The 51941-nt window shown below is 60.5% G+C and carries 56 protein-coding genes, 1 tRNA gene and 2 pseudogenes; 32 read left to right on the top strand and 27 right to left on the bottom strand.

Annotation, left to right across the window (positions count from 1 at the left end; translation table 11 throughout):
• A pseudogene (locus PDO_RS08210) lies at window positions 1-380 on the top strand (ATP-binding cassette domain-containing protein); the annotation flags it as partial.
• Between the two features lie 30 nt (window positions 381-410).
• On the opposite strand, the gene PDO_RS08205 reads toward PDO_RS08210, so the two are convergent.
• Window positions 411-1697: a GGDEF domain-containing protein gene (locus PDO_RS08205; protein WP_052023416.1), complete on the bottom strand. Its 1287-nt coding sequence runs from the start codon at window positions 1695-1697 to the stop codon at window positions 411-413.
• Window positions 1698-1882: 185 nt separating this feature from the next.
• On the opposite strand from PDO_RS08205, the gene PDO_RS08200 reads away from it, so the two are divergent.
• From PDO_RS08200 to PDO_RS28560, 3 genes are all read left to right on the top strand, one after another.
• The gene (locus PDO_RS08200) at window positions 1883-2644 is read left to right on the top strand and encodes a phosphatidylserine decarboxylase (protein ID WP_280113364.1); all 762 of its coding nucleotides are present in this window, start codon (window positions 1883-1885) and stop codon (window positions 2642-2644) included.
• An 11-nt stretch (window positions 2645-2655) separates the two neighbouring features.
• Window positions 2656-3537 (top strand): CDP-alcohol phosphatidyltransferase family protein, encoded by an 882-nt coding sequence (locus tag PDO_RS08195; RefSeq protein ID WP_007600260.1) that lies wholly within the window; start codon window positions 2656-2658, stop codon window positions 3535-3537.
• 192 nt (window positions 3538-3729) lie between these two features.
• Window positions 3730-3867, top strand: a complete 138-nt coding sequence (locus tag PDO_RS28560) for a hypothetical protein (RefSeq protein ID WP_007600259.1) — start codon at window positions 3730-3732, stop codon at window positions 3865-3867.
• Between the two features lie 19 nt (window positions 3868-3886).
• On the opposite strand, the gene PDO_RS08190 is transcribed toward PDO_RS28560, so the two are convergent.
• A complete protein-coding gene (locus PDO_RS08190) occupies window positions 3887-4651 on the bottom strand; it encodes an SOS response-associated peptidase (RefSeq protein WP_037072980.1) in 765 nt (254 codons plus the stop codon).
• A 145-nt stretch (window positions 4652-4796) separates the two neighbouring features.
• On the opposite strand from PDO_RS08190, the gene PDO_RS08185 reads away from it, so the two are divergent.
• The 8 genes from PDO_RS08185 to PDO_RS08150 all read left to right on the top strand — a co-directional run bounded on the left by PDO_RS08185 (window position 4797) and on the right by PDO_RS08150 (window position 9897).
• A complete protein-coding gene (locus PDO_RS08185) occupies window positions 4797-5219 on the top strand; it encodes an NUDIX hydrolase (RefSeq protein WP_007600257.1) in 423 nt (140 codons plus the stop codon).
• A gap of 3 nt (window positions 5220-5222) precedes the next feature.
• Window positions 5223-5675: a TIGR02301 family protein gene (locus tag PDO_RS08180; RefSeq protein ID WP_007600256.1), complete on the top strand. Its 453-nt coding sequence runs from the start codon at window positions 5223-5225 to the stop codon at window positions 5673-5675.
• Between the two features lie 98 nt (window positions 5676-5773).
• Window positions 5774-6031: a hypothetical protein gene (locus PDO_RS08175; protein WP_007600255.1), complete on the top strand. Its 258-nt coding sequence runs from the start codon at window positions 5774-5776 to the stop codon at window positions 6029-6031.
• Window positions 6032-6052: 21 nt separating this feature from the next.
• Window positions 6053-6811, top strand: coding sequence for a dihydrolipoyllysine-residue succinyltransferase component of 2-oxoglutarate dehydrogenase complex (locus PDO_RS08170; protein ID WP_007600254.1), 759 nt, complete (start codon window positions 6053-6055; stop codon window positions 6809-6811).
• Between the two features lie 101 nt (window positions 6812-6912).
• Complete coding sequence (ygfZ, locus tag PDO_RS08165) at window positions 6913-7755, top strand: CAF17-like 4Fe-4S cluster assembly/insertion protein YgfZ (RefSeq protein WP_007600252.1); 843 nt, start codon at window positions 6913-6915, stop codon at window positions 7753-7755.
• A 2-nt stretch (window positions 7756-7757) separates the two neighbouring features.
• Entirely contained in the window at window positions 7758-8387 is a 630-nt protein-coding gene (locus PDO_RS08160) for an HD domain-containing protein (RefSeq protein ID WP_007600251.1), read from the top strand.
• Window positions 8384-8920, top strand: a complete 537-nt coding sequence (locus tag PDO_RS08155) for a tyrosine phosphatase family protein (protein ID WP_007600249.1) — start codon at window positions 8384-8386, stop codon at window positions 8918-8920. The genes PDO_RS08160 and PDO_RS08155 overlap by 4 nt, the downstream gene beginning before the upstream one ends.
• On the top strand, window positions 8917-9897 hold the full coding sequence (locus PDO_RS08150) for an NUDIX hydrolase (RefSeq protein ID WP_007600247.1): 981 nt from the start codon (window positions 8917-8919) through the stop codon (window positions 9895-9897). The genes PDO_RS08155 and PDO_RS08150 overlap by 4 nt, the downstream gene beginning before the upstream one ends.
• Window positions 9898-10116: 219 nt before the next feature.
• Here the strand turns inward: PDO_RS08150 and PDO_RS08145 are convergent, their stop codons facing one another.
• The 4 genes from PDO_RS08145 to nadA form a co-directional block, all read right to left on the bottom strand.
• Window positions 10117-10710, bottom strand: a complete 594-nt coding sequence (locus PDO_RS08145) for an EF-hand domain-containing protein (RefSeq protein ID WP_007600245.1) — start codon at window positions 10708-10710, stop codon at window positions 10117-10119.
• Window positions 10711-10953: 243 nt separating this feature from the next.
• A complete protein-coding gene (nadC, locus tag PDO_RS08140; RefSeq protein ID WP_007600244.1) occupies window positions 10954-11859 on the bottom strand; it encodes a carboxylating nicotinate-nucleotide diphosphorylase in 906 nt (301 codons plus the stop codon).
• A 20-nt stretch (window positions 11860-11879) separates the two neighbouring features.
• Window positions 11880-13472 carry an L-aspartate oxidase gene (locus PDO_RS08135; RefSeq protein ID WP_007600243.1) on the bottom strand — a complete coding sequence of 531 codons (1593 nt, stop codon included), beginning with the start codon at window positions 13470-13472 and terminating at the stop codon, window positions 11880-11882.
• A 31-nt stretch (window positions 13473-13503) separates the two neighbouring features.
• Window positions 13504-14583, bottom strand: a complete 1080-nt coding sequence (gene nadA, locus PDO_RS08130; protein ID WP_007600242.1) for a quinolinate synthase NadA — start codon at window positions 14581-14583, stop codon at window positions 13504-13506.
• 222 nt (window positions 14584-14805) lie between these two features.
• Here nadA and PDO_RS08125 point away from each other — a divergent pair, with 222 nt between their 5' ends.
• From PDO_RS08125 to PDO_RS08105, 5 genes are all read left to right on the top strand, one after another.
• Window positions 14806-17610, top strand: coding sequence for a DUF2339 domain-containing protein (locus PDO_RS08125; protein WP_007600241.1), 2805 nt, complete (start codon window positions 14806-14808; stop codon window positions 17608-17610).
• Between the two features lie 62 nt (window positions 17611-17672).
• The gene (locus PDO_RS08120) at window positions 17673-18326 is read left to right on the top strand and encodes an HD domain-containing protein (protein ID WP_007600239.1); all 654 of its coding nucleotides are present in this window, start codon (window positions 17673-17675) and stop codon (window positions 18324-18326) included.
• Between the two features lie 7 nt (window positions 18327-18333).
• The gene (locus tag PDO_RS08115) at window positions 18334-19182 is read left to right on the top strand and encodes an MOSC domain-containing protein (RefSeq protein WP_007600238.1); all 849 of its coding nucleotides are present in this window, start codon (window positions 18334-18336) and stop codon (window positions 19180-19182) included.
• 137 nt (window positions 19183-19319) lie between these two features.
• Window positions 19320-20543: an MFS transporter gene (locus tag PDO_RS08110; RefSeq protein ID WP_007600237.1), complete on the top strand. Its 1224-nt coding sequence runs from the start codon at window positions 19320-19322 to the stop codon at window positions 20541-20543.
• 398 nt (window positions 20544-20941) lie between these two features.
• Window positions 20942-21196, top strand: coding sequence for a hypothetical protein (locus PDO_RS08105; RefSeq protein WP_007600236.1), 255 nt, complete (start codon window positions 20942-20944; stop codon window positions 21194-21196).
• Here PDO_RS08105 and recO read toward each other — a convergent pair.
• Both recO and PDO_RS26670 read right to left on the bottom strand, forming a co-directional pair.
• The gene (recO, locus tag PDO_RS08100; protein ID WP_007600235.1) at window positions 21124-21897 is read right to left on the bottom strand and encodes a DNA repair protein RecO; all 774 of its coding nucleotides are present in this window, start codon (window positions 21895-21897) and stop codon (window positions 21124-21126) included. The two genes, PDO_RS08105 and recO, sit on opposite strands and share 73 nt — an antisense overlap.
• A gap of 50 nt (window positions 21898-21947) precedes the next feature.
• Window positions 21948-22499, bottom strand: a complete 552-nt coding sequence (locus PDO_RS26670; RefSeq protein WP_244426382.1) for a TetR/AcrR family transcriptional regulator — start codon at window positions 22497-22499, stop codon at window positions 21948-21950.
• A 192-nt stretch (window positions 22500-22691) separates the two neighbouring features.
• Here PDO_RS26670 and PDO_RS08090 point away from each other — a divergent pair, with 192 nt between their 5' ends.
• Window positions 22692-23837, top strand: a complete 1146-nt coding sequence (locus PDO_RS08090) for an AbrB family transcriptional regulator (RefSeq protein ID WP_007600233.1) — start codon at window positions 22692-22694, stop codon at window positions 23835-23837.
• Window positions 23838-23852: 15 nt separating this feature from the next.
• Here the strand turns inward: PDO_RS08090 and era are convergent, their stop codons facing one another.
• From era to rpoZ, 8 genes are all read right to left on the bottom strand, one after another.
• A complete protein-coding gene (gene era / locus PDO_RS08085; RefSeq protein WP_037072976.1) occupies window positions 23853-24833 on the bottom strand; it encodes a GTPase Era in 981 nt (326 codons plus the stop codon).
• Window positions 24834-25556, bottom strand: coding sequence for a ribonuclease III (gene rnc / locus PDO_RS08080; protein WP_007600230.1), 723 nt, complete (start codon window positions 25554-25556; stop codon window positions 24834-24836).
• Window positions 25553-26296, bottom strand: coding sequence for a signal peptidase I (gene lepB, locus PDO_RS08075; protein WP_007600229.1), 744 nt, complete (start codon window positions 26294-26296; stop codon window positions 25553-25555). The genes rnc and lepB overlap by 4 nt, the downstream gene beginning before the upstream one ends.
• 97 nt (window positions 26297-26393) lie before the next feature.
• Window positions 26394-26798 carry a holo-ACP synthase gene (gene acpS, locus PDO_RS08070; protein ID WP_007600228.1) on the bottom strand — a complete coding sequence of 135 codons (405 nt, stop codon included), beginning with the start codon at window positions 26796-26798 and terminating at the stop codon, window positions 26394-26396.
• Window positions 26799-26800: 2 nt separating this feature from the next.
• Window positions 26801-27388 carry a DUF2062 domain-containing protein gene (locus PDO_RS08065; protein WP_081593154.1) on the bottom strand — a complete coding sequence of 196 codons (588 nt, stop codon included), beginning with the start codon at window positions 27386-27388 and terminating at the stop codon, window positions 26801-26803.
• A gap of 128 nt (window positions 27389-27516) precedes the next feature.
• Entirely contained in the window at window positions 27517-27669 is a 153-nt protein-coding gene (locus PDO_RS27040) for a DUF3563 family protein (RefSeq protein ID WP_007600225.1), read from the bottom strand.
• A 238-nt stretch (window positions 27670-27907) separates the two neighbouring features.
• Entirely contained in the window at window positions 27908-30136 is a 2229-nt protein-coding gene (locus tag PDO_RS08060) for a RelA/SpoT family protein (RefSeq protein ID WP_007600223.1), read from the bottom strand.
• 96 nt (window positions 30137-30232) lie between these two features.
• A complete protein-coding gene (rpoZ, locus tag PDO_RS08055; protein WP_007600222.1) occupies window positions 30233-30631 on the bottom strand; it encodes a DNA-directed RNA polymerase subunit omega in 399 nt (132 codons plus the stop codon).
• A gap of 296 nt (window positions 30632-30927) precedes the next feature.
• Here rpoZ and PDO_RS08050 point away from each other — a divergent pair, with 296 nt between their 5' ends.
• Together PDO_RS08050 and PDO_RS08045 are read left to right on the top strand one after the other, a co-directional pair.
• Window positions 30928-31515: a LabA-like NYN domain-containing protein gene (locus PDO_RS08050; protein ID WP_007600220.1), complete on the top strand. Its 588-nt coding sequence runs from the start codon at window positions 30928-30930 to the stop codon at window positions 31513-31515.
• A gap of 112 nt (window positions 31516-31627) precedes the next feature.
• The gene (locus PDO_RS08045; protein ID WP_007600218.1) at window positions 31628-32710 is read left to right on the top strand and encodes a bifunctional transcriptional activator/DNA repair enzyme AdaA; all 1083 of its coding nucleotides are present in this window, start codon (window positions 31628-31630) and stop codon (window positions 32708-32710) included.
• 1 nt (window position 32711) lies between these two features.
• On the opposite strand, the gene PDO_RS08040 is transcribed toward PDO_RS08045, so the two are convergent.
• The 3 genes from PDO_RS08040 to dapA all read right to left on the bottom strand — a co-directional run bounded on the left by PDO_RS08040 (window position 32712) and on the right by dapA (window position 34633).
• The gene (locus PDO_RS08040; protein ID WP_007600217.1) at window positions 32712-33131 is read right to left on the bottom strand and encodes a DUF3830 family protein; all 420 of its coding nucleotides are present in this window, start codon (window positions 33129-33131) and stop codon (window positions 32712-32714) included.
• Between the two features lie 4 nt (window positions 33132-33135).
• The gene (gene smpB, locus PDO_RS08035) at window positions 33136-33615 is read right to left on the bottom strand and encodes an SsrA-binding protein SmpB (protein ID WP_007600215.1); all 480 of its coding nucleotides are present in this window, start codon (window positions 33613-33615) and stop codon (window positions 33136-33138) included.
• A 133-nt stretch (window positions 33616-33748) separates the two neighbouring features.
• Window positions 33749-34633, bottom strand: a complete 885-nt coding sequence (dapA, locus tag PDO_RS08030; protein WP_007600213.1) for a 4-hydroxy-tetrahydrodipicolinate synthase — start codon at window positions 34631-34633, stop codon at window positions 33749-33751.
• A gap of 219 nt (window positions 34634-34852) precedes the next feature.
• Here dapA and PDO_RS08025 point away from each other — a divergent pair, with 219 nt between their 5' ends.
• Both PDO_RS08025 and PDO_RS08020 read left to right on the top strand, forming a co-directional pair.
• On the top strand, window positions 34853-36937 hold the full coding sequence (locus PDO_RS08025; RefSeq protein WP_007600211.1) for a lytic transglycosylase domain-containing protein: 2085 nt from the start codon (window positions 34853-34855) through the stop codon (window positions 36935-36937).
• Window positions 36938-36996: 59 nt separating this feature from the next.
• Entirely contained in the window at window positions 36997-37878 is an 882-nt protein-coding gene (locus PDO_RS08020) for an alpha/beta fold hydrolase (protein WP_007600206.1), read from the top strand.
• A 135-nt stretch (window positions 37879-38013) separates the two neighbouring features.
• Here PDO_RS08020 and PDO_RS08015 read toward each other — a convergent pair whose 3' ends face one another.
• Complete coding sequence (locus PDO_RS08015) at window positions 38014-39018, bottom strand: porin (RefSeq protein ID WP_007600203.1); 1005 nt, start codon at window positions 39016-39018, stop codon at window positions 38014-38016.
• A gap of 622 nt (window positions 39019-39640) precedes the next feature.
• Here PDO_RS08015 and PDO_RS08010 point away from each other — a divergent pair.
• The 3 genes from PDO_RS08010 (at window position 39641) to PDO_RS08000 (ending at window position 42217) form a co-directional block, all read left to right on the top strand.
• Window positions 39641-39731, top strand: a tRNA-Ser gene (locus PDO_RS08010).
• 251 nt (window positions 39732-39982) lie between these two features.
• On the top strand, window positions 39983-41014 hold the full coding sequence (locus PDO_RS08005; RefSeq protein WP_007600201.1) for a porin: 1032 nt from the start codon (window positions 39983-39985) through the stop codon (window positions 41012-41014).
• A gap of 276 nt (window positions 41015-41290) precedes the next feature.
• Window positions 41291-42217 (top strand): site-specific integrase, encoded by a 927-nt coding sequence (locus tag PDO_RS08000; protein WP_052023415.1) that lies wholly within the window; start codon window positions 41291-41293, stop codon window positions 42215-42217.
• A 169-nt stretch (window positions 42218-42386) separates the two neighbouring features.
• On the opposite strand, the gene PDO_RS07995 is transcribed toward PDO_RS08000, so the two are convergent.
• Window positions 42387-43604 (bottom strand): NAD(P)/FAD-dependent oxidoreductase, encoded by a 1218-nt coding sequence (locus tag PDO_RS07995; protein WP_007600188.1) that lies wholly within the window; start codon window positions 43602-43604, stop codon window positions 42387-42389.
• Window positions 43605-43866: 262 nt separating this feature from the next.
• Here PDO_RS07995 and PDO_RS07990 point away from each other — a divergent pair, with 262 nt between their 5' ends.
• The 3 genes from PDO_RS07990 to PDO_RS07980 all read left to right on the top strand — a co-directional run bounded on the left by PDO_RS07990 (window position 43867) and on the right by PDO_RS07980 (window position 46058).
• Window positions 43867-44220, top strand: a complete 354-nt coding sequence (locus PDO_RS07990) for a hypothetical protein (protein ID WP_007600186.1) — start codon at window positions 43867-43869, stop codon at window positions 44218-44220.
• A gap of 203 nt (window positions 44221-44423) precedes the next feature.
• A complete protein-coding gene (locus PDO_RS07985) occupies window positions 44424-44834 on the top strand; it encodes a PilZ domain-containing protein (RefSeq protein ID WP_007600184.1) in 411 nt (136 codons plus the stop codon).
• Between the two features lie 111 nt (window positions 44835-44945).
• On the top strand, window positions 44946-46058 hold the full coding sequence (locus tag PDO_RS07980) for a pyridoxal phosphate-dependent aminotransferase (protein ID WP_007600182.1): 1113 nt from the start codon (window positions 44946-44948) through the stop codon (window positions 46056-46058).
• A 162-nt stretch (window positions 46059-46220) separates the two neighbouring features.
• Here the strand turns inward: PDO_RS07980 and PDO_RS07975 are convergent, their stop codons facing one another.
• Together PDO_RS07975 and PDO_RS27820 are read right to left on the bottom strand one after the other, a co-directional pair.
• Window positions 46221-46487, bottom strand: a complete 267-nt coding sequence (locus PDO_RS07975; protein WP_007600180.1) for an SEL1-like repeat protein — start codon at window positions 46485-46487, stop codon at window positions 46221-46223.
• Between the two features lie 290 nt (window positions 46488-46777).
• Window positions 46778-46996, bottom strand: coding sequence for a hypothetical protein (locus PDO_RS27820; protein ID WP_141649853.1), 219 nt, complete (start codon window positions 46994-46996; stop codon window positions 46778-46780).
• Window positions 46997-46998: 2 nt separating this feature from the next.
• Here PDO_RS27820 and PDO_RS07970 point away from each other — a divergent pair, with 2 nt between their 5' ends.
• Entirely contained in the window at window positions 46999-47334 is a 336-nt protein-coding gene (locus PDO_RS07970; RefSeq protein ID WP_007600172.1) for a DUF2147 domain-containing protein, read from the top strand.
• 104 nt (window positions 47335-47438) lie between these two features.
• On the opposite strand, the gene PDO_RS07965 is transcribed toward PDO_RS07970, so the two are convergent.
• Both PDO_RS07965 and PDO_RS07960 read right to left on the bottom strand, forming a co-directional pair.
• Window positions 47439-47651: a tautomerase family protein gene (locus PDO_RS07965; protein WP_007600171.1), complete on the bottom strand. Its 213-nt coding sequence runs from the start codon at window positions 47649-47651 to the stop codon at window positions 47439-47441.
• A 42-nt stretch (window positions 47652-47693) separates the two neighbouring features.
• Window positions 47694-48434: an SDR family oxidoreductase gene (locus tag PDO_RS07960; protein ID WP_007600170.1), complete on the bottom strand. Its 741-nt coding sequence runs from the start codon at window positions 48432-48434 to the stop codon at window positions 47694-47696.
• A 104-nt stretch (window positions 48435-48538) separates the two neighbouring features.
• On the opposite strand from PDO_RS07960, the pseudogene PDO_RS07955 reads away from it, so the two are divergent.
• Window positions 48539-49434 (top strand): annotated as a pseudogene (locus PDO_RS07955) (LysR family transcriptional regulator).
• A gap of 66 nt (window positions 49435-49500) precedes the next feature.
• Here PDO_RS07955 and PDO_RS07950 read toward each other — a convergent pair.
• Window positions 49501-49878, bottom strand: a complete 378-nt coding sequence (locus PDO_RS07950; protein WP_007600169.1) for a glyoxalase superfamily protein — start codon at window positions 49876-49878, stop codon at window positions 49501-49503.
• A 290-nt stretch (window positions 49879-50168) separates the two neighbouring features.
• On the opposite strand from PDO_RS07950, the gene PDO_RS28250 reads away from it, so the two are divergent.
• Window positions 50169-50339, top strand: a complete 171-nt coding sequence (locus PDO_RS28250; protein ID WP_007600168.1) for a hypothetical protein — start codon at window positions 50169-50171, stop codon at window positions 50337-50339.
• A gap of 45 nt (window positions 50340-50384) precedes the next feature.
• Here the strand turns inward: PDO_RS28250 and PDO_RS07945 are convergent, their stop codons facing one another.
• Complete coding sequence (locus PDO_RS07945; RefSeq protein WP_007600167.1) at window positions 50385-50678, bottom strand: hypothetical protein; 294 nt, start codon at window positions 50676-50678, stop codon at window positions 50385-50387.
• Between the two features lie 316 nt (window positions 50679-50994).
• On the opposite strand from PDO_RS07945, the gene amn reads away from it, so the two are divergent.
• The coding region (gene amn / locus PDO_RS07940) for an AMP nucleosidase (RefSeq protein ID WP_007600166.1) at window positions 50995-51941 on the top strand (947 nt) is incomplete at its 3' end.

Raw genomic sequence — 51941 nt, 5'->3', positions numbered from 1 at the left:
TGGTGAAAAGCAGCGCGTGGCGATTGCCCGAACGGTATTGAAGGCACCGCCGATCCTGATCCTCGACGAGGCGACATCGGCGCTCGACACCACCACCGAACATGAGATCCAGTCGGCGCTCGACATCGTGTCGAAAAACCGTAACCACCCTGGTCATTGCGCACCGGCTGTCGACGGTGGTCGGCGCCGACGAAATCATCGTGCTCAAGGGCGGCGAGATTGCCGAGCGTGGCAGCCACAGCGATCTGCTGACGCAGAACGGTCTCTATGCCTCGATGTGGAACCGCCAGCGGGAAGCAACCCAGGCCGAAGAGCATCTTCGCCAGGTGCGCGAAAGCGACGAACTGGGTGTGGTGGTTCGCCGCCCGCCGGCTGTCTGAGCAGAGCCAGCGAACCCGCCTGACACCGCCCTATCTGGCGCGGCTCAGGCGGTTTCGGCCGTTGTGCTTGGCGTGATAAAGTGCGGCATCGGCACGGCGCAAGGCCCGGTCGATGTTTTCGGCCGCCGGATCAAAACATGCCATGCCGACACTGATCGTACCCGCAAGCCCGGCCGCCGTTTTGACTTGGCAGTAGTGGCTGATCTCGGTGCGCATCGCCTGCAGAATCTCTTCTGCCCGGGCGGCAGCGGCGCCGAAAAAGAAGGCGAAGAATTCCTCGCCACCCGCACGCGCCACGATCATGCCTTCGGTCTCGTGCGCGCGCAGGATATCAACGATCGAACAGAGCGTAATATCCCCTTCCGCATGACCGAATTCGTCATTGATCGATTTGAAATGATCGACATCAATGGCCGCAACGCAGAGCCGCTCGCCCTGCCGGATCGCATCGGTGATTGCCTGGTCGGCAAGTTCAAAGAACTTTCGGCGATTGAAGGCGTCCGTCAGCGGATCACGCTCGGCAGCGTTCATCAGCCGTGCCTCAAGACGTTTGCGCTCGGTGATATCGATCATGACGCCGGCAATTCCGCAGGGCTTGCCGTGCTCGTCGGAGACCAGCGCCTTGTGCAACATGACATAGCGTTGATCGTCGTCATGCAGGCAGACATCGGTCTCATAGCACATCAAGCCACCGAGCTCGCGAAGACGGGCGTCGGACGTTTCGTGCTTTTCGGCCGTTTCCGCCGGGGCGAGTTCCTCCAGACGGTGGCCTATGACCTCTTCGCGCGGGCGGCTCAACAGGTTGGCAAAGGCCGTATTGCAGGCCTGATACCGGCCGTTGATGTTTTTCAGGTAGATCGGCGTCGGCAGATGGTCGAGTGCGTCCTGCAAGATGTCCAATTGCGCCTTTAGATCGCGGCGCTTCGTCTCGGCGCCATGCGATCGCTCAAAATGGCGCTTGGCGCGCGCGAGACAGGCAAACATGGCCACGCGCCCTTCCAGCACATGGACGTCGTCAGCGCCTTCCGCATAAAGCTGCTGTTGAAGGGCAAGGCTGACCGGCAACTGTGACACGGCGATGATATAGATGTCCTGCCCGTGAAGCGCACGGATTTGCTCAGGACCAGGTCCCGCGGTATCGGGACGGACCGGCAGAAGCAGAACCGCATGCGCCTCCACGGTCCGGATATCGTGGATGATGATCGGTGCGACATCCAGCTCTGGCGGTACGGGTTCGCCATCGGCGACATACCAGTAAAGGCCACTCAGGGTCTCGGTTGATGCGTCCGAAAGCTCAGGTCTTCTGGCTAAACTCAACAATTTCTTCCATGTCATTCAACGCGCCTGGCGACGGCGCACATGCATTTCATATCTTCGCCTCCCCTTTTTTAGGGAGCAATTATTGATAGATTGTCGCTATAGTTCATAAACACACCGATTTATTATGGGCCGATGCCAAATGCCGCAGCCGGCCTTTTGATGGGCTGATTGGCCCGTCAGCATTGCCCGCGCCCCGCTTTCGCGGTACTCAGCGAGCGAACTTTTATCAAGAGACTGAGGATTCCATGGATTTGCTCGAAACCATCCGCAAGACGATCGTGCCCGTTCACAAGGAAGGGTATCCCTTCGTCGCGGCATTTTTCGTCGGCTCGCTGGTCCTTGGCTGGCTGTGGAACCCGCTCTTCTGGGTCGGCATGGCGCTGACACTCTGGTGCGCCTACTTCTTCCGTGATCCCGAACGCGTGACGCCACAGGATGATGATCTGGTCATCAGCCCGGCGGATGGTCGCGTTTCGTCGGTCCAGATGTCGGTGCCGCCGGAAGAGCTTCAGCTGGGCTCCGAACCGCTGTTGCGGATCACCATCTTCATGAATGTGTTCAACTGCCATGTGAACCGCGCACCCGTGCGCGGACGGGTAACGAACATTGCCTACAAGGAAGGCAGTTTCCTGAACGCCGAGCTGGACAAGGCCAGCGTCGAGAACGAACGCAATGGATTGGTGATCGAGACGGTTCGCGGCAATATCGGCGTCGTGCAGATCGCCGGCCTCGTCGCGCGCCGTATCGTCTGCTGGACCAACCCGAACGAACCGCTGGATGCCGGCGAGCGCTTCGGCCTCATTCGTTTCGGATCGCGGCTCGACGTTTTCCTGCCCGCCGGTGCCGAACCCAGGGTCTCGCTTGGCCAGACAGCAATTGCCGGTGAAACCGTGATTGCCGAATTCGGTTCGACCAAGGGTCCGGTCGTCAGCCGCCGCAGCTAGGGGACGCGCCGATGGAACCGTCAGACCAGACACCTGAAAACCACGGAGCGAGCCCGGTCCAGGGCTTGCCTCATCAGCCGGACAACGGTGCCCGCGGCCCAAGACTTCGGGAAATTCCCCTGCGCTTGATCGTGCCGAACCTGATCACGGTTCTGGCCATCTGCGCCGGACTGACCGGCATCCGGCTGGCGTTTGAAAACCGCTACGAGCTGGCCGTCGCGATGGTGCTTGCAGCCGCCTTCCTCGACGGCATCGACGGGCGCATCGCCCGGATGATGAAGGCGACGTCGAAATTCGGCGCGCAGATGGATTCGCTGGCCGACATCATCAATTTCGGCGTAGCCCCTGCCCTGGTGCTTTATGTCTTCGTGCTCGACCAGGCCCGCTCGCTCGGCTGGATCGCAGCGCTGATCTATGCGATCGCGGCAGGCCTTCGGCTGGCGCGTTTCAACGTCATGTCCGAGCGGGAAACCAAGGCGCCGTGGCAATCGGAGTTCTTTGTCGGCGTGCCGGCGCCCGGCGGCGCCCTTTTGGTTCTTCTGCCGGTCTATCTCGGCTTCCTTGGCGTCGCACCCGTTGGTCTCTTCGCCTATGCCAGCACTGCCTATACGATCATCATCGCCTATCTGCTGGTCAGCCGCCTGCCGGTCTGGTCGGGCAAATCCGGCTTCGGGCATATCCGCCGCGACCTGGTCTTTCCGATGATCCTTGGCGTCGTGCTGTATGTCGCCCTTCTGATGAGCTTCACCTGGGAAGTTCTTGTCGTCACAGTGATTCTCTATCTCTGCTCGCTGCCCTTCGGCGCACGCAGCTGGCACCGCCGCTATGGCACGCTGACGATCGGCGAGGAAACAGCCGAAAAAGGTCTGAGCGAGATAGATCGGGGCGTTTGAGCCCCGTTTCCAGCATTTCCGGGGAAAATTGAAGGTAAAGTCGCGCGTATTTCCGCGCAAAGCTCGCTGATTGTATCCTTTTTGTTTAAATTTGATTTGTGTCGGCGCTTCGGTCACGCTTTTGTCATGATCTCCGCAGAGAGAGCGAAAAAACAAACACTGCGGTCAGGAAACATTCAGAGGAACATGACAATGACAGCCCAGAACGAAGCCGAGCAGCAAAAGCCGGCGAACCAGAATCTGGTTTCGAACTACCAGCCGATCGGCCTCAAGGCCGTGATCGCAGCAGCCCTGATGCTGAAGCGCAAGCCGGCCCCCAAGGTCGCCTAAGCGGCCACCGTTTTCCTGATCAAAACAGGCTCATCTGCCCGCCATCGGACTTCTTCGAGGCGGGCTTTTGCAGTTCAAAGCGGGGCGTTACCGGCGTCTGCAGATCAGGGCCGAGATTGGCAACCTTGTTGACCAGATCGGAGACGGCAATCGCTTCGAACAGATCTTCGTCGGCCGGCTTCATCAGGTCAGCTACTTCACGCGGCTCCTGACTGAGGCAATCGAGCCAACGGGGGAAATCCTGCCGCGCGATCACCACCGGCATCCGGTCGTGGACCGGCCTGATCGTCTGATTCGCGGCAACCGTCAGTATGCAGCCGGTGTCGATTTCCGAACCGTCCTTGGAAAGATAGGTTTCCATCAATCCGGCAAAGGCGACGATGCCGCCCTGCTTCGGGCGTATCCAGTAGACCTGCGATTTCTCGCCGCTTTCCTTCGATGGCCTATGCCATTCGTAGAAGCCGGATGCAGGAATCAGCACGCGGCGATGGCGCATGGCGGCCCTGAAAGAAGGCTTGTCGATCGCGGTCTCGGAGCGGGCATTGAGCAGAAGGGTGAATTCGCCCGGATCCTTGACCCAGCCAGGAATGAGGCCCCAGCGGACCAGCAGCGCCTTTCGGTCCGGCGCGTTGCTGCCGCGTTCTCCAGGTGGAGCGGGCTCGACAATCAGAATCGGCTGGGTCGGGGCAATGTTGTAGCGCGCAGGAAAGTCCTCGACTTCCATCAGACCGAAATGTTCGATCAGTTCTTCGGCTGTCGCCATCAATGCGTATCGTCCACACATCGGCATGTCATCGCACCCTGTATTGGACCGGTCAAGGCGCAGCAGAGCTTGCAGCCGCCGGCAAAAGCCGCGATAGTTTGCGCCATCACTGCTTCGTTTTTTCCATCGCTACCGCGTCTGCCTGACATCTGGAGTAAGCCTGTCCATGAGCCAAGCTCGTCTTGCCTCCTCAGCGATTGTCGAACGGTCCGGGCGTTTCCTGCTCGTGCGCCGGGGCAATCCGCCGGCAGCCAATCTATTCGCCTTTCCGGGTGGCCGCGCCGAGCCCGGCGAGACGCCGGCGGAAACGGCCTTGCGCGAACTGCAGGAAGAGACCGGCGTGATCGGGCGCAATCCGCAGCTGTTCGAAACAGTGGAACTGCTGCCGGAGCCGGGCGTTGCCGGCAGTCACTATCTGCTCTCGGTCTTTCGCGTCGAGGCTGACGACACCTGTGTCGCCAAGGCGGAAAGCGACGCGGTCGAGGCCGGCTGGTTCCTGCCCGCCGAAATCTTCGAACTCCCCGTGCCGCCGAGTGTGCGCGACTGCGTGGTGCGGCTGGTCGCCCTTCGCGACATGTCGGAAGCCTGATCCATGGCGCTGAACAACATCATCCGCAAAGCCGCCTGGCCGGCCATGGCTGCGGTCCTGGGAACCGCGATTGTCCCTGCGGCATCCGGCCCGGCGCTCGCACAATATACGATCGAGGACATCATTCGAAACGCGCCGGATCCGGAAAAGCCCACCCCCTATGACAGCAGGCTCGGCCGGCTTTCGGAAGTCGTCGGCGCGGTGCATTATCTGCGCAATCTGTGCAATATGCAGAGCGAGCCGGAATGGCGGGATGCGGTGCAGGCATTGATTGAGGTCGAGACAAAAGACGAGCCGAAACGGCGGGCGCGGCTGACGGCGGCCTATAACAGAGGCTACCGTTCTTTCGCCTCGGTTTACACCTCTTGCACCGCCGCTGCGGTTCGGGCAGAGGAGAACTACCGTAACGAAGGCGCAACACTCGCCACAGAAATTACCGCCCGCTATGGAAATTAACGATTAATTCACCTCTTTTGTCTGTGCCCCGTGTCGTTTTGGCAAAAGGCTGATAGTGTTGTTAATGACTGAGTAAGATTGTGCTTCGAGGAATGCCCATGGAACCGCGCCGCAACGAGATCGACGAAATGATCGTTCACGAAAAGATGCAGGCCGCGCTGGAATACCAGAATGAAGCCTGGGCCGATGGCATGGCAGACGGTATCGAGCCGGAAATCATCGCGGACGCCGCGTTTGCGCTGGCCATGCGCGAAACCATTCGCATTCACGGGGAACATGGCGCAGAAGCCATTCTCGACGCACTGAAGGACCGGCTGCTCGCCGGCGAGTTTTCGCCCGAACGCCGGGTTCAGTGACACTTTAATCAGGGATGCATCATGACGTTCGCTTCGCGGGTCCGGCTCCTATGCCTGACGAGCGCCTTGACCGTTTTCGCGGCAACTGGCGCGACGATTTTCTCTGTGCTTCCCGCATTCGCACTCTCCGACATCAAGGACATCACCCCGCCTGCCGCCGACAAGGCTGCGCCGGACCCGACTGAGCCCGGGATCGACGAAGAAGGGGAAGAACTGCTGCCGGAAGATGCATCGCCCGCCATTCCAGACCCCGATCCGCTAATCAAACCGGCAGACCAGCAGGATACCGCCGCGCCTGAGCCCGACTCAGCGCCGGTAGAGATCATCTACGACATCGAGAAGGCGCCAGAACCCGTGCGCCGCATGCGCCAGTTGATCATTGATGCTGCGACTTCCGGCGATATATCCCGCCTGCGCCCGCAGATGAATCCGGGTCCGGACCAGACCCAGGTGCAGCTCGAAGGCAGCGACAGGGACCCAATCGACACATTGAAGTCGCTGTCGGGCGATCCCAAGGGCATGGAGATCCTGGCGATCCTGCTCGACATCCTGTCGACCGGCTTCGTGCATGTCGACAAGGGCACGCCGGACGAAGCCTATGTCTGGCCCTATTTTGTCGGCAAGCAACTGGGCCAGCTGACACCGGTCGAAACCGTCGAATTGCTGCGAATCGTCACCGCCGGCGATGTCGCCGAGATGCAGGAATACGGCAATTACAACTTCTTCCGGGCGGGCATCACCCCGGACGGTCGTTGGAAGTTCTTCACCGCAGGCGATTGATCGACCCTTGGTCAAACTGTGGGCTGTGACGGAGACTGCTTGTCGTTTAGGGTTGCAGCTCTTAACTCTTGCGGCATCGAACTCATCGCGGTGACTTAATCATGCCTTCAGCTTTCCTGCCCGACCGCGCCTTTATCCGGATCAGCGGCCCGGATGCCGAGCCGTTTCTTCAAAACCTGATCACCACGGATCTTGGCGCGCTCCAGCCAGGCGTCGCCTTGCCGGGAGCGCTCTTGACGCCACAAGGCAAGATCCTCTTCGACTTCCTGATCTGGCGCGACGCCGATGATCTGGTGATCGACACGCGGGCCGACCAGCAGGAAGCGCTGATCCGTCGGCTGTTAATGTACAAACTGCGGGCACCGGTCTTGATCGAGGCTTTTGGCGAGAATGGCGCAACCGTGACCTGGGGCGCTGATACCGTGGATGCAGCCGGCGTTTCCGACCACCGCTTTGCCCTGGCAGGTGTCGAGGTTCGCCGCAACGCAGGCCGGCTCGGAGAAACCGGCCCCGCCGGTGCCTATGATGCCCTGCGCATTCTGAGCGGCGTGATCGAATCAGGCAACGACTATGTCCTGCAGGATGCCTTTCCGCATGACGTGCTGCTCGACAAATCCGGCGGCGTCTCGTTCAAGAAGGGCTGCTATGTCGGCCAAGAAGTGGTGTCGCGCATGCATCACCGCTCGACGGCGCGCCGCCGCGCGGTGATTGTCACGGCCGATGGCCCGCTGCCTCCAACGGGCAGCGACGTGACGGCCGATGGCAAGGTGATCGGCACGCTCGGCACCGTTGCCGGACAACGCGGACTGGCGATCCTGCGTATCGACAAGGCCGGCGAGGCCATGGCCAGGGGCGTGGCGATTCTTGCCGGGCAGACACCGATCACCGTCACCCTGCCCGCATGGACCGCGCTGACATTTCCGAGCAGCGCGGAGGAGAGCTGAGCATGGCGCTTGCCGATACCGTTTCGGGACGTGCCTGGCAGCGGATGCTTTCGGGGCGCCGCCTCGACCTCCTCGATCCTTCGCCGCTCGACGTGGAAATCTCCGACATTGCCCATGGCCTTGCCCGTGTTGCCCGCTGGAACGGCCAGACTTCAGGCGATCACGCTTTTTCAGTCGCCCAGCACAGCCTGATCGTCGAGGATATCTTTCGTCGCTCGAACCCCAAGGCGACCTTGGACGATCTGCTGGTCGCCCTGCTGCATGACGCGCCGGAATATGTCATCGGTGACATGATCTCGCCGTTCAAGGCCGTGGTCGGCGGCGGCTACAAGGTTGTCGAGAAGCGGCTCGAAGGCGCCATCCATCTGCGTTTCGGTCTTCCGGCGCATCCTAAGGCAGCGCTGAAGGATCAGATCAAGAAGGCCGACATCGTCTGCGCCTATTTCGAGGCGACGGTGCTTGCCGGCTTCTCCGAGGCCGAGGCGCGCAAGTATTTCGGCCAGCCGCGCGGCTTTACCCGTGACATGCTGGCGATCGAACCCTTGCCCGCTTTCCAGGCCCAGGCAAAATTCCTGGAGCGCTTCGAGGCACTGGAGGCGCAACGCGCATCTGTCGGCATGGTGGCGAAATGAGCCTGATCGTCGTTTCGCCGCTGTCGCGCATCGCGGAAATGGCCGTTCGCCACAAGGCGCGCGAAATGATCAGCCTTTTGGCCGTCAATCAGGATTTCCACCGACCGGCCGTGATCCAGGCCAACAGGCACCTGAAACTCGGCGTCAATGACATCACGGTTGCCGGCACCGGCGACCTGATCGCGCCGCAGGCGGCGCATGTCGGTCAGATCATCGACTTTGCCCGATCCTGGGATCGGGAGGCCCCGCTGATCGTGCATTGCTGGATGGGCGTATCGCGCTCGCCGGCCGCTGCCCTGATCGCAAGCCTTGCCGTCGCCCCGGAGGACGATGACGAGGATCTGGCCAACAGATTGCGCGCGGCCTCGCCCTTTGCCACGCCGAACATGCTACTGATCGAGATCGGCGACCAGATGCTCGGCCGGGGCGGCAGATTGATCGCGGCCGTCAAGGCGATCGGGCGCGGTGCCGAAGCGGACGGCAATACGCCTTTTGTCCTGACTTTGCCCATGCGCGAAACCATCAGCCGATGAGCGCTGCGGCCGAGATTGAGATCGGGCTCAATGCCGCAATCGTCGCGATGGCAGGGCGCAGCCCACGTCTGCTGGTCGTCGGCGGACACCAAAATGTGCTGGAAGGCCTGCCGTTTGGGCCTTTTGATCCGACCCGACACCGGACCATGGAAATGTCGCTGCGCCACACGGTCGAGGCTCAGACCGCGCTCGACCTCGGTTACATCGAACAGCTCTACACATTCGGCGACCGCGGACGGCACAAGATGCCGGGCGACCGTGGACCGCATGTGGTCTCTGTCGGCTATCTGGCCTTGACCCGCATGGAGACGGAGCGTGCCGCACGACTTGAGGCGTCCGGAGCCAAGTGGCGCGACTGGTATAGCTACCTGCCCTGGGAGGACTGGCGCCAGGGTCGCCCTTTGGTTCTGGATCAGGTCATCCTGCCTGCTCTTCAGCGCTGGGCGGAAGAACCGATGACGGCCACTACAGGTGGACCGTTGATCGCACGGCGGCCCCGTCTGAAACTTGCCTTCGGGCTCGATGATTTTCCCTTCGATGAGGAACGGGTTCTGGAGCGCTACGAACTGCTCTACGAGGCGGGAGTGCTGGATGAAGCCATACTCGACGGCCGCGTGGCGCAGCGACGGATTGCCGGTGCGCTCGGCATTCCGATGCGTCACGACCATCGGCGGATTGCGGCCACGGCGCTGGCGCGGCTGCGCGGTAAGATCAAATACCGGCCGGTGGTCTTCGAACTGATGCCGCCGGAATTCACCCTGACTGACCTGCAGGCCACCGTCGAGGCGATCTCGGGCCGGCATTTGCACAAACAGAATTTTCGTCGATTGGTCGAGGGTGCCGAACTGGTCGAACCGACCGGCTCGACACAATCGGCGACGGGTGGGCGCCCCGCAGCACTCTTCCGCTTCCGGCGTCAGATTCTCGAAGAGAGACCGGCGCCCGGCCTCAAACTCGGCGGCCGCGCCGGAGCTTGACCTCAAACCGAGCCTTTCTCGACTTAACATCCTGAAAAATGGCATTTTTGACCCCAACGCCGAGATCAGCATTCTTCGGCGGGAACAGAATGTCCATTCCGTTCCCGCAGGTGACGGATCACGGCTTCGCTCCGTCCGTCAACCTGCCTCGGCAATCCGAAGACGCCGAGACGAAGACGGCCTGAATGTCGGACTGCCGCCACAATCCGACATTGGCTATCAGGCCTGTTCGACTTCCTTTATCTCACCGGCATTTTCACGGTAGGCGTCGATCACCTTCTGCATCTCGTCGAGAACGTCGAGGAGGCTGATCGTCGAACCATCATCGCCGGATTCCGCGTCTGCTACCGGAGACCCAGCGATTGGCGGTCCACTGACCTCAAAAGCCTCGAGGAACTGGTCCTCGGTCAGAGAACCCACTCCCTCAGTGTCGGCTGCGGAAAACAGGCTGATTGCCTCTTGCTCACTCATGTCAGCCGGCCGTCCGGTAACGAATTCGTTCTGCGTCACCGTGCCATCGGCATCTGCGTCAATGGTGGCAAAGAGGTCGCGTGCATGCTCGCCCTGCTGGTGATTGCCCGCCGCTTGGCCGGCACTGCTCTCGAGCAGCATGGTGATCAGGCTGCTGGTCAGTTGGGAGGCCATGCCTGTCGCCGCATTTTCGCTCTCGACGGTCGGATCCTGAGTTCGGGAAGGCTTGGCCGCTTCGAGTTCCTCGGCGCTGACGACACCGTCGCCATTTGTATCGAGGCTGGAAATAGAGATAGTAGAGCCCGCGGTTCCGCTGCCCGACATAGATGTAATACTCGTCATACAAACCTCCTTATGAAAAAGGCTTCGATGTTTGTATCCGCAGCACGCAAAAACAAAATCTGAGAACGATTTCGGGCTAGGAGATTCGATCTGAGGCGTCAAAAACCAATAATCACCCCTGATAAGTAGCGCATCACACTGCTAATATTCAGCCAAGACATTGATAAATATTAATTAAGCAATAACAGTTTGGGACCTGACGGCAGGATGCCTCAAAAAATATAGTCCTCTTAGGTACCAAAATTATTCGAGTTCGATATCCAGACCGACGTCCAGCGTCGGGGCAGCCATGGTTATCTTCGAAGTCGAGATGTAATCGACGCCCGTCTCCGCGATGGCTTTGATGGTCTGGAGATTGACATTGCCCGAAGCTTCCAGCGCGATCCGGGCGGAGATTTCGCCATAGGCTTCGACCGACAGGCCGTGACGCTTGCGGTTGATTTCCACCGCCTCGCGCAGCATGTCCGGAGCCATATTGTCGAGCAGAATTGCATCGGGCCGGGCCGCAAGCGCTTCGCGCATCTGCTCCAGCCCATCGACCTCCACCTCGACCTTGACTAGGTGGCCGGCATAGGCACGGGCGGCGCAGATCGCGGATGCGACGCCGCCGGAAACGGCGATGTGATTGTCCTTGATCAGGATTGCATCATCCAGACCGTAACGATGGTTCGAGCCGCCGCCGAGCCGTACTGCATATTTCTCCACCGACCGCAGGCCCGGCAGGGTCTTTCGTGTGCAGGTCACGCGGGCGCTGGTATGGGCGATCTCATCGGCGAAACGGGCGGTATAGCTGGCAACGCCGGAGAGATGCATGAGGAAGTTCAGCGCGACCCGCTCCGCAGACAACACGGCACGCGCCGGGCCTTCGACCCGCGCCAGCGGCTGGCCGGGCACCACGCGGTCACCATCGGCGACAAGCGCCTCGAAACGCAGCTCCGGATCCAGCAGGCGAAACGCGGCGCGCGCCAGCGGCAGGCCGGCGACCACGCCATGCTCCCGGCTGTTCATCGCGGCAAGCGCCTTCTTTTCCGGGCCGATCGTCGCATAGGTGGTGATATCGCCAGCGCGACCGAGATCTTCCAGAAGGGCCGCACGGACGAGATCGTCAACCATCAGGGGCGAGAGTTCGGGACGAAAGCTGCCGGTCATAATGCTGTCCTTTTCCTGTCTCAGCCGATGATCTCGGCAACGATGCGATCGGCATCCTTGAGGGTCATATAGGTGCGGTGGCGCTGGGTGTCGCTGATTTGGGGGAAATCAGACCGCATATGGGCGCCGCGGCTTTCGGTGCGCTGCAGGGCGCCGACCGCGATCAGCTTGGCGACGGCCGCCATATTGCTGAAGCGGACACGGCTGTTTTCCCGCTCCAGGCGGGCAATCTCGCGGATCAGTTTCTTCAGCCCTTCCGCGTCGCGAATGACGCCCGCATGGGCGCTCATCAACTGACGCAGCGTCTTCAACTGCCGACTGTCTTCGATGGTCACCAGGTCATCATTTTCACCCGCCGTCTTCGGCCATTCGTACAGCGTCGCCTCCGGCAGCAGGCCCTTGATATGATCGGCGATGCGGCCGGCAAAGACCACCGCTTCGAGCAGCGAATTGGAGGCCAGGCGATTGGCACCGTGCACGCCGGTGGAGGTCACTTCGCCGGCGGCCCACAGGCCATCGAGCGACGTGCGGCCATCGGCGTCCACCGCCACACCGCCCATATGATAGTGCACTGCCGGCACGACCGGGATCGGCTGCATGACGGGATCGATGCCAGCAGCGATGCAGGAGGCATAGACGGTCGGGAATTGCGTGGAAAAATGACTGCCGACCGCCTTTGTGCAATCGAGGAAGGCGCCACGCCCGGCCGAAACCTCGGCGAAAACGCCACGCGCGACGATGTCGCGCGGCGCCAGTTCGGCGTCGGGATGCAGGTCAGTCATGAAGCGATGGCCGGCCTTGTTGACCAGGACCGCGCCGTCGCCGCGCAAGGCTTCGGTTGCCAGCGGTGCCGGATCGTGGCCGATATCGATGGCCGTCGGATGGAACTGGACGAATTCTGCATCGGCCAGCGTGGCACCCGCCTTGGCGGCCATGCCGACGCCGGTGCCGCGCGCTTCCGGCGGGTTGGTGGTCACCTTGTAAAGATGGCCGACGCCACCGGAGCACAGCACGACGGCGCGGGCGGGAAAGGCAACGCGGCTCTTCGACTGGCCGGCATCGGGGCGGGCGATCACACCGGAAACGAAGCGCCCCTCGGCGATCAGTTCCTCGACGACGTATCCTTCCATGACACGGATCGACGGCGTGCGGCGCACCGCCGCGATCAGCGCCTCCATGATCGCCCCACCGGCGCGGTCGCCGGCGACGCGGACGATGCGGCGTTCGGAATGGGCAGCCTCGCGCGACAAGAGCAAATGCCCCTCCAGATCGCGATCGAACGGCACGCCATAGGCGAGAAGATCGTGAATGCGGTCCGGGCCTTCAGAGATCATAAGCCGGGCGATCTTTTCCTCGACGATCCCGGCACCGGCGGCAACCGTGTCGGCCAGGTGCTTGTCGAAACTGTCGCCTGGGCTCATCGCAGCGGCAATGCCGCCCTGCGCCCAGGCAGAGGACGCGCCCTGCCCGATCGGTGCTGCCGCCAGGATCGTGACCGGACGCGGGCTCAGCTTCAGGGCGCAGAACAGCCCTGCCAGCCCACCGCCGACGATGACGATGTCGTCAATGCCCTGCCAGGACTGCGGCCGCATCGATTCAAGATTGATTGCCATGTCTGCCTCCCCCAGCACCGGCCGGGCATTCCTAATTCTTCAAATTCACCATCCGCTCGACTGCCAGGCGCGCGCGGTCGGCAATCGCCGGATCCACGGTCACCTCCTCCGTCATATAGAGCAGGCTGTCGAGGATCTTCGGCAGGGTGATCCGCTTCATATGCGGACAGAGGTTGCACGGCTTGACGAAATCGACGTCGGGCAGTTCGACCTGGATGTTCGAGGCCATCGAGCATTCGGTGACGAGCAGCACGCGAGCCGGCCTATTCGTCTTGACGTAGTCGATCATGCCCTTGGTCGAGCCGGCATAGTCGGAGACCGCAAGCACGCTCGGATGGCATTCCGGGTGCGCGACGATCTCGATGCGAGGATCGGCCTTCTTGTATTCGAGCAGTTCGTCGGCCGTGAAGCGCTCGTGCACCTCGCAATGGCCTTTCCAGGTCAGGATCTTCTTGGTCGTCTGGTTGGCGACGTTCATCGCCAGATATTCGTCCGGGATGCACAGGACCGTGTCGCTGTCGAAGCTGTTGACCACGTCGACGGCATTCGCCGATGTACAGCAGATATCGGTCTCGGCCTTCACCTCGGCGGAGGTGTTGACATAGGTGACGACAGGCACGCCGGGATAACGCTCGCGCAGTAGCCGCACATCGGCGCCGGTAATCGATTCCGACAGGGAACAGCCGGCGCGGCCATCGGGGATGAGAACGGTCTTTTGCGGATTGAGCAGTTTCGAGGTCTCGGCCATGAAATGCACGCCGCACTGGACGATGATCTCGGCATCGACACTCACCGCATCGCGGGCGAGTTGCAGCGAATCGCCCTTGATGTCGGCGACGCAGTGGAAGATCTCCGGCGTCTGGTAATTGTGAGCGAGGATGACCGCGCCGCGCTCCTTCTTGATGCGATTGATCGCATGGATATAGGGCGCAAACACCGGCCATTCGATCGCCGGAATGAAATCCTTCACCTTGTCATAGAGATGCGCGGTTTCCTTGGCGACGGCCGGGGAGTAGCTCAGGTCCGGACGATCCAGCACGCCGAAACGCTCGGCTGCGCTACGCGACAATGCCTTGGCCGGATCGGCCCTCAGGGCTCTAACGTCTTCCATGGCGGCCTCTCCTCCCACTATTATGCTCACTATGAGCATAATAAAATCCAAAGAAAACCGGCTGCTGCCGGTGACCTCGATTTAGGAAGTTTCGCATCGGAATGCAAGCGCGTTTGCATAAACGTCATGTCGGACACCGACGGCCCGCGTGACCAAGCGCTCTTTCACTGCTGCTGAAAAACGCTAGTGTTGTGGCAACCAAAGCACCCAACACGAGGCCGCATGCTCGAAATCCTGATCCTGATCCTTGTCGGCATCCTGTTCACCACCCAGCGCGGGGCGAGCAAACGGATTGCCAAGCTCGAAAGCGATGTGGCCAGCCTGAACGAACGGTTGGTGATGGTGCATCCAGCCACAGCCGTGACGACGGTGGCTTCGACGGAGACGGCACCGGGCGCAGCATCGAACGACGTTGAAGGGCAAACGCCGGACCAGATGCCCATGGTCGCCGCCCCAGACGCCGGCGAACCGGACGCAGGCATGGATATCGCGGCGCGCGAGCAAGCCGTTGACGAGGCAACCGCCAGCGCATCGCAACCTGAGACCGTGGCAGCGCGCGCGACGTCCGCCACCAAAACCGACACCTTGGAAAACCTGCTCGGTGCACGCTGGGCCGTCTGGGCGGGTGGCCTGGCGCTGGCGCTCGGCGGCCTGTTTCTCGTGCGTTACTCGATCGAAAGCGGTCTGCTTGGCCCGGCTGTCCGGCTGACGCTCGCCGCCCTGTTCGGTCTGCTGCTGATTGCCGGTGGCGAACTCGTCCGGCGCAAGGCACTGCCGAAGATGGCAGCCCTGCATGAAAGCGCAATGATCCCCGGCATCCTGACGGCCGCCGGAGCCTTGACGCTATTCGGCGCGATCTATGCGGCGCATGGTGTCTACGAGTTCATCGGCGCGACCGGCGCCTTCCTGCTTCTGTCGCTGGTTGCCTTTGCCGTACTTGGTCTGTCGATGCTGCATGGCCAGGCGTTGGCCGGGCTGGGTCTGGCTGGCTCGATGATTACGCCGGCGCTGGTGTCCAGCACATCACCAAGCCCGTGGACGCTGTTTGGCTTCCTGACGGTCTCGCTGATTGCCACGGCTTTCGCCTCGCGCTTCCGTGGCTGGCATATCGTGCCCTCGATCGCCCATGCCGGGCTCGGCCTCTGGGCGCTTGTCTACATCGCTTTCAGCGGCCCTGCCGACCTGACCCCGGTGACGCTGGCGCTGATTGCCATGGTCGCCAGCTGGCTGCTGATCTGGCCGGGCACGACGCTCAGCGCCGAGACAGAGAACACGGCCGTGTCCTGGGACAATCTCGGCAAACTCGCCATCCGCGCCGCCATCGGCCTCGACATCACGATGGCGCTTGCCGTGATCTTGCCAGCGCTGACGCTTCTGTTCGTCGGCAGCGTGGTAGATCTGTTTCCGCTCTATGCCTCGGCGGCACTGATCGCTTCGCTTGCGGCGGCCGGTGCTGCCCGTCACGGCGCATTCTGGCCGGCCGTGCTTTCGGCATTCAGCGCCGTGCTCGTTGTCCTGACCGAAGCCGCATTGACGATGGATATTCTTTGGATGCTGGACTCTGCCAGCGGCGGCACCGTGCCTCTGCCCAGCCTTGGCGGGCTGCAAATCATCGTCTCTCTCGGGCTCGGCGGGATCTTCCTGCTGCTCGGCATTGCCTTTATCCGCCGCCGCTGTGCTGCCGATCCGATCTTTGCCACGCTCTGGGCGGGCATTGCGGCCACCGTTCCGACCGTGCTCGCCGCAGTCAGCTTCGTCTTCTACGGCGTCTACAGCCGCGACTGGACGCATGGGCTCTACGGGATTGCGGTCGGTCTCGTGCTGATTGCTGCGGCCGAGGCGATCGGCAAGATCGATCGACAGAATGACCTGCGGCGCGCCCGGGACCTGTTGATCGCCGGCAGTTTCGCAGCTTTTGCGTTCGCCCTGCATGCGCTGACCGACGGCATCGTCACGACCGTCCTTCTCTCTGTACTCGGCTTTGCCTTCCTGATGGCAACACGCCTGCGTCCCTGGAGCGGATTGCCGTGGATGATGGCGGCGACCTCGGTGGGCGTGCTTGTGCGAATCGGCTGGGAGCCGACGCTCGTTGGAGCGGACGCGCTGGGCAAGACGCCCTTCCTCAATGCCCTTCTGCCCGGCTACGGCATCCCGGCGCTTCTGGCCGCAGTGGCAGCCTATGAATTGCGCCGCTGGCCGGGCGTGCGGGTGCGCAACGCCTTGCAGGCGATTGCCAGCCTGCTCGGCCTTCTGGCTGTCGCCATCCTCATTCGCCATGCGATGAATGGTGGCGTGCTCGACGACAGCGTGCCGACGCTTGGCGAACAATCGATCTACACACTGCTGTTCATCGGCCTTTCCGGCATCATGATGACGCTCGACCTGAAATCACCGAGCCCGGTATTCCGGTACGGATCGATGGCGGCTGGTGTGGTGTCGATGCTACAGGTGCTGACCGCCCATCTCGGCGCGCTGAACCCGTTCTTTACCGGTGAAAGCACCGGCAACTGGCCGTTGATCAACCTGCTTTTCATCGGCTACCTGTTGCCCGGCCTCGCCTATGCCGGGCTGGCCCTGTATGCCCGCGACAAGCGGCCCCTGCCCTATGTGACGCTCCTGGCGATCAGTGCCGCGGCCCTTGGCTTTGCCTGGGTGACGCTTAGCGTGCGCCGCTTCTGGCAGGGCGAATTCATCGCCGAATGGAAGGGCTTCCTGCAGGCTGAGACCTACAGCTATTCCGTCGCATGGCTTATGATCGGCGTCGGGCTTCTGGTGCTCGGCTCCCGGCTGAATGCCCGCAGCCTGCGCATTGCCTCTGCGGTGCTGGTCATGCTGTCGGTCGGCAAGGCGTTTCTGATCGACATGAGCAATCTCGAAGGCGTGCTCAGGGCCCTGTCCTTCATCGGGCTTGGCGTGGTGCTGATCGGCATCGGCCTGTTCTACCAGAAGATCCTCAGCAGCAGGCCGGTCCGGGACAATGAGGAGATCGCATCGGCACCGGTCGAAGAGGTTGCAGAGAAAAGTTGAGTGCAATTGCTAGAGACGGTTCGACTGGTCTAAATGACGCGCCACAACCGCATGGAATCATCATGGCCGAGACACTGACCGCAACCGCATTCGCGCCCTTCGATGCCCTGGCTGTGCATCTGCTGCCGCATGCGACGGACAGCGATGACGGTTCGCATGACATCGCCCATATCCACCGGGTGTTCCGCAATGCGATGCGCATCCATGCGGGCGAAGGCAGCGATGGCGAGGTTCTGGCCGCAGCCGTGCTGCTGCATGATTGCGTTGCCGTCGAGAAGAATTCGCCGCTGCGTTCACAGGCATCCAGGCTGGCCGCAGACAAGGCTTCCGGCATCCTGGCCGGTCTCGGCTGGGACGCTGCCCGCATCGCCGCCGTCGCCCATGCCATCCTGACGCACAGCTTTTCCGCCAATATCGCGCCGGAAAGCATCGAAGCGAAAATCCTGCAGGATGCCGACAGGCTCGATGCGATCGGCATGGTCGGCGTGGCACGCTGCTTCTATATTGCCGGCCGGATGGGCTCCGGCCTCTATGACCCGACCGACCCGGAAGCGAAAAACCGACCGCTCGACGACCGGCGTTTTGCAATCGACCACTTCCCGGCCAAGCTGCTGACGCTCTCCGATGGCTTCCAGACGGCGACCGGCCGCGGACTGGCCACGGAGCGACACGAGCGCCTGAACCTTTTCCTGTCCCTGTTCCACAATGAAATCTGAGGCTGTCATGCAGGTCGCCGAACTCAATATCTTTCCGTTGAAAAGCGCCCGCGGCATCACCGTGCCATCCGCCCGCATCGAGGCCATGGGCCTGGCCGGCGACCGGCGCATGATGATCGTCGACCCGACCGGTCAGTTCATCACCCAGCGCGAATTGCCGGCTCTGGCGAGGCTCACCGTCGCTCCGACCGAGAGCGGTGTACACCTGACGCTGGACGACGGCCGCGAGGTGCTGGTCGCGCAACCGCAGCCGGACAACCGCATGGACGTGGCTGTATGGAGATCGATCGTCAGCGCCGCCGTGGCGGACGAAACAAGCAACGCGACGCTGTCGGCGTGGTTCGACACACCGATGAAGCTGGTGTTCTTCGATACGGCCGCCCGCCGTCTCGCCAACACGGAATGGGCCGGCAACGACAGTCCCGTCAGCTTCGCCGACGGCTATCAGGTTCTGGTGACGACGACCGGTTCGCTACGTGCCCTGAACGAGGACATGGCCAAGCATGGCGAAGGCGCGGTCGGCATGGAGCGTTTCCGGCCGAATATTGTCGTCGACTGCGACGAGGCCTGGGCCGAGGATCGCTGGACGGCGATCGAGATCGCCGGCATCCGCTATGACTTCGTCAAACCATGCGCCCGCTGCATCATGACGAGCCAGGACCAGACCACCGGTTCGCGCGAGGGTGCCACTCCGATCCCGGCCATGGGCCGCATCCGCATGTCGGCCGACCGGCGCGTGCCCGGCCCCTTGTTCGGCTGGAACGCGGTGCCGCGCAGTGAAGGTGCCATCGCGCTGGGCGATCAGGTCACTATCATCGAAGAACGTTCGGAAAGCTGGGCGATCAAACGGCGCTGAAGGAACGTTCTTAGCCATTATCGTCCGGGGTCGAACCGGCTGACGTTCATCAATTAAGCTGATGGCCAGTTCATCAATTGGCGTTTTTCGTCGCGAAAACGCTCCTGTATTGTCTGCGGACAATCGGAGCAAATCTCATGGCCACGACCATCCCCCGTCCCACAATGCCCTGGCTGATCATCATCGCGGGTTCTCTGGTCGCTGTCATGACCTTCGGCCCGCGCTCGGCCATGGGTTTCTTCCAGTTGCCGATGCTGGCCGATCGCGGCTGGGACCGCTCGACCTTCGGTCTGGCCATGGCGGTGCAGAACCTCTGCTGGGGTCTGAGCCAGCCGTTCTTCGGCGCACTCGCCGACAAATACGGAACGGGCCGGGTGATCGTCATGTCCGGCGTGCTCTATGCGCTTGGCCTTTTGATGATGGCGCATGCCTCCGCGCCGATCTGGCTGCATATCGGTGGCGGCGTGCTGGTTGGTACGGCGATCGGCGCCGGCTCGTTCAGCGTCATCCTCTCGGCATTCGCCCGCAACGTGACGCCCGAACAGCGCTCGATGGCCTTCGGCATCGGCACGGCTGCCGGCTCTGCCGGCATGTTCCTGTTTGCACCGTTGTCCCAGGGGCTGATCTCGGCCGTCGGCTGGTCGGACGGACTGGTCTATATGTCGATCATGATGCTGATCGTACCGCTGCTTGCCTATCCGCTGCGCGGCAATGCCAATTCCGGCACGCAATCCAAGGCGCAGTATGAGCAGACGGTGGCCGCTGCGCTGAAAGAAGCACTGACCCACAAGAGCTACCTGCTGCTGACCACCGGCTTTTTCGTCTGCGGTTTTCAGGTGGCCTTCATCACCGCGCATTTTCCCGCCTATCTCGGCGATATCGGCATCGAGGCACGCTACGCGGTGATTGCCATGGCACTCATCGGCTTCTTCAACGTCATTGGCTCGCTGGCCGCCGGTGTGATCGGCCAACGCTATTCGAAACCGTATTTCCTGGCGCTGATCTATATCGGCCGTTCGATCGCGGTCACGGCTTTCCTGCTGTTGCCGCAGTCACCGACGTCGGTGGTGATCTTCGCCGCCGTGATGGGCCTGCTGTGGCTGTCCACCGTGCCGCCGACAAATGGCCTCGTGGCGATCATGTTTGGCACACGCCATCTCGGCCTGCTCGGTGGTCTGGTGTTCCTGTCGCACCAGATCGGTTCCTTCCTCGGCGTGTGGATGGGAGGCTATCTCTACGACCGCTTCGGCACCTACGACCAGGTCTGGTGGCTGGGTGTAATCCTTGGCCTGTTCGCGGCAGTGGTGCATTGGCCAATCCGTGAGAAAGCGGTCGACCGACCGGCTGTCGTCGCGGCTTAAATTTGCTCCAAATGAGATTTTATTTCGGCTTTTCGGCCGGAGCGGATCAATTTTGCCTCATTTTGTGCACCTGCGAACGTCAGCAGAAAATTATTTTATTTTTGCTGACGACCCCGTTGACGGATTCGCATCCTGCACCTACCTTGGGGATGCTGGATCGATACTGACTACGATACCAGCGTAAGGTCTCGCCCTTGAGACCGCAGCCAAAGAAGGAGGTCAGCGAAATGCCAGTTGTATTTCATGATACCGCCCGATCCTGGCAGATTACCCCGCGCTTTGTGATGGGCAAATCCCATCTCAAATGCACCTGTCGAATGTGACACTGCGCAAGCACTGAACTGAATACATCGACATCTAGTTTTGCTCCGTGCACCGCACGGGCGGGGAATATTGTTATGAAGAAGCAAGTTATCGAATACGCCGGGGTTCCGGTCGGCATCACCATACCCGACGGCGATCGGTTCAAGTTCATTGCCGTGAAGTATCCGGTCATCGACCTGGATGGCGGCAGCTACCGCAGCATTGGCGACCTGCAGGTCGCCATTCACCAGCATATGCAGAAGTCTGCGCCGGAAGATCAGGAAATTTTCTTCGGCGCCGCCAATTCGGCAGGTTCGGCCAGTGACCGCAAGGTCTTCAATGCAGCCTGACAAAACCCTTCGCGTGCCGTGCCGGCTTCGAGCCCGCGCGGCACGTAGACGTGGCGATCGAGGAAATAGCGGGTCAATTGAAACGCCCGTGCCAGGCTTTCCGGATCCGCGGCGCGCCTTGTGCCTGGAGACAGGAAATCCGGCAAAACCAGCATCTTGTCGGCCCAGGGCTGACCTGCGGCACGGCTGACCGCGCGGCCTGATTTCGGCGAGACGAACACCAGATCCTCACGCCCTCCGGTGGCCGCACATTCTTCCAGATCAAGGCCAAATCCCAGATCATTCAGCAGCGCCAGTTCAAAGCGCACAAACAGTTCCCCGGCCGATGCCGGCTCATGCAGGTGATCGAGGATCACATCGAGTGCCTCGAACAGATGCGGATGCGGATCGCGCTCGGGCAGCAGTCGCAGCAGCGAGCCGAGCGCCTGCACGCCATAGACGGCCGTGGCACTCTCCATCAACCGCCCCGCGCGCAATTCCACCGGCTCGACCCGATACTCGCCGATATGCTCGTCGAGACGCGCCCGCCATGTGACTTCCAGCCGGTTTCCCGGCTGCAGGACCGGCTGCATGGTGCGCGAGCGACCGGAGCGGACCATGCCAAGATGACGGCCGCGATGACGCGTCATCATTTCGGCGATGACGCTGGTTTCGCCATGTCGCCGCACACCGAGAAGGATCGCTTCATCTGTCCATTGCATCGGTGAATTCTACTCCAGCCACGGCATCAATAACAACCGCCGGCACGGCCTCATCCGGCCATATCGGCAAGATAAGTGACCACCCAGCGACGCCAGTGTTCAAGCGCCAGAGACTTGCCCGGGAAGCGCTCTTCCTGATGGAACTGCGCCATGGTCTTCATCGCCTCCAGCACGACGGCTGCCATGGCTTGCTGCTCCTCTTCGCCGAGAGACGGACGCCAGGCGGCGAGGATCGACACGATCTGCTGCCTCAGGCTGGCCCGCAGCACGCCGGGCCGCACGCCGGGCTGCTCCCAGCGCGCATCGAGGAGGCTGAGAACGAGGCTCCGCTCCGACGCATGCGCCAGGAACATCTCCAGCAGTCTCGCCGAGAGACCGTCCGCATGCAGTTGCGGGGCGGCTTGGCGAATTGCCTCAAGCTCGGTCGCCAGATGCTCGGCGTAACGGGCAACCAATGCGTCCGCGAGCAGATCCTTGTTGGGGAAAAACTGGTAAAGCGAGCCGATCGGCGCGCCTGCCCGCGCGGCAATCTCGGTCATTGTCGCTGCCTTGTAACCTTGTTCGGCAAAGACTGCGGCACCGGCATCGAGAAGTCTGGCCACCCGTGCGATCCCGCGCTTGCGCTTGGGTTCCTTGGCCGTGGCCGGCATTGGAGTCGGCGGTGGCGAACTTGACTTTTGCGAGACCATCTTCATAAATCTCAATTGTGAGGATAGCCTCATTTATTGTCTAATTCGACGTTTCGTCCAGCGCTTTCCATCCACGCGCGCCTCAGACGAAAGACGGGGTACCGCATGTCCGAGGATCAGGGTCGCAACAGTCCGCAAACCATCGTGACGGACGAAGCCCCGATCGCCGTCCCGCCCGTGCCTGCACCCCTGCCCGGTATGCTGACCTCGCTACCCAGCCTCGCACGCTGGACCATATTGGCGATGGTTTCCTTCGTTCTGTCGGCAGCGCTGTTTCTCAGCCATATCCCGGGCGCCCTGTTGCTCGGGCCGATGGCGGCCGCTATCCTTGTGGCGACCAATGGTGCCCGGCTGTCCGTGCATCGCGTGCCCTATATCGTGGCTCATTCGCTGATCGGCTGCATCATCGCCCGCTCGCTCGATCTGCAGACCCTGAAAGCCGTCGCGCATGACTGGCCGATCTTCCTCGCCATCGTGCTCGCCGTCATCGCCGCCAGTAGCCTGCTCGGCTATCTGATTGCCAAGGCCGATATCCTGCCGGGGACGACCGCTGTCTGGGGGACCTCGGCAGGCGCGGCGTCCGCCATGGTGCTGATGGCCGAGGCGCATGGTGCCGACGCCCGTCTTGTCGCCTTCATGCAATATCTGCGGGTGGTGTTTGTCGCGACCGGTGCCTCGATCATGGCCGCATTCGTCTTCAATGTTGAGGGCGGCGCAGCACAGGAGATCATCTGGTTTCCGCCGACCGACTGGATCGAACTGGCGAAAACCGTGGCTGTCGCGCTTGCTGCGGCTGTCGTCGGGGCAAAGCTGAGAATCCCGGCCGGCACCATGCTGCTGCCGATGATCGCGACCACCACACTTCATGTCCTCGGTTACATCACCATCGACCTGCCGGAATGGCTGCTCGCGGCGGCCTATGGTCTGCTCGGCTGGAAGATCGGGCTCAGCTTCACCCGGCGCATCCTGCGGCATGCGGCAAGCGCCCTGCCCCAGGTGGTCGGCTCAATCGTGCTGCTGATGGGTTTTTGCGGCGGACTTGCCTTCCTGCTCTGGTGGCTGAAGGGCATCGATCCGCTCACCGCCTATCTGGCGACAAGCCCGGGCGGGCTTGATTCCGTCGCCATCATCGCCGCCTCGACGCCGGTCGACATGTCCTTCGTCATGGCCTTGCAGACCACGCGCCTGCTGCTGATCATCCTGATCGGCCCGGCGATCTCCAGCTTTGTCGCCCGACGCCTGAGGGCATAGGCAAACCGCGCGACATCAGTCGCGCGGGAACTCCAGACCCATTTCGCGGAAGCGTTCCGGATCGTTGCCCCAGTTTTCGCGAACCTTGACGAACAGGAACAGGTGCACCGTCTGTTCGAGGATTTCCGACATCTCGCGGCGCGATGAGCTGGAGATCGACTTGATCGCCTCGCCATTCTTGCCGAGCACAATCTTCTTCTGGCTGTCGCGCTCGACATAGATGACCTGCTCGATGCGCACCGAGCCGTCCTTGCGCTCTTCCCACTTCTCCGTCTCTACATGCGAGGAATAGGGAAGTTCCTGATGCAGGCGCAGGAAGAGCTTTTCGCGGGTGATTTCGGCGGCCAGCTGGCGCATCGGCAGATCGGAAATCTGGTCTTCCGGATAATACCAGGGACCTTCCGGGAAGGTGTCCGCCAGATAATCCATGATGTCTTCACAGCCCGAGCCGGTCGTGGCCGAGATCATGAAGGTGCGGTCGAACTTGACGGTCTCGTTGGCGGTCGTCGCCAACTTGAGCAGCGCTTCGCGCTCGACACGGTCGATCTTGTTCAAGACCAGGATCTTCGGCTGCGGCACATCCTTCAGCGCCTCGAGGATCGCCTCAGCATCACCGCGCAGGCCCCGCTCGCTGTCGATCAGGAGCAGGATCAGGTCGGCATCCTTGGCGCCGCCCCAGGCGGACGTGACCATGGCACGATCAAGCTTGCGGCGCGGCTTGAAGATGCCCGGCGTGTCCATGAAGACGATCTGGGCGTTCTTGTGGATGGCGATGCCGCGCATCACGGCGCGGGTCGTCTGCACCTTATGGCTGACGATCGACACCTTGGCACCGACGAAGCGATTGACTAGGGTCGACTTGCCGGCATTGGTCGGGCCGATCAGGGCAACGAAGCCGGACCGAGTCGGGCCGGTTCGGGTCGGGTCGGGTTGTGTCAAGTTGGCGTCGGGCGCTTCATCGACGTCAGGGGTTTGGTTCTCTGTCATATTTTCCATTCAGTTGGCGTCTGTGGCCTTGGCCCAGATGCCTTCGCGTTCGAGAATTTTTGTGGCTGCCACCTGTTCGGCGGCACGCTTGGAACGGTCCGTTCCCATTTCCGGCTTCACGCCGGGGATTTCGACGATCACCGTAAAGCGGGGATCATGATCCGGTCCGGAGCGTTCGGCAACCTTATATATTGGCGATGTCGCATGTTTGGCATGCGCCCATTCCTGCAGTTCTGTCTTGGCGTCGCGGCGGGCGCCATCGGCACGGCTGGCGCGGGCCGTCCAATAGCGCAGGATGAAACCGCGCGCAGCTTCGAGACCGGCATCGAGATAGATGGCCGCGATCAGGCTTTCGACGACGTCGGCGCGAACATTGAGCATGTTGGACGCCGTGATCGCTTTTACGTCCGAACCGGTGCGAATGTAGCGATGAAGCTCCATCTCGTCGGCAACCGCGGCGCAGGTTTCAGCACTAACCAGCTGGTTGAAACGAACCGACAGTTCCCCTTCCGTCGCATTGCGATAGATGGAAAACAGCAGTTCGGCGACACAGAGGCCTAAGACCCGGTCGCCGAGGAATTCCATGCGTTCGTAGTCGCCGCGGCTCTTCGAGACGTGGGCGCTCGCATGGGTGAGAGCCCGCTGCAGGCGCTCACGCTCGGCAAAGCCATGACCGATCACAGCTTCAAGCTGCTTCCAATCCTCTTCGCCGAGCCCTCTTGCCTTTTTCATTCGACAACCTTGAAAAGACGGTCCCAACGCATGTTGGCAGGCCATTTCCAGATCTCGCGGAACGAGGTGTCGTTGCCGAGCGAGAAGAAGATCACCGAAGCGCGACCGATCAGGTTTTCGGCCGGCACGAAGCCGACATCGAAGCGGCTGTCGAGTGAGTTGTCGCGATTGTCGCCCATCATGAAATAATGGCCTTCGGGCACGATGAATTCGCGTGTGTTGTCACCGCGGGTATCAGGTGCCTGGTCAAGCGTCTGATAGGTGACGCCATTGTCCATGGTTTCGCGGAAAACCGGCACATCGGTGCCCGGATCCATGCGGTAGTCGGATGTAAAGGCACCGTCCTGTGCACGCGGCACAGGCTGACCATTAATGTTCAGCACGCCGTCGATCACTTGGATACGGTCGCCCGGCAGGCCGACAAGGCGCTTGATATAGTCGATCTTCGGGTTCGGAGGGAAACGGAACACGACAATGTCGCCCCGCTCCGGCGCGCTTTCGAAGATGCGGCCTTCGAACAGGTTCGGCGAGAACGGCAGCGAATATTTCGAATAGCCATAGGAAAACTTGTTGACGAAGATGTAGTCGCCAACCAGGAGCGTCGGCATCATCGACCCGGACGGGATCGTGAAAGGCTGGAAGAACACGGTGCGGATAACCATGGCCAGCAGCAGGGCCTGGATGATGACCTTGATGTTCTCCCAAAGGGCACTTTGAGTCTTTTCAGCTCGTTCGCTCACGCGGTTCTATTCCTTTTTGCGAATTTCCTGCCCTGTCTAGTCGGTTCGCATCGACGCGGCAACCGCCGACGGCGGCAAACAGGCGCGACCAAGCAGCTCAACGGCTCTCCGGCAGGGCTTCAATGATGACGAATGCCTGGGCCAGCGGGTAGTCGTCGGTGATTGTCAGGTGAATGGATGGCACATGACCGGGCGGCATCAGGCCGAGCAGAATGGTTTGCGCCCCGCCGGTTAGCTTCATCGTCGGCTTGCCCGACGGCAGGTTGATGACGCCCATGTCCTTCCAGAACACGTTCTGGGCAATGCCCGTTCCTAGCGCCTTAGACATGGCTTCCTTGGCGGCAAAACGCTTGGCATAGGAGGCGGCGCGGTTTTTGCGGCCATCCGATTTCTTGCGCTCGATTTCGGTGAAGCAGCGATGGGTAAAACGGTCGCCGAAGCGCTCGATGGATTTTTCCACCCGCCGTATATCGATAAGGTCACTTCCAAGGCCGATGATCATGGTCAGACGCTCGCGGTCCCATCAAGCGCCTCGGCCAGGCGCTGGCGGGCGCGGATTGCCAGATGACTGCGCCGCCTGACCTGAAAACCGTGCACGGCCCAGTAGGTCGCACCGTAAATCACGATTGCGCTAACGGCAGCCAGCGGAATTGCGCCAATCAACATGGGTTTCAATACCGGCTCCCACAAGTGGGTCAGATCGAAGGAATGCAACAGCCGGTGCAGATCGAGTGGGGCTGCCTTCTCCGGGCCATCGCGACGGAGAATGACTTCGCCGACTTCCCAGGTGGAAGCCCAGATCAGGGGAAAGGTCAGTGGATTGCCAAATGCCGTGCCGAGAGCGGCAGCGGCAAGATTGCCAGCAACGACGTAGGCGATGGCAAGGGCAAGCACGATGTGCAGGCCCATGAAAGGGGTCCAGGAAGAAATGACCCCTGCCGCAACGCCGGCTGCAACCGCATGCGGGGTTGCCGTCAGCCGCAGGATCCGCTTGCGGACATAGTGCAGCGAACGCATGAAACCCTTGCGGGGCCAAAAGAAGTCCCGGAGTCTCTGTATCAAGGGCAGTGGTCGGCGGCGTCGGAAAAGCATGCTGCACATGTAGTGGATCGGACATGCATCCGGCAAGAGCAGGGCCGAAAATCGACACAAGGCCTAAAAGCGAACGCCGACATCAAAGCCGGCGTCGAAATCATCACGATCGGATGGGAGCGATCAGCTTAGAAGCCGCGACGGAAGGCGCCACGATCGATTTCGCGCTGACGGTATTCCAGGTCAACCAGGTCACGGGCGCCGTTCAGGTAGTTCATTTCGCGTTCGGCAACAGTCGGGACGCGAAGGGCACGAGCAAATTTACGGATAGGAGCAAACATTTTTCTGTCCTCAGTTCTGTGTTTCATCTGTTGAGGAGAAGATAATATTGCGCCGCACAAACCACCAGTCCTGATTGGCGACACCAGCCATGCGCAAGGCGCATGTCTGGACCCTTCAGGTTTACGTTTTAGGCAGAATAGTGACTAAAAGTAAGGCAGGTCGCCGCCAATGTGGCCCGGACGGGCCACATTGCATGCCGCAGCATGTGGGAACGGCAAGCAAGGCAACCGTACAGACTCAGTCGTAGATCCGCTTGACCGTAGAGATGCAGTCGAGTTCCTTGAGTTCGCCGATCAACTGGTTCAGCTGCCGAAGATCCCAGACCTCGATATCGAGGCCCATTTCGGTGAAGTCGGTGGCGATCCGGATCATGTTCAGCACGCGGATGTTGATGTCGAGGCGTGCGACGCATTGCGCGACCGTGGCCAGCGTGCCCGGCTCGTTCAATGCATTGATCAGGATACGGGCAACGAACCGCGATTTGTTGGCCTCGTCCAGATCCCAGCGCACATCGATCCAGCGCTCCGGTTCATCATCGAAGCGCTGCAGCGCCGAGGCCTGGATCGGATAGATGGTGATCCGCCTGTCGTCTTCCATGATGCCGACGATGCGATCGCCGGGGACTGCGCCTGCCGGACCGAAATGCACTTCGGCATTGCCCGAGAGACCGCGGATCGGCAATGGCTCAGGCCCATCGCCGGCCGTCGGGGCATCGCCCACCGGCCGCGCCTTGCCGGGGATCTTGAAGACCATGCCATTGGCGCTGTTCATCGCGAACCAGCCCTCATCGGCATTCGGCTTCACGGTGACGCGTTCATCCTGGTAGTCTGGATAGACGGCACGCAGGACATCGAGCGACGACATTTCGCCACGGCCGACGGAGGCAATGGCATCCTCGACGTCGCGCTGGCCGAGCCGGTGCAGGACGGGACGGAGATTGTCCTTGGAGAAGACCTTGCCGGCGCGCTCGAAGGTGCGCTCCAGAATTCGTTGTCCAAGACCTGCATATTGCTTGCGGATCGCCATGCGGGTGGCGCGGCGGATGGCGGCGCGGGCCTTGCCGGTGACGACGATTTCTTCCCAGGCGGCCGGTGGAACCTGGACGCCGGAGCGGATGATCTCGACCTCGTCGCCGTTCGACAGGCGCGTGACCAGAGGCATGATCGAACCGTTGATCTTGGCACCCACAGTCGTATCGCCGATATTGGTATGGACAGCATAGGCAAAGTCAATCGGGGTCGCACCGCGCGGCAGCGCGATCAGCTTGCCCTTTGGGGTAAAACAGAAGACCTGGTCCTGGAACAGTTCGAGCTTGGTGTGCTCGAGGAATTCTTCCGGACTGTCGCCCTCGGCGAGCGCCTCGATCGTATGGCGTAGCCAAGAATAGGCGTTGCTTTCGCGCGACAGCAACTCGCCCGGCTCGCCGTTTTCGCCATCCTTGTAGAGCGCATGCGCGGCAATGCCGAATTCGGCGATCTCGTGCATGCGGCTCGTGCGGATCTGCAGTTCGATGCGCTGGCGCGACGGACCGACGATCGTCGTGTGGATCGACCGGTAGTCATTCTGCTTCGGGGTGGAGATATAGTCCTTGAATCGTCCCGGCACGACGCGCCAGCGCGTGTGAACGATGCCCAGCGCCCGGTAGCAGCCGGGAATGTCATCGACCAGGATGCGAAAACCGTAGACGTCGGAAAGCTGCTCGAAGGACAGCGACTTCGACTGCATCTTGCGGAAAACCGAATAGGGCCGCTTCTGCCTGCCCTTGACCGAGGTGTTCAGCAGACCATTGGCGACGAGCAGGTCGCGCAACTCGTCCTCGATCTTGGTGATCAGGCCTTCATTGCGGGTCGAAAGTTCAGCGAGCCGCTGGGTCACCGTCTCGTAGGCTTCGGGATTGATATAACGGAAAGACAGGTCCTCCAACTCGTCGCGCATGTCCTGCATACCCATGCGGCCGGCGAGCGGCGCATAGATTTCCATCGTCTCTTCGGAGATGCGGGCGCGCTTGTCGTCGCGCATATGCTCGAGTGTGCGCATATTGTGCAGGCGGTCGGCAAGCTTGACGAGAAGGACGCGCACATCGTCGGAAATGGCGAGCAGCAGCTTGCGCAGGTTTTCCGCCTGCTTGGCCTTCTTCGAGACCAGATCCAGCTTCTTGAGCTTGGTCAGGCCTTCGACCAGGCGACCGATATCCTCGCCGAACAGCTCATCGATTTCGGCGCGTGTCGCCGATGTGTCTTCAATCGTGTCATGCAGGAGGGCGACTGCGATCGTCGATTCATCGAGACGCATATCGGTGAGAATCGCGGCAACCTCTAACGGGTGGGATATGTAGGGATCGCCACTGGCGCGCGTCTGCTTGCCGTGCTTCTGCATGGCATAGACATAGGCCTTGTTGAGAAGAGCTTCATTGGCGTCGGGCTTGTACTTCTGTACCCGCTCCACAAGCTCATACTGCCGCATCATTCGGACGTCTCCCAGAAACGAAAAGCGCGCCAGTCATATTGACTGGCGCACGTAGTTAAACCGTCCGAAGCAGACTAAAGTCTGACCTATTGACGATTAGTAATCGTCGCTCTTTTCCGGCGGCACGAGGCCTTCGATACCGGCCAAAAGATCTTCTTCCGACATCTGGTCGAAAGTGACGGTTTCCGGCATGTCATCCTCGTCCTCGGTCTTCGAGGCACCAGAACCGGCAATCATCGAACCGGAATCCTGCTCCGGCTCGTCGACTTCGACATGCTTCTGCAGCGAATGGATCAGATCTTCCTTCAGATCATCGGGCGAAAGGGTTTCATCCGCGATTTCGCGCAGTGCAACGACGGGGTTCTTGTCCTTGTCGCGATCGATGGTGATCGGTGCGCCTTGAGAAATCTGGCGGGCGCGATGGCTTGCGAGCAACACGAGCTCAAAGCGATTTTCGACTTTGTCGATACAGTCTTCAACGGTGACACGGGCCATTGCCTGTCCTTTGCGGTCATGAATGCATGGGATTGGGGCTGCGATACAATCAATAGAGGGGAAATTCAAGTTTTTCGTCATTCTCCCTTGCCCGAACGGCCAATAAAACGCGGGAAAGCCAAAAAGCGTCACCTGATTCAACCTCTGCGTGCTTGGAATATTAGAAATCCTGCCCTACATATTTTCATATATGAACACTTCTTAATGTAAACTGGGGTGCTCTGAAGTTGAAAGGCAAAGTCTTGTTTTGATTGCTTTTTGCCCAGTATGAATATTTGCATTCAAGGATAATTCCGATGTTCGACCCCCGCGAGAAAATCGCCCTTTTCATCGACGGCGCCAATCTCTACGCTGCTTCCAAGAGCCTTGGCTTTGATATTGACTACCGCAAGCTGCTCAAGGCCTTCCAGAAGCGCGGCTACCTGTTGCGGGCTTACTATTACACGGCACTGATCGAGGATCAGGAATATTCGTCGATCCGTCCGCTGATCGACTGGCTCGACTACAATGGCTACAAGGTCATCACCAAGCCGGCCAAGGAATTCACCGACTCCATGGGCCGCCGCAAGGTCAAGGGCAATATGGACATCGAACTGGCCATCGACGCGATGGAGCAGTCCGAAACCGTCGACCATCTGGTGATCTTCTCTGGTGACGGGGATTTCACCACACTGGTCGAAGCGCTGCAGCGCAGGGGCCGCAAGGTTTCGGTGGTGTCGACCATGGCAACCCAGCCGCCGATGATCGCCGACGACCTGCGTCGCCAGTCCGATCATTTCATCGACCTGATGACACTGAAGGCGGAAATTGGCCGCGACCCGAGTGAACGGGGAGCGCCGCGCGTGATGAGCGAGCCGGCTCCGGCAAGCGAACACGACCACTAAGCACGCAAAGCCTCAGAGGCCGTAGCGCCTCTTTTTGCCCGACAGAGACACCGAGCCATATCGGCGCCCGATTTTCGGCGGCATCTGTCGCGCTTTGCGCTAACATCCGGGCATGCTGTTCAAACGCCCCACCCACGACACATTGTACACTGCGCTGGTCAATCGCGATGCCGCCTATGACGGCTTCGCCTATGTCTGCGTGACCTCCACCAGGATCTTTTGCCGCTTCACCTGCACCGCGCGCAAGCCGAAGCCGGAAAACTGCGTCTTCGAAGAGACGATGGCCGCCTGCATGGAGGCCGGCTTCCGGCCGTGTAAGCGCTGTCGCCCGATGCTGGCCTATGGCGCGCCCGATCCGTTGGTGAAAGGCCTGCTGGAGGCGCTTGAAGCAGACCCCGTCCGGCGCTGGAGCGAGGATGATATTGTCGCGCTCGGTCACGATCCCTCGACCGTGCGTCGCAGCTTCAAAAAACGTTTCGGCATGAGCTTTCTTGAAATCGCCAGGCTGAGACGGGCGGGCCAGGCCGCTCAGACCCTGTCCCGGGGCGAACCGGTGATCGATGCACAACTCGATGCCGGTTACGAATCGGGCAGCGGCTTCCGCCAGGCCATCACCCAGTTGTTTGGCGCAGCGCCGGCCGACCTCAAAGGCCGATCGCTGCTCAAGGCCGACTGGATCGAAACGCCGATTGGCCCGATGATGGCCATTGCCGACGAACATGCCTTGCATCTGCTGGAATTTGCCGATCGCCCTGCCCTGCCGAACGAGATCCGCCGGCTGCAAACGCTGAACGGCCAGGCGGTGACACTCGGGCGCAATGCCGTCATCGAGCAGATAGCGGCCGAGCTTTCAGACTATTTCCACGGCGCGCCGGCCCCGTTTCAGACCCGGCTCGCCGGGCATGGAACCGCGTTCGAACGCGCCGTCTGGCAGGCGCTGCGTCAGATCCCGGTCGGCGTCACCCGCAGCTACTCCGGTCTTGCGGCCGACATCGACCGCCCCACCGCCGTCAGGGCCGTCGCTCGCGCCAATGGCGCCAATCAGATCGCGATCGTGATCGCCTGCCACCGGGTGATCGGGGCTGATGGCAGCTTGACGGGGTATGGTGGCGGTCTCTGGCGCAAGCAATGGCTGCTGGAACACGAACGCCGCATGGTCGAACGGGCAAACGAAAAACACGCCGCAAACGGCTGAACTAAACCAATTCAAACGCAATTGGCTGCGCACCCTGCCAGAGCACCATCTTGCCCATGGCCTCCAGTTGCTCCTGTCCCTTGGTCAAGGTGAGGAAATGGTTGCCGGCAAGGGCGCCCATCTTGCTGGCGAAATGCGAGCTTCCATAGGCGAACAGCAATTCGGTTTCGCTGTAACCACCGGGATAGAGCAGGATATCGCCACGCGACGGATGACAGGTGTGATTCTCGAAACCGGCGCCGAACTGGAAGTCGCCGAGCGGTACCCAGACCGCCTCGCCGCTCCAGCGCGAATGAATGGTCTGGTTGCGGAATGGCAGGAAGGTCTGGAAGACCCGGCAGGTTTCCGGCGCCTTTTCCAGCTCGAAGCGAGCTTCGAACACGAAGGGGCCGACAGTGACCTGCAAATGCGATGCGCTCATACGATCAACCGCCCGTCTTCAACAGACGGCTCTTCTGCCGGTTCCAGTCGCGTTCCTTCTCGGTCTCGCGCTTGTCATGCAGTTTCTTGCCCTTGGCGAGCGCCAGTTCGAGCTTCGCCCTGCCCTTTTCGTTGAAGTAGATCTTCAACGGCACCAGCGTCATGCCTTCGCGATTGATCGAATTGCGCAGGCGATGGATCTCGCGCGCCGACAGCAGCAGCTTGCGGCGCCGGCGGGGCTCGTGATTGAAACGGTTGGCCTGCAGATATTCCGGCAGATGGGAATTGATCAGCCAGATTTCATTGCCCTCGTCGGAGGCGTAGGATTCGGCAATGTTGGCCTTGCCTTCGCGCAACGACTTGACCTCCGTGCCGGTCAGGACAAGACCGGCCTCGTAGGTATCGATGATCTCGTAGTTGAAGCGCGCCTTGCGGTTTTCCGCGACGATCTTGTTGATGGTGCGCTGGCTGCCTCTGGGTGCCATGGTGAATTCCGATCCGCCCGATGCTTTTGTTATTGTGGACGGCGGGCTCCCGTTCCTGATGTCTGTGCCTCTATGTAGTATAGAGAGACCAGGAAGAAAAGGCGCCGAGTGTCTTGCCTCGGCGCCGACTGTCTCAGTTCAGCAGACCGGCATGCTTCAGTGCCGCGTCGATTGCAGCTTCGGTTGCGCCTTCCAGCGTCGGCAGAAGCGGCAGGCGCACGGTGCGGCTCATGCGGCCGAGGCGATTGAGCGCATATTTCGCCCCGCAAAGACCCGGCTCCATGAAGATCGCCTTGTGCAGCGGCATCAGCCGGTCCTGATATTCCAGCGCCTTGGCATAGTCACCGGCCAGCATGGCGGCCTGGAATTCGGCCGACAGGCGTGGCGCGACATTGGCGGTCACGGAAATGCAGCCGACGCCACCATGGGCATTGAAGCCGAGCGCGGTTGCATCTTCGCCGGATAGCTGGACGAAATCGGCGCCGCAGGTGATGCGCTGCTCGGAGACGCGTTCGATCTTGCCGGTCGCGTCTTTCACGCCGACGATGTTCTTGTGCGCCTTGGCGAGCGCGCCCATGGTCTCGGGCGTCATGTCGACCACCGAACGACCAGGGATGTTGTAGATGATGATCGGCAGCGAGACGGCCTCGGCGATCGCCGCATAATGGCCGATCAGGCCCTTCTGTGTCGGCTTGTTGTAATAGGGCGTGACGACCAGCAGGGCGTCCGCGCCGGCCTTTTCGGCGTGCTGCGCGAGATCGATCGCTTCCTTGGTGTTGTTGGAGCCAGCTCCGGCAATTACCGGCACGCGCTTGGCGGCCACCTCGATACAGAGTTCGACGACACGTTTGTGCTCGGCATGGGAGAGTGTCGGCGATTCACCCGTCGTGCCGACCGGCACGAGACCGGATGAGCCTTCGGCGATCTGCCACTCGACATGCGCTGCGAAGGCGGCTTCATCAACAGTACCCGCTTCGGTGAAGGGGGTAACGAGAGCGGGAATCGATCCCTGAAACATGCACTGAACTCCTCAGGGCCGATATCCACGCTTCGGCCGCATTCTCTATTTAAATCGGGGGCACATTACTTCGCGCCTTCGGGTGCGACAAGCGCATGTCGCGTGCTTTTGTGATAGTTTCAACGGGCTGATCGACGGAATGTGATCGCCCCGGTTAAGGACTTGTTAAGCAAGGTTTCGCCTTACTGGAGAGGTGGCGCATATAGGTCTGGTGTGTAGATGAGAAAGTCGTCTCTTTTTGTTTCGGCCCTGGGGCTCGGCATTGCCGGGATCATTGGCGTGCAGAATGCCGCCGCCCTTTCCGACGTTCCGGCCGGTGTCCCGGTTCCGGCGGAAAAACCGCTGGGCTTTGCCCCGATGAAAGCCGAACCGCCGTCCTTCGAGACGACCGGCACCATTCCCAAGACATCGTCGCCTGCCGCACAGGTCAACCCGCTGCTCAAGGCCGGTCTCGACGCCCTATCTGACAAGGATGGCGCCAAAGCGTTCGCCATCCGCGACCGGATGGCCGCCGGTCTCGATCGCCATATGTTGACCTGGTCGATCGCCATGTCGGGATTGCGGGACGTATCGTCCAGCGAAATCGCCACCGCCCAGCGCGATCTCAAGGGCTGGCCCGGATTGAAATCCTTCCGTGCCAATTCGGAGCGGGCACTCTATCGGGAAAACCCGAGCCCGAAGGGCGTTCTCGCCGCATTCGGCAATTCCGAAGCCGAGACGATCGAAGGCGCGATGCTGCTGGCGCGGGCGCATCTGGCGACCGGAAACACGGCGCCGGCAGCCAAGGTCATCCGCAAGCTCTGGCACGAGGATGGGCTCGACAAACCGACGGAAGACCGGATCCTCGGCGAGTTTGCCGCGCTGCTGCGTCCGTCCGATCACAAGACGCGCATGGACTATCTGATGTATCGCGGCCGCGCGAGCCAGGCCAAGCGCTTCTCGTCGCTCGGCGAAGCGCAATCACTCTACAATGCCTGGGCAGCTCTGATCCAGAAATCCAGCAACACCGGCGCCCTGATCAAGGCGGTCGACAGCCGCTGGGCGTCCGACCCCGCCTATCTCTTCATTCGCATCGAGAACCTGCGCCGACAGGACAAATACGAAGACGCTGCAAAGCTTCTCGAACAGATGCCGCACGACAAAGCCAAGCTCATCAATACCGGCGAATGGTGGAACGAGCAGCGGATCGTCGCAAGAGGCCTTGCCGACCTCGGCAAATTCCGCGCCGCCTACCAGGTCACGGCCCGTCATGCGGCGAGCGAGACGGCGGATGTTGCCGATGCCGAATTTCACGCCGGCTGGTATGCCTTGCGCTACCTGAACGATCCGAAAGCGGCCACGAAACACTTCCAGCGTATCCTGGAAGTTTCCAACCGACCGCTTTCCGCCTCGCGGGGCTGGTATTGGCTTGGTCGCGCGGCCGAAGCCGCCGGTGACGACAAGGCGCGCGACTACTTCAATCGTGCGGCCCAGCATCCAAGCACCTTCTATGGCCAGCTTGCCAGCGCGCGGGTGCAGATGGGCGCGATCAGGATACCGTATCCGGCTCCATCGGCTGCCGAACGCGATCTGTTCGACTCTCGCGAGGCGGTGCAGGCGATTTCGCGCTATGAAGCCGCCGGGCATGGCTGGCGGGCGCAAAGCCTGTACCGGGCGCTTGCCGAACAACTGGACAATCCCGGCGAACTGGCCTTGCTTAGTTCACGTGCAGAAAAGTCCGAAGGTGGGCACCAGCTCTCGCTGCAGATTGGCAAGACCGCCTATGCACGCGGGATCAACGTGCCGGCGCTTGCCTTCCCGGTCGGCGTCATTCCCTCATCCGCCAACATCGCCGGCTCCGGCAAGGCATTGGCCTATGCCATCGCGCGTCAGGAAAGCGCCTTCAACCCGGCCGCCGTTTCGCCGGCGAATGCGCGCGGGCTGCTGCAGCTTTTGCCATCGACCGCCAAAGGCGTCGCTGCCCGACACGGTATTGCCTATGCACCGGCCAAGCTGACCACGGATCCGGGTTTCAACGCCACGCTGGGCGCGCATTATCTCGGCGAGCAGATCGACACGTTCGGCGGCTCCTACATCATGACCTTCATTGCTTACAATGCAGGACCCCGCAAAGTGCCGGAATGGATCGGCCGCTACGGCGACCCGCGCGGCAAGTCGATCGACGAGGTCGTCGACTGGATCGAGCGCATCCCCTTCCCCGAGACGCGAAACTATGTGCAGCGGGTGATGGAGAACTATCAGGTCTACAAGAGCCGGCTCGGCCAGGAGACCGACATCGTGCACGACCTGCGCTTCGGTCGCTGATCGACGGGACTGAAGATCTTCGCTAGCGTGTCTTCCAGCAACCCTTAGCGGAGGACCAAATGCCTGAAACTGCGCCCAACGGCATCGAAGATCACTTCATCAGCGTCCCGGATGGCCTAAAGCTTCACGTCCGCATTCTGGGCGCTGGAAACGCGGGCCTGCCCGTCGTCTGCCTGCCAGGCCTGACCCGCAATGGCCGCGATTTCGAGGCGATCGCCAGGTTGCTGTCTTCCGCGCCGCACCGCTTCAAGGTGATTAGCATCACCTCGCGCGGACGTGGACTGTCGGACCGCGATCCGGAGCCAAGTCGCTACACGATCCCGGTCGAGGCCATGGATGTGGTTGCAGTGCTCGATCAACTGGCGATCGACAAGGCGCATTTCATCGGCACGTCGCGTGGCGGCCTGATCCTGCATGTGCTGGCGATGACCCATCTCGATCGGATCGCCACGGCAGTTCTCAACGATATCGGGCCTGTTCTGGAGGCCGAAGGATTGCGGCAGATCCAGGCCTATCTGGGCCGTCGGCGCAAACCGCAGACATTTGCCGAGGCGGCGCTGATCCTGAAGGAGGCGCATGGCGACGAGTTCCCGGCCTTGTCCGATGAAGACTGGCAGGGTCTTGCGGCGGCGATCTACCGGGAGACCGGAGGCGAGATTGTCACCGACTACGACCCTGAAATCGGCATCCAGTTCCGCGCGGCGGATCTCAGTCAACCGGTTGCCGATCTCTGGCCGCAATTTACCTTGCTGGCAGACATTCCGGTGATGGTGGTTCGCGGAGAACATTCACGACTTCTGTCGCCCGAAACAGTGGATGCGATGGGTCAGCGGCATCCGCGCCTGCTTGCTGTTGTCGCCCCCGGCCAAGGCCATGCGCCGCTGCTGGATCTCGGACCATTGCCTGAACAGATCGCAGACTTTCTCAACAAAAGCATTTAGAGAAGACGAGGCTTCAGTCCGTTCCAGCGGGGGAACCTGCGCGGGTAGCGGGTAGTTGCCAGCAATGGCAATGGCGCCCAAACGGAAAAAGCCCGGCACAAGGCCGGGCTCTCCCTATCCAATCCGAGGATTGAATTAGAATGCGCGCTGCAGGCGGAAGTAGCCGTACGGGTTGTCGAGTTCGTCGTCGTACTGAAGCGAAACACGAGCGAGCAGGTTTTCAACCGGCTTGTAGTCGAGCGTGATGCCATACTTCAGCTTGTCGTCGCCGTCGTAAACGCCGTCAACGTTGAGGTTGTCCCAGTACTGGATGCCAGGAGTGATGGTCAGCTTGTCCGTTGCCTTGAAGGCGTAGGAAGCAGCAACCGACCATTCAGCGTCGTCGTAGTAGGCGCTCGGGTCAGACGAGTAGATGCCGGCGAGGTAGAAGGTGCCCGGGCCGACTTCAGCCGAACCGATAGCGCGAACTGCGCCTTCTTCTACGTCGAAGTCATAACCGCCGAGGATGGCGATCGAAGCCGGACCGAAGGTCGCGGTGACAGTACCCGACAGGCCGATGTCAGCAACACCGTCGCCGATGCCGTCATTTTCGATGGTTTCGATTTCGTCAACCGAAGCGCCGATCGAGAAGGATTCAGCTGTGTAGGTGTAGGAGAAGGAGACGAATTCGGTCTGGTTGCCGAGGCCGTCGGTTTCGCCAGCGATACCCAGGTCCCACCAGTTGTAGAACCAGCCAGCCTTGAAGCCGCCGAGAGCGAGGTAAGCTTCGTCAGCGTAGAAGCCCTGGGCTTTGTCGTCGACGGAGATGTCGCTTTCGAGAGCGATGAAGGACTGCAGAACGCCGAGTTCGGTGTCCGACTTTGCGTCAACCGTTACGAGAGCAGCGGCGCGCATGTCGTAGTCGTTGTCCGAACCAGAGTCAGCGTTCGGTCCGAAGTCGACCTGTGCACGAACCCAACCACCGATCTGGAGGCAGGTTTCGGTGCCCGGGATGTAGAAGTAGCCGGTGCCGAAAGCGTCGCAAACGCGAACGTATTCCATCGGCTCAGGCTCAGCAGCAACGATAGCGTCGGCAGCCTGGGCGCCAGAGACTACAGCGAGAGCTGCAGCGGAGCCGAGAAGAAGGCTCTTGATGTTCATTATTGACCTCCAGTCAAGTTTCGTATGGGTCTGGCCAAATTGGCTGAAGGACAGCAGTTCCTGCCCCATCCCCGTCGGTTTCTCAGAAGACGGACGATCCACCGCCTCGCTTCCGTTGTTGAAAATACAAAACGCGGCCGGTCATGCAATCACCAAACAGCGGAATGAATGGAAACGGGGAACCCTTCCGTCTGCGCTGTTGCTCAAAGGACACAAAACCGTGTTCCGGGATCATTAAAAATTTACAGTTCGTTAAGAAAGCCCTTACGAAATCGGCACTTAGCGTCTGGACGGGGAGGCACGCAGGATCGAAACGTTGATTTTATTCCGGCCAAAATCGACGGAATCCCCTGCCGCAGCGCAATTTCCATCCACGGCTTCGTCCGGCGCTGGCTCTTTATATGCAGCTATGGTCGAGATGAAACGTTGCGATCGGCGTCAATTTTGGCTCGGCCCGGCAGAATCAAACATAGAAAAGTATGGCGATTCGAGAATCGCCCAGGTCTCGGCGCCAGGCCCTGCCTGCAAACCCTTGAAAAATAGCGCGCCCTATAAGGTAAAATGTGCAGGATTGCGAAAAACCCTTGCAATCGCCGATTCAAGCACATAATCAGGCCGCACCGGAGAGGTGGCCGAGTGGTCGAAGGCGCTCCCCTGCTAAGGGAGTATACGTCAAAAGCGTATCGTGGGTTCGAATCCCATCCTCTCCGCCATTCAACGAAATCCCCCAATTCATTCGATTGCGCTTCAGGGCTTCCTTGCTGAGCTGCGCCTGCGAACGCATTTTCCTGAATGCACGGAGCTAGCCCGGCTGCGCCACCTGGCTCCATTCTGGCGCGTCTGGCAGCCTCAAGGGCGATCCCCAGGCGGACGGTCGCGGTAAAAATTACTTAAGTATCTGATTTTTCATAATATTTCCTGAATTCTCCAAGAGTCCCGGTCTATAATTGACTGGAGGTCAATAATGAACATCAAGAGCCTTCTTCTCGGCTCCGCTGCAGCTCTCGCTGTAGTCTCTGGCGCCCAGGCTGCCGACGCTATCGTAGCTGCCGAGCCTGAGCCGATGGAATACGTTCGCGTTTGCGACGCTTTCGGCACCGGCTACTTCTATATCCCGGGTTCGGAAACCTGCCTCAAGATCAGCGGTTATGTCCGCTTCCAGACTGAGTTCTCCGACAACGGTGACGACAGCGACTGGAACATGCGTACCCGCGCCAAGCTGAACTTCGAAGCGAAGAACGACTCCGAGCTCGGCACGATCGGCTCGTATGTTGCTGTTCGCACCTGGGCAGACAACAACGGCTCGGACACCGACAACAAGCTCGAGATCGACGAAGCCTTCATCACCGTCGGCGGCTTCAAGGTCGGCTACATGTACAACTACTGGGATAACGATCTCTCGGGCGAAACCGACGATATCGGCTCGAACCGCCTGAACGCCATCGGCTACCAGTACACGGCTGACGCCTTCTCGGCAGGCGTGTTCCTTGACGAACTGTCTGGCGGCTACAGCGACGATTCCTTCGATGTCGCCTATGACGGCTCCGACAACCTCGGCGTTGAAGGCCAGATCGCTGCGACCTTCGGCGTTGTAACGGCAGAACTCCTCGGCGCCTACGACTTCGCGGCTGAAAACGGTGCGATCCGTGCAAAGCTGCTTGCTGACGTTGGTCCGGGTACGTTCGGCCTCGCCGCCATCTACTCGACCGGCGCAAACGCCTACTACGACGTTTCCGAGTGGACCGTTGCTGCCGAATACGCCGTCAAGCTGAGCGACAAGTTCACCCTGACGCCTGGCGTTCAGTACTGGGACAGCTACGGCCTCGTCTCGGCTGACGACTTCGACTCCAGCAACGACGCCTGGAAGGCCGGCCTGACCCTCGATTACAAAATCGCACAGGGCCTGACTGCCAAGGTTGCCGTCAACTACTTCGACGAAGACGCAGCTGATGACGGCGTCTGGGACGGCTTCGTTCGTCTGCAGCGTTCGTTCTAATTCGATCTACGGATCGGTACGGGATCCGGCCTTCGGGCCGGATCTCACTCAAAACCCGCGAAAAGCGTGGTTTTGCCCAAGACAGGCTCTGAAATGCCCAAAGCTGGCCAGTTGTGACGACTGTTGCCGGCCTGCATCGTTAGTTGAGGAAAAAACTCCACCATCCGTGCTTCTGCGCAATTATGGTCTATACTTTTTATAATGTATAACGATATTCGATCTCGTAAGGCCTGCATGTCGCTGGCCGGATCGTAGTGAGGCAATCGCGTGAACAACATGATATCGGAAAAAAGCGAGGCATTCGACACAGCCGTCGAAGTGCCTTCCTATTCCGTTCATTATCAGTACGGCTCCGCGAACAAGCTTTTTGAAGTTCGCGACACGTCACTGCGTGCCCTGTTCGCGAAATATGGCGACATCCTCTGGCTCAATGGCAGCCACAAATACAACGTCACCAATTTCATAGCCGAGCTTCATGACATGTTGGATATTCCGGGTTTCTCAACCTTTTCCCAGGAGATGCTCGACCAATTGATTGGCAAATTGCGCAAACGCGGTAACAGCAACGCCACCATCAACCGAAAGATGGCGGCCCTAAGCAAACTGCTGCGAAAGGCGTATAAAATGGGAGATGTCTACAGTCTGCCCGAATTCAAGCGCGAAAAGGAAAAGGCCGGGCGTATCCGCTTCCTCGATCGAGACGAAGAGGAAATGCTGTTTTCCGAAATCCGCTCGCAAAACGAGCTGTATTACCGTTTCTGCACATTCCTGGTGGATACCGGCGCACGTCTCAGCGAAGGCACCGACCTGCGTTGGGGCGATCTGAACGCCCACCGGGCCACCTTCTGGGTGACCAAGTCCGGGCGCTCGCGCTCCGTTCCCCTCACCCACCGCGCCGCGGCCGCTATCGCGGCCTCGGATCGACGTTTCCCGGGACCGTTCTCGGAGATCGACCAGCAAAGGTTCCGGATCGCCTGGCACAATGCCAAGGACGCCGTCGGTCTTGGTGATGACAAGGATGTCGTGCCGCACGTGCTGCGCCACACCTGCGCGTCACGCCTGGTCCAAGGCGGCATCGACATAAGACGCGTTCAGATGTGGCTTGGCCACCAGACCCTGACAATGACCATGCGATACGCACACCTCGCCTCGCATGATCTCGATATGTGTGTTCCCGTTCTGGAGCGCGCAGCAGCAAGCTAGCAGTTCATTTTTTTGTAAGTGATATGATAGCGCTACCATCACTTTGATTCTGCTCGATTTTTGTTATTCTTGATAACAGTTATTGGAGCAACGCAAAAGGGGTCCCGGTTGAAAAAACCGGGACCCCTTTTGTCTGTATATAATGTAGGCGCCTGCGATCGTAAGACGATCAGGCGATGAGCGTCTTGAGGTCGAACGAAGGGTCGGCGATCGCGGCCCTGTCCGGGGTGCGGCCCAGATCGAGAAGTTTCTTGCCGGCGACATAGGCCTTGGCGTCATTGATCGCATCAACCGCGATGAACTCGCCCTTGGCAAAATACCAGACGGAAAGGCTTCCTTCCCTGGCGCCCGGCCGGACAACCGTCTCGTCATAGCCGAGATTAAAGCCGGCGATCTGCAGCTTGACGTCATACTGATCCGACCAGAACCATGGTTTGGGTCGATAAGGCAGCGAAACGCCCGCCAGATTGCCGGCAGCCGCCTCTGCCTGGTCCACGGCATTCTGCACCGACTCCAGCCGGATCTTCTGCCCCTTCCAGTCGAAGACCGCGCAGTCTCCCACGGCATAAACATTGGGATCCGAACTCTGCTCCCTATCGTCGACAAGAATGCCGTTGGCGGTTTCGATTCCGGCTTCGGCTGCAATCCGGTCATTGGGCACAACGCCGATCCCGGCAATCACCAGATCGACATCGATGACACTGCCATCCGACAATTCGGCCGCCTTGACCCGGCCATCCTCGCCGATCAAGCGCTTGAGGCCGGTGTTTTCGCGAATGACGACGCCCTCAGCCTGATGGATGGCCCGCATGGCATCGGCGGTTTCCTTCGCGGCAACGCGGGCGAGCACACGATCGGCCATTTCTATCAGGGTCACGTCCAGGCCGAGCTTGCGCGCCACGGCCGCAGCCTCGAGACCGATGTAACCGCCGCCGACGATCAGCAGCCGTCGCCCGGCCTTCATTTCATCGGCAAGGCGATCTGCATCGGCCTTGTCGCGGGCGGTATAGACGCCATCAAGATCACCGCCAATCTGCGATGGCAGGCGGCGCGGCGTAGCACCCGTGGCAAAAACCAGCGTGTCATAGGTTATCGCCGAGCCGTCGAAGAGGCGAACGGTCCTTGCCTCGCGGTCAATCGCCTCGACCGGAGTCGACAGGCGGATGTCGACATTGTTTTCTTCGTACCAGGCTTGCGGGCGAAACAGCAGACGATCGAAACTCATTTCACCGAGCAGATATTTCTTCGACAGCGGCGGACGCTGATAGGGAAGGCAAGGCTCGGAACCCAAGAGAGTGATGGGACGCTCGTCTTTCAGCGCCCGAAGTTTTGCCGCCAGCGCAAATCCCGCCTGCCCTGCGCCAATGATCACCAGTCTGCCCGCCACGTATCGCGCCTCGTCTTGTTTCAGGAACAGCGCCCAACATCCGGAACGGGAGGCGCGTCGATGATCAAGGCGTAGCTTTATGGCAAATTCCGGTCAAGGACCGGATGCTGGGCATGGTGGTCAATTCCGGCCAACTGGTCTGGTAAACGCCTGAGACCAAAGCAAAAAACCGATTTGTGTCGCATTTTAACGATCGGATAGAGAAAGTGTCGAAGAAGATGCGTTAATTTGGGACCGTGCAAGATCGCCAAAGGAGGGTGAAATGCCCTTACAGATGATACCAGACGCAAAAGCCAACATTCCGCAGGACAAGGTCTTCGAAAAGTTCAAGATCGATCGGCCGGGCAAGATCATATTCGTCGGCCATCACCTGAGCACGAAAACCTCACTCCGCTGCCTGATCCGCACAATATCCCTGCACGGGGCGGAGCTTGAAGTCTCGCCGCATCTGCCGATGCCGAGCAACTTCTTCTTGGAGATCCTTGGTATCCACGATGAAATCGGCTGCACGCTGGTCCGCCGCGAAGCTGAAAAACTGACGATCGGCTTCAACATGCTGATCGATCCCGAATTCCTGCATCACGTTGTCCGTCTGTCCTTCGAACTCAACCACTAACATCGACACGCGGCGCGGCGAGACAGAAATCTGCGCGCCGATTCAGCATGCGACGCACTTCATCACAGTATTTTCCTGCGGTCTCTTCCTCCTCATATTCGCGAAAATGAAGATACCTAAAACTTGACTGATCCTATTGACGCTAATGCAAATAATAGAACCCACAGTGCAAGCAACACCGGGCTTGGAACGCGAGAATAACAATGGAAAACGCAACGCATCTGGCGACCGTCAAGTCGGAAATGTACGAACGCAAATGGGAGCGCTTCTACGTTCAACGTCCCGCCAAGGTGATGGCCGTCAGCCCGGGGCTCAGCGGCATCACGATCCGCAGTTGTGAAGTGGTGGACATTTCGCAAGGCGGTGCTGCACTTGTGATGACCACGACCATCGGTCTTTCCTCCCACTACTACCTGCAGGTCGTCGGTCTCGCCGATCGTATCGGCTGTGCGGAAGCCTATCGAAACGGCAACCGGGTCGGGGTGAAATTCATCCGGCCGATCCCGGAGGCGATGCTGCACCGGATCGTGCGTGCAGACTTCATGCTCGGTGAAAAGATGGAAGCGCCGATCAAGCCATTCACCAACGGAAACGGCGCGCGCCTCGGACGCTGATTGCGGCAAAACGTCTGAAGCAGGCTTTGACGCGTCTTGCCGCCCTTGCGCGCATCCTGCGGAATCCTATTGTGGGCAAAGTTCAACATCTGCCCGGGATCCCAGCATCGCATGTCCGCCTTTTCTCGCTTCACCCCCCTGACATCCTCCCTGCCGGCAACCGTGCCCTTCATTGGCCCGGAGGCCATAGAACGCCAACGCGGACTGCCGGTGAAAGCCAGGATCGGCGCGAATGAAAGCGGCTTCGGGCCCGCTCCTTCCGTCATCGCCAGGATTGCCGAAAAATCGGTCGAAATCTGGAAATACAATGATCCGGAAAACCACGCCCTGAAGACCGCGCTGGCGACACATCTGTCGCTCAAGCCGGAGAATTTCGTCATCGGAGAAGGCATAGACGACCTGCTCGGCCTGATCGTCCGACTGGTGATCGAACCGGGCATGCCGGTCGTCACGTCGCTCGGCGGCTATCCGACCTTCAATTTCCATGTAAACGGCTTCGGTGGTCGCCTGGTCACCGTACCCTATCGCGACGACCGCGAAGATCTCGACGGATTGCTCGCAGCCGTCAAAGCCGAGGATGCGCCGCTCGTCTATTTCGCCAATCCCGACAATCCGATGGGCAGCTGGTGGGATGCGGACGCGATTGTCGCCTTTGCCCGGGCTCTGCCGGATACCACACTGCTCATTCTGGACGAAGCCTATAGCGAAACGGCACCGGCCGGCTCGATCCCGGCCACCGACGCCTTGATCGATCTGCCCAACGTGATCCGCACCCGGACATTCTCCAAGGCCTATGGCCTTGCCGGCGCGCGGGTCGGCTATGGTTTCGGCACAGCGGGCACGGTTTCTGCCTTTGACAAGATCCGCAACCATTTCGGCATGCCGCGACTTTCGACGGAAGCGGCACTCGCCGCATTGAAGGATCAACGCTATCTGGCCGACGTTCTGGCGCGCATCGCAGATTCGCGCGCACGCATTTCAGACATCGCCACGGCCAATGGCCTGAAACCGCTCAAGTCCGCGACGAATTTCGTCACCGTCGATGCGGGACGAGACGGTATTTATGCGCGTGCAATCGTCGACGGGCTGATGGAGCACGGGATTTTCATCCGCATGCCCGGCGTCGCGCCGCTCAACCGCTGTATCCGTATCTCGACCGGCCTGCCGGCAGATATGGACCTTCTGGAAGAAGCGTTGCCGAAGGTTCTGGCGTCGCTGGCATAAAGCCGGTGTTCCTGCAATAAAAAGAACCGCGCCGGCCTTGTTCCTGCCGGTCGCGGTTCTGATGTGTTGGCACTGGCCCCGTCCAAAGGTCCCCCGCCACGTTCCCCTGCATCAGGGTTCTTGTGCTTTTTCGTCCTCCCGCCAAAGGCGGGGTAACTGCATTCAGTGGATGGTCATCCATTCGCGGGCGGCGCGCAACGCTGCGGCGAGATCGGGCTTCGTCATCGTCTGGGCGAGATCGGCACGCAGCTCGGCGGCGCGCTCGCATCCCTTGATTGCCGCGATGTTGAGCCACTTGTGGGCCGAGACCAGATCGATCGGGCAACCACGACCGGTTGCGTACATCAGACCCATGTCGCAGAAGACATCGGCTCGGGTTTCGCCACCCATTGTGGCCATTTCGGAATTGCGCATTTCAAAGCGTGCCATCGGATTTGTCCCTGTCTAGCCTAGTGGTTTAAACTGTCCCTGTTTTGCCCCTTTCGGAGCGCCTTCCGGACCGTTGCCATCTTCTTGCGTGGCGTTTCGAACCTTCAGGTATCGGCGGGTTTTTCCCTGCTCGTTTGATGACCCAACTATGCCGGAAGGCTTTCAATGGTCGCTTAAAATGCATGCTTAATTTGCTGAAAACAAAGTACAAATGCTTCGTAAACTTGGGTTTTTGTTAAGCATCGGATGCCCTGCATTTTAAGGAATTTGCATCGAAATTTACGAAAATTTCAGATCTTGAAATCAACCGATTGTTCACCACGAATTTCGAAGGCACTTTTAACAAAGGCCGGAAATGCCGGTTTTGAACGCCATCCACAGCCGGAAAATCCGGCGGATTGCATTTTACCTTTACGTGTGCGTAAGATAATTTTTAACCGGTGAGCCATGAATTCGGAGGAATTCAGGCGCTCAACGGCCTGTACCATCATCTCGGGAGGAGTGATCAATCATGCGGACCATCATCATCGCCGCCGCGCTGGCGTTTTCGGCCATTACCGCGCAGGCAGCAGAGCCCATCGAGGGCAACTGGAAGACGGCAACCGGCGCCACGGCCGAAATCGCCCCCTGTGGTGGCGCCTTTTGCGTGACGCTGAAGACCGGCAAGTTCGTCGGCAAGCAGATCGGCAAGATGTCGGGCAGCGGCGACAGCTATTCCGGCGAAATCACCGACCCTGAAACCGACAAGACGTATTCGGGTTCAGGCACGGTTTCGGGCAGCTCGCTGAAGATGAAGGGCTGCGTGCTCGCCGTTCTTTGCAAGAGCCAGACCTGGTCGCGGCTCTGATCGGCCAACGCTCTCACTACAAAGAGCGGAACCGGGCACTATAAAGAGGGGAACCGGGCGGTGGGAGCGATCCCCCGCCCGATCTTTATTCTCCGACACCGCCACTAATCGACAGCGCGATAGGCGTCCGGGATTGTGTAGACCATATCGGCGCGGGCATAGCCGCCGTCCTTGACCTCCTCGATCAGCACCATGGTATGCGGCCGCGCGGCCTCGGAAAAATATTCGACCAGCATGGCGGTCGTCCGATGGACGATTTCCTCCTTCTGGACCTTGGACAGAGCACCCTCCGGGGTCTTGATGTTTACAAACGGCATTTCATTCTCCTGATGTGTTGTTTCTTTGAGGGGCTGCCTGTGTCAGACCACGCCGCCATTGGCGCGGATCACCTGGCCGTTGACCCAGCCGCCATCCGGGCCGGCGAGGAAGGAGACGACAGCGGCAATATCGTCCGGCTGGCCGAGCCGCTTCAGCGGGTTCATGCCGGCAATCGTGTTGACCAGTTCGTCCGACTTGCCCTTCATGAACAGTTCGGTCTCGGCCGGGCCCGGCGCCACCGCATTGACGGTGATCGCCTTTGGCCCGAGTTCCTTGGCGAGGATATGGGTCATCGCCTCGACGGCAGCCTTCGTTGCGGCATAGACTCCGTAGGCCGGCTGGTAGAGACCGACGACACTGGTCGAAAAGCTGATGATGCGGCCGCCGGGGCGGATGCGGTTGGCGCCCTCGCGCATGCCGCGGAAGACGCCGCCGAGATTGATCGCGACTTGGCGCTCAAAGGCCTCATCCGACGTGTCGGCAATCGGTGAAAGCTGCATGATGCCGGCATTGTTGACCAGTACATCAACGCCACCAAACGTCTCTTCGGCAGCATCGAACAATGCTTTCATACCGTCGCTGGAGGCAATATCGGCCTGAACCGCCATGGCACGGCCGCCGGCCGCCTCGATTTCGCCGACAACGGCTGCGGCTGCCTCCGCACCGCTTGCGTAGTTGACCACCACGGCAAAACCGTCGCGGGCAAGACGTCTGGCAATCGCTGCGCCAATGCCTTTCGACGAGCCGGTGACGATGGCGGTTCTGGTTTCTGTCTCGGTCATGGCGACGCTCCTTGTTTCTGCCTACTCAGAAGATATGCCTCTACCCGCGCCAAACAATCACGCATAGCTTGACATGATAATTCTGATGGTGCGAACAATAAGCGATGGATCGTCTTGACCGGATGCAGTTGTTTCTCCGCGTGGTGGAGCGGCGCAGTTTTTCTGCGGCTGCCGCCGATCTCGGGCTCGGCCGATCGACGGCGACCGAAGCGATCAAGCAGCTAGAGGCCGATCTCGGCGCCCGGCTGCTGGAGCGCACGACGCGGCATGTGACGCCGACGCTGGAAGGACAGGTTCATTACGAGCGCTGCCTCGCCATTCTTTCGGACATTGACGAAGCCGAAAACGCCTTTCGCGATGGCAAACCGCGCGGGATCCTCAGGATCGACGCCCATCCGCTGCTGACGCGGACGTTTCTGCTGCCGCATCTGCCTGAATTCCTCGCGCGCTATCCCGGTCTCGATCTGCATATCGGCCAGGGCGACCGGCTGGTCGACCTGGTCCGCGAAGGCGTCGATTGCGCGCTTCGCGCCGGGGAGCTTGCCGATAGCGGCCTGATCGCGCGCAGGCTTGCGACGATCGGCGAAGTGACCTGTGCCAGCCCCGCTATCTCGCCCGCCACGGCATGCCGGCGACGCTCGCCGATCTTGCCGCCGGACATCTGTGTGTCGGTTTTGTCTCGTCACGCACCGGCGAAGTGATGCCGCTCGAATTCATCGATGGGCAGGCGATCAAGTTGATCTCGCTCGGATCACGGGTCACGGTCAACAATTCCGACACGATGACCGATCTTTGCCGGCTCGGCTTCGGCCTGATCCAGGCACCGCGTTACCGGCTGGCGCAAGATCTGGCCGAGGGCCGCTTGGTCGAGATCCTGCAGGACCATCCGCCCTCGCCGACGCCGCTTTCGGCGGTCTATCCGCAAAACAGGCACACAGCCGCACGCCTGCGCGTCTTCCTCGACTGGGCAACGGAAATCTTCGCCAAGGCGAGACTTTAGCGGTAAGGCGAGCCTCTAGTTGTCGCCGCGGCGGAACCCCCGCCGCAGCTATCACCGCTTGACGGCTCAGATGGGCTCACCGACATCGATGCGATTGCCGTCGGGATCCTCGAAGACGAAGGCGCGCAGCCCGTAATCCTTGTTCTGCAGCCGCTTGATCACACGCAAGCCCTTGCGCTGGATGACGTCATGCAGGGCATCGATGTTCTCGACCATCATATGGGCGACGTTGAAGTCCGCCGCTTCATAGCCGGGCTGCAAAGTCAGGTGCAATTCGGCTGAATCCCGTTTCAGGATCATGAAGCCGACCGGAGAGCCGTTCTCGAAGGTTTTGCTGAAACCCAGAACCTCCGTGTAGAATTTTTCGGCGCGTGCCATCTGCTTGACCGGCAGCATGACAGCGACCCGCCCGAAGCGCATGGTCTCATGATTGATGTTTTCCATCGTCTGGTCTCGTTTTATGAGGGTCGCCTATGCCCACCCGCGGGCAGTGCCGCGCATGGGAACGACTTTAATTGTTGTGACAAACGAGACAGTGCCCGTGGCGCCAGTATTGCAGAGAGAGAGACGCGGATAAAGACCCAAAGCCCGATTCATGCCGGATGACGCCTCGCCTGAAGGCGTATCGCAAAATTGCCCAGTTTCCTGAATGCCGGATGAACCCGTTTCTCAGGCGGTGTTCAGCGAGCTGTCAGCATAGTCGGTCACAGGGACAAGGGACTGGAGACTTCCTCATGAGCACGCTGTATCGCCGCATGACCATTCTGACCTTGGCGATGGCCGTTTTCGCCTTCCTGTTTGCCCAGTTGGTGGTGTCCACGGGACCCGGTCTGCGCCACGGGCAGGCAGCCGCGATGTCGAGCTGTGGCATTCCCGGCAGCGCGCTCTGCAAGGCTGTCTTCTAGGGATAGATTTGCCTCGGCTTCGGCCAATCGGTCTGTGATTGCCGCCTATTTGGCCAGCAGCTTGTTCTTGATCAGCCCGACGATGACCTGGACGACCAGACCTGCGACGCCGCCGCCGACAAACTGGCCTGCAAGCGCCGCTATATCAACGCCACCGGCGGCAGCAGCTCCTCCCGCCCCGAGCAGCGACCCCAGAATCGTCCCGCCACCGACGCCGCCGATCGCTCCGGCGAGCAGGTTGCCGATCTGACCGAGATCCGAATCCTTCAGAATCTTGCCGCCCGCCGTTCCACCGGCCGCGCCACCGATCAGCTGGGCCAGGATTGATGCGATATCCATGACAATCGCCCTCCAAACGGTCCCGTCCACCAGAACGGGACAACGGTTGCATTGTAGGCCGCATACCATCTGCCGGAAAGGGTCCGCTAAATTTAATTATTTCGATATTCTAACATGTTGATTGTCCCGACTGGCGCGCAATGTCGCCTGCGGCACCCGTCCGCAATCAGCGCGGTCGGACTGAAAGCGCAGAAGGGACCGCTGCGATCGAGATCATGCAGATTGCCGGATCGGCCAGAAGTGATATGCCCCTAAATTCTGGAAATCGTCACCAAAACGTCGTTTGCTTGTCAATCACTCTTTCCTATAATGCGTCATGAACACACGAATCCCTATTTCCGCACCCGTCAATTTCATCAGCCCCGAGCCGTATGAACCGCAGGCGTTCAACAATGCCACCGAAGCGGTCGATGCGCTGACCGCGCTCTATGAGCGCAATACCGACTTTCTGATCGATGCCTTTGGCGACCTCGCGCAAGGCGGGCCGATTGCCGGCCGCTACCGGGCGTTTTATCCGCAGGTGGCGCTCGAGACGACGAGCTTCGGCCATATCGACACCCGTCTCGCCTATGGGCATGTGACGTCGCCGGGCCTCTACACCACAACGATCACCCGCCCGACGCTGTTTCGCCACTACCTGAAGGAGCAGCTCGGCCATCTGATGCGCAATCATCAGGTGCCGGTCATCGTGTCCGAATCGGCGACCCCGATCCCGCTGCATTTCGCCTTCGCCGAAGGCGCGCATGTCGAGGCCTCGGCCGGCGGCCTTGCCGACATGCAGTTGCGCGACGTCTTCGACACCCCGGATCTTGCCGTAACCGATGACGAAATCGCCAATGGTGAATACGAGCCGAAGCCGGGCGAGCCGCATCCGCTGGCGCCGTTCACCGCCCAGCGCATCGACTATTCGCTGGCGCGCCTGTCGCATTACACGGCGACCAGCGCCAATCATTTCCAGAATTTTGTCCTGTTCACCAATTACCAGTTCTATGTCGACGAGTTCTGCGCCTATGCGCGTAAGCTGATGGCAGACGGCGGTGAAGGCTACACGGCCTTTGTCGAGCCGGGCAACATCATCACCAAGCCCGGCGATAGCGAGCCAAGCGAGGGTGTTTCGCTCGGACGCCTGCCGCAGATGCCGGCCTATCACCTGAAGATGAAGGGCCATGCCGGCATCACGCTGGTCAATATCGGCGTCGGCCCGTCCAACGCCAAGACGATCACCGACCATATCGCCGTGCTGCGTCCGCATGCTTGGCTGAT

Origin of the sequence: Rhizobium sp. PDO1-076, from assembly GCF_000247475.1 — a bacterium.
Lineage (GTDB): Bacteria > Pseudomonadota > Alphaproteobacteria > Rhizobiales > Rhizobiaceae > Allorhizobium.
This window is presented reverse-complemented; position numbering and strand designations above follow the sequence as displayed.

Coding starts and splice junctions, on each gene's coding strand:
- PDO_RS08180 (WP_007600256.1), top strand. CDS start 5,223: ATGGCGCTGAACAACATCATCCGCAAAGCCGCCTGGCCGGCCATGGCT.
- PDO_RS28560 (WP_007600259.1), top strand. CDS start 3,730: ATGACAGCCCAGAACGAAGCCGAGCAGCAAAAGCCGGCGAACCAGAAT.
- PDO_RS08115 (WP_007600238.1), top strand. CDS start 18,334: ATGCAGGTCGCCGAACTCAATATCTTTCCGTTGAAAAGCGCCCGCGGC.
- nadC (WP_007600244.1), bottom strand. CDS start 11,859: ATGACCGGCAGCTTTCGTCCCGAACTCTCGCCCCTGATGGTTGACGAT.
- rpoZ (WP_007600222.1), bottom strand. CDS start 30,631: ATGGCCCGTGTCACCGTTGAAGACTGTATCGACAAAGTCGAAAATCGC.
- PDO_RS08185 (WP_007600257.1), top strand. CDS start 4,797: ATGAGCCAAGCTCGTCTTGCCTCCTCAGCGATTGTCGAACGGTCCGGG.
- era (WP_037072976.1), bottom strand. CDS start 24,833: ATGGAAAATATGACAGAGAACCAAACCCCTGACGTCGATGAAGCGCCC.
- PDO_RS07970 (WP_007600172.1), top strand. CDS start 46,999: ATGCGGACCATCATCATCGCCGCCGCGCTGGCGTTTTCGGCCATTACC.
- PDO_RS07960 (WP_007600170.1), bottom strand. CDS start 48,434: ATGACCGAGACAGAAACCAGAACCGCCATCGTCACCGGCTCGTCGAAA.
- PDO_RS07980 (WP_007600182.1), top strand. CDS start 44,946: ATGTCCGCCTTTTCTCGCTTCACCCCCCTGACATCCTCCCTGCCGGCA.
- PDO_RS07990 (WP_007600186.1), top strand. CDS start 43,867: ATGCCCTTACAGATGATACCAGACGCAAAAGCCAACATTCCGCAGGAC.
- PDO_RS08105 (WP_007600236.1), top strand. CDS start 20,942: ATGAAGAAGCAAGTTATCGAATACGCCGGGGTTCCGGTCGGCATCACC.
- rnc (WP_007600230.1), bottom strand. CDS start 25,556: ATGAAAAAGGCAAGAGGGCTCGGCGAAGAGGATTGGAAGCAGCTTGAA.
- PDO_RS08120 (WP_007600239.1), top strand. CDS start 17,673: ATGGCCGAGACACTGACCGCAACCGCATTCGCGCCCTTCGATGCCCTG.
- PDO_RS08060 (WP_007600223.1), bottom strand. CDS start 30,136: ATGATGCGGCAGTATGAGCTTGTGGAGCGGGTACAGAAGTACAAGCCC.
- PDO_RS08020 (WP_007600206.1), top strand. CDS start 36,997: ATGCCTGAAACTGCGCCCAACGGCATCGAAGATCACTTCATCAGCGTC.
- PDO_RS08155 (WP_007600249.1), top strand. CDS start 8,384: ATGAGCCTGATCGTCGTTTCGCCGCTGTCGCGCATCGCGGAAATGGCC.
- PDO_RS08015 (WP_007600203.1), bottom strand. CDS start 39,018: ATGAACATCAAGAGCCTTCTTCTCGGCTCCGCTGCAGCTCTCGCTGTA.
- PDO_RS08025 (WP_007600211.1), top strand. CDS start 34,853: ATGAGAAAGTCGTCTCTTTTTGTTTCGGCCCTGGGGCTCGGCATTGCC.
- PDO_RS08045 (WP_007600218.1), top strand. CDS start 31,628: ATGCTGTTCAAACGCCCCACCCACGACACATTGTACACTGCGCTGGTC.
- PDO_RS07975 (WP_007600180.1), bottom strand. CDS start 46,487: ATGGCACGCTTTGAAATGCGCAATTCCGAAATGGCCACAATGGGTGGC.
- PDO_RS27040 (WP_007600225.1), bottom strand. CDS start 27,669: ATGTTTGCTCCTATCCGTAAATTTGCTCGTGCCCTTCGCGTCCCGACT.
- smpB (WP_007600215.1), bottom strand. CDS start 33,615: ATGGCACCCAGAGGCAGCCAGCGCACCATCAACAAGATCGTCGCGGAA.
- PDO_RS07945 (WP_007600167.1), bottom strand. CDS start 50,678: ATGGATATCGCATCAATCCTGGCCCAGCTGATCGGTGGCGCGGCCGGT.
- PDO_RS08005 (WP_007600201.1), top strand. CDS start 39,983: ATGAACATCAAGAGCCTTCTTCTCGGCTCCGCTGCAGCTCTCGCTGTA.
- PDO_RS08135 (WP_007600243.1), bottom strand. CDS start 13,472: ATGGCAATCAATCTTGAATCGATGCGGCCGCAGTCCTGGCAGGGCATT.
- PDO_RS08000 (WP_052023415.1), top strand. CDS start 41,291: ATGATATCGGAAAAAAGCGAGGCATTCGACACAGCCGTCGAAGTGCCT.
- PDO_RS07950 (WP_007600169.1), bottom strand. CDS start 49,878: ATGGAAAACATCAATCATGAGACCATGCGCTTCGGGCGGGTCGCTGTC.
- PDO_RS08040 (WP_007600217.1), bottom strand. CDS start 33,131: ATGAGCGCATCGCATTTGCAGGTCACTGTCGGCCCCTTCGTGTTCGAA.
- PDO_RS08190 (WP_037072980.1), bottom strand. CDS start 4,651: ATGTGTGGACGATACGCATTGATGGCGACAGCCGAAGAACTGATCGAA.
- PDO_RS08090 (WP_007600233.1), top strand. CDS start 22,692: ATGTCCGAGGATCAGGGTCGCAACAGTCCGCAAACCATCGTGACGGAC.
- PDO_RS08145 (WP_007600245.1), bottom strand. CDS start 10,710: ATGACGAGTATTACATCTATGTCGGGCAGCGGAACCGCGGGCTCTACT.
- PDO_RS28250 (WP_007600168.1), top strand. CDS start 50,169: ATGAGCACGCTGTATCGCCGCATGACCATTCTGACCTTGGCGATGGCC.
- dapA (WP_007600213.1), bottom strand. CDS start 34,633: ATGTTTCAGGGATCGATTCCCGCTCTCGTTACCCCCTTCACCGAAGCG.
- PDO_RS08150 (WP_007600247.1), top strand. CDS start 8,917: ATGAGCGCTGCGGCCGAGATTGAGATCGGGCTCAATGCCGCAATCGTC.
- recO (WP_007600235.1), bottom strand. CDS start 21,897: ATGCAATGGACAGATGAAGCGATCCTTCTCGGTGTGCGGCGACATGGC.
- PDO_RS08195 (WP_007600260.1), top strand. CDS start 2,656: ATGGAACCGTCAGACCAGACACCTGAAAACCACGGAGCGAGCCCGGTC.
- PDO_RS08065 (WP_081593154.1), bottom strand. CDS start 27,388: ATGCTTTTCCGACGCCGCCGACCACTGCCCTTGATACAGAGACTCCGG.
- acpS (WP_007600228.1), bottom strand. CDS start 26,798: ATGATCATCGGCCTTGGAAGTGACCTTATCGATATACGGCGGGTGGAA.
- PDO_RS08175 (WP_007600255.1), top strand. CDS start 5,774: ATGGAACCGCGCCGCAACGAGATCGACGAAATGATCGTTCACGAAAAG.
- PDO_RS08170 (WP_007600254.1), top strand. CDS start 6,053: ATGACGTTCGCTTCGCGGGTCCGGCTCCTATGCCTGACGAGCGCCTTG.
- ygfZ (WP_007600252.1), top strand. CDS start 6,913: ATGCCTTCAGCTTTCCTGCCCGACCGCGCCTTTATCCGGATCAGCGGC.
- PDO_RS08050 (WP_007600220.1), top strand. CDS start 30,928: ATGTTCGACCCCCGCGAGAAAATCGCCCTTTTCATCGACGGCGCCAAT.
- PDO_RS08125 (WP_007600241.1), top strand. CDS start 14,806: ATGCTCGAAATCCTGATCCTGATCCTTGTCGGCATCCTGTTCACCACC.
- PDO_RS08110 (WP_007600237.1), top strand. CDS start 19,320: ATGGCCACGACCATCCCCCGTCCCACAATGCCCTGGCTGATCATCATC.
- PDO_RS07985 (WP_007600184.1), top strand. CDS start 44,424: ATGGAAAACGCAACGCATCTGGCGACCGTCAAGTCGGAAATGTACGAA.
- nadA (WP_007600242.1), bottom strand. CDS start 14,583: ATGGAAGACGTTAGAGCCCTGAGGGCCGATCCGGCCAAGGCATTGTCG.
- PDO_RS08160 (WP_007600251.1), top strand. CDS start 7,758: ATGGCGCTTGCCGATACCGTTTCGGGACGTGCCTGGCAGCGGATGCTT.
- PDO_RS07965 (WP_007600171.1), bottom strand. CDS start 47,651: ATGCCGTTTGTAAACATCAAGACCCCGGAGGGTGCTCTGTCCAAGGTC.